50 protein-coding genes, 2 pseudogenes and 1 riboswitch (2 of these 53 running past the window's edge) are annotated in these 56394 nt (G+C 72.7%); of the genes and pseudogenes, 34 read left to right on the top strand and 18 right to left on the bottom strand.

Going from position 1 to position 56394, the window contains the following annotated elements; genetic code table 11:
• Positions 1 to 811, bottom strand: the 5' portion of a protein-coding gene (locus tag ACFW6A_RS16335) for a tyrosine-type recombinase/integrase (protein WP_386641155.1). 356 nt of this gene lie to the left of the window's left edge; 811 of the gene's 1167 nt are visible here — the first part of the coding sequence; it begins with the start codon at positions 809 to 811; the stop codon falls past the left edge of the window.
• Between the two features lie 132 nt (positions 812 to 943).
• On the opposite strand from ACFW6A_RS16335, the pseudogene ACFW6A_RS16330 reads away from it, so the two are divergent.
• The 3 genes and pseudogenes from ACFW6A_RS16330 to ACFW6A_RS16320 all read left to right on the top strand — a co-directional run.
• Positions 944 to 1420 (top strand): annotated as a pseudogene (locus tag ACFW6A_RS16330) (DNA-processing protein DprA); the annotation flags it as partial.
• A 239-nt stretch (positions 1421 to 1659) separates the two neighbouring features.
• On the top strand, positions 1660 to 2496 hold the full coding sequence (whiG, locus tag ACFW6A_RS16325) for an RNA polymerase sigma factor WhiG (RefSeq protein ID WP_169094468.1): 837 nt from the start codon (positions 1660 to 1662) through the stop codon (positions 2494 to 2496).
• Between the two features lie 53 nt (positions 2497 to 2549).
• Positions 2550 to 3119, top strand: coding sequence for a TetR/AcrR family transcriptional regulator (locus ACFW6A_RS16320; RefSeq protein ID WP_351843472.1), 570 nt, complete (start codon positions 2550 to 2552; stop codon positions 3117 to 3119).
• 63 nt (positions 3120 to 3182) lie between these two features.
• Here the strand turns inward: ACFW6A_RS16320 and ACFW6A_RS16315 are convergent, their stop codons facing one another.
• Positions 3183 to 3632 carry a M23 family metallopeptidase gene (locus ACFW6A_RS16315; protein WP_351843368.1) on the bottom strand — a complete coding sequence of 150 codons (450 nt, stop codon included), beginning with the start codon at positions 3630 to 3632 and terminating at the stop codon, positions 3183 to 3185.
• Between the two features lie 257 nt (positions 3633 to 3889).
• On the opposite strand from ACFW6A_RS16315, the gene rpsB reads away from it, so the two are divergent.
• The 9 genes from rpsB to ACFW6A_RS16270 all read left to right on the top strand — a co-directional run bounded on the left by rpsB (position 3890) and on the right by ACFW6A_RS16270 (position 13842).
• Positions 3890 to 4789 (top strand): 30S ribosomal protein S2, encoded by a 900-nt coding sequence (gene rpsB, locus ACFW6A_RS16310; RefSeq protein WP_351843366.1) that lies wholly within the window; start codon positions 3890 to 3892, stop codon positions 4787 to 4789.
• Positions 4790 to 4900: 111 nt separating this feature from the next.
• The gene (gene tsf, locus ACFW6A_RS16305; protein WP_351843364.1) at positions 4901 to 5737 is read left to right on the top strand and encodes a translation elongation factor Ts; all 837 of its coding nucleotides are present in this window, start codon (positions 4901 to 4903) and stop codon (positions 5735 to 5737) included.
• Positions 5738 to 5902: 165 nt separating this feature from the next.
• Positions 5903 to 6670 carry a UMP kinase gene (pyrH, locus tag ACFW6A_RS16300; RefSeq protein WP_043227002.1) on the top strand — a complete coding sequence of 256 codons (768 nt, stop codon included), beginning with the start codon at positions 5903 to 5905 and terminating at the stop codon, positions 6668 to 6670.
• Between the two features lie 46 nt (positions 6671 to 6716).
• The gene (gene frr, locus ACFW6A_RS16295) at positions 6717 to 7274 is read left to right on the top strand and encodes a ribosome recycling factor (protein ID WP_031008629.1); all 558 of its coding nucleotides are present in this window, start codon (positions 6717 to 6719) and stop codon (positions 7272 to 7274) included.
• Complete coding sequence (locus tag ACFW6A_RS16290; RefSeq protein WP_351843361.1) at positions 7274 to 8383, top strand: phosphatidate cytidylyltransferase; 1110 nt, start codon at positions 7274 to 7276, stop codon at positions 8381 to 8383. Before frr ends, ACFW6A_RS16290 begins: the two co-directional genes overlap by 1 nt.
• Before the next feature lie 367 nt (positions 8384 to 8750).
• A complete protein-coding gene (gene rlmN, locus ACFW6A_RS16285) occupies positions 8751 to 9863 on the top strand; it encodes a 23S rRNA (adenine(2503)-C(2))-methyltransferase RlmN (RefSeq protein WP_351843359.1) in 1113 nt (370 codons plus the stop codon).
• A gap of 29 nt (positions 9864 to 9892) precedes the next feature.
• Positions 9893 to 10002, top strand: a riboswitch (TPP riboswitch).
• 71 nt (positions 10003 to 10073) lie between these two features.
• A complete protein-coding gene (locus tag ACFW6A_RS16280) occupies positions 10074 to 11159 on the top strand; it encodes a thiamine ABC transporter substrate-binding protein (RefSeq protein ID WP_351843357.1) in 1086 nt (361 codons plus the stop codon).
• Between the two features lie 38 nt (positions 11160 to 11197).
• Positions 11198 to 12811, top strand: a complete 1614-nt coding sequence (locus ACFW6A_RS16275) for an iron ABC transporter permease (RefSeq protein ID WP_351843470.1) — start codon at positions 11198 to 11200, stop codon at positions 12809 to 12811.
• The gene (locus ACFW6A_RS16270; protein WP_351843355.1) at positions 12811 to 13842 is read left to right on the top strand and encodes an ABC transporter ATP-binding protein; all 1032 of its coding nucleotides are present in this window, start codon (positions 12811 to 12813) and stop codon (positions 13840 to 13842) included. Before ACFW6A_RS16275 ends, ACFW6A_RS16270 begins: the two co-directional genes overlap by 1 nt.
• On the opposite strand, the gene ACFW6A_RS16265 is transcribed toward ACFW6A_RS16270, so the two are convergent.
• The 6 genes from ACFW6A_RS16265 to ACFW6A_RS16240 form a co-directional block, all read right to left on the bottom strand.
• The gene (locus tag ACFW6A_RS16265; protein WP_351843353.1) at positions 13827 to 14831 is read right to left on the bottom strand and encodes a hypothetical protein; all 1005 of its coding nucleotides are present in this window, start codon (positions 14829 to 14831) and stop codon (positions 13827 to 13829) included. The two genes, ACFW6A_RS16270 and ACFW6A_RS16265, sit on opposite strands and share 16 nt — an antisense overlap.
• Positions 14832 to 15965 (bottom strand): Rossmann fold nucleotide-binding protein, encoded by a 1134-nt coding sequence (locus ACFW6A_RS16260; protein WP_351843351.1) that lies wholly within the window; start codon positions 15963 to 15965, stop codon positions 14832 to 14834.
• A 67-nt stretch (positions 15966 to 16032) separates the two neighbouring features.
• The gene (locus ACFW6A_RS16255) at positions 16033 to 17181 is read right to left on the bottom strand and encodes a hypothetical protein (RefSeq protein ID WP_351843349.1); all 1149 of its coding nucleotides are present in this window, start codon (positions 17179 to 17181) and stop codon (positions 16033 to 16035) included.
• Entirely contained in the window at positions 17163 to 17891 is a 729-nt protein-coding gene (locus ACFW6A_RS16250; protein ID WP_351843347.1) for an ATP-binding cassette domain-containing protein, read from the bottom strand. Before ACFW6A_RS16250 ends, ACFW6A_RS16255 begins: the two co-directional genes overlap by 19 nt.
• A 237-nt stretch (positions 17892 to 18128) precedes the next feature.
• A complete protein-coding gene (locus ACFW6A_RS16245) occupies positions 18129 to 19508 on the bottom strand; it encodes an aspartate aminotransferase family protein (protein ID WP_351843345.1) in 1380 nt (459 codons plus the stop codon).
• On the bottom strand, positions 19493 to 19984 hold the full coding sequence (locus ACFW6A_RS16240) for an Lrp/AsnC family transcriptional regulator (protein ID WP_351103073.1): 492 nt from the start codon (positions 19982 to 19984) through the stop codon (positions 19493 to 19495). The genes ACFW6A_RS16245 and ACFW6A_RS16240 overlap by 16 nt, the downstream gene beginning before the upstream one ends.
• A 205-nt stretch (positions 19985 to 20189) precedes the next feature.
• Between ACFW6A_RS16240 and ACFW6A_RS16235 the strand changes: the two genes are divergently transcribed.
• From ACFW6A_RS16235 to ACFW6A_RS16225, 3 genes are all read left to right on the top strand, one after another.
• Entirely contained in the window at positions 20190 to 21626 is a 1437-nt protein-coding gene (locus ACFW6A_RS16235; protein ID WP_351843343.1) for a gamma-aminobutyraldehyde dehydrogenase, read from the top strand.
• A 159-nt stretch (positions 21627 to 21785) separates the two neighbouring features.
• Complete coding sequence (locus tag ACFW6A_RS16230; protein WP_351843468.1) at positions 21786 to 22949, top strand: spermidine/putrescine ABC transporter substrate-binding protein; 1164 nt, start codon at positions 21786 to 21788, stop codon at positions 22947 to 22949.
• Positions 22950 to 23002: 53 nt separating this feature from the next.
• Positions 23003 to 23545 carry a hypothetical protein gene (locus ACFW6A_RS16225; RefSeq protein ID WP_351843341.1) on the top strand — a complete coding sequence of 181 codons (543 nt, stop codon included), beginning with the start codon at positions 23003 to 23005 and terminating at the stop codon, positions 23543 to 23545.
• On the opposite strand, the gene ACFW6A_RS16220 is transcribed toward ACFW6A_RS16225, so the two are convergent.
• Positions 23505 to 23798, bottom strand: a complete 294-nt coding sequence (locus ACFW6A_RS16220; RefSeq protein WP_386641148.1) for an IclR family transcriptional regulator C-terminal domain-containing protein — start codon at positions 23796 to 23798, stop codon at positions 23505 to 23507. The genes ACFW6A_RS16225 and ACFW6A_RS16220 overlap by 41 nt on opposite strands.
• A gap of 35 nt (positions 23799 to 23833) precedes the next feature.
• Between ACFW6A_RS16220 and ACFW6A_RS16215 the strand changes: the two are divergent.
• A pseudogene (locus ACFW6A_RS16215) lies at positions 23834 to 24367 on the top strand (nitroreductase family protein); the annotation flags it as partial.
• Here the strand turns inward: ACFW6A_RS16215 and ACFW6A_RS16210 are convergent.
• The 6 genes from ACFW6A_RS16210 to ACFW6A_RS16185 form a co-directional block, all read right to left on the bottom strand.
• Entirely contained in the window at positions 24368 to 25534 is a 1167-nt protein-coding gene (locus tag ACFW6A_RS16210) for a serine hydrolase domain-containing protein (protein WP_351843335.1), read from the bottom strand.
• A 95-nt stretch (positions 25535 to 25629) separates the two neighbouring features.
• Positions 25630 to 26343, bottom strand: a complete 714-nt coding sequence (locus tag ACFW6A_RS16205; protein WP_351843333.1) for a response regulator transcription factor — start codon at positions 26341 to 26343, stop codon at positions 25630 to 25632.
• The gene (locus tag ACFW6A_RS16200) at positions 26337 to 27488 is read right to left on the bottom strand and encodes a histidine kinase (RefSeq protein ID WP_351843331.1); all 1152 of its coding nucleotides are present in this window, start codon (positions 27486 to 27488) and stop codon (positions 26337 to 26339) included. The genes ACFW6A_RS16205 and ACFW6A_RS16200 overlap by 7 nt, the downstream gene beginning before the upstream one ends.
• Positions 27488 to 28267 carry an SAM-dependent methyltransferase gene (locus ACFW6A_RS16195; RefSeq protein ID WP_351843329.1) on the bottom strand — a complete coding sequence of 260 codons (780 nt, stop codon included), beginning with the start codon at positions 28265 to 28267 and terminating at the stop codon, positions 27488 to 27490. The genes ACFW6A_RS16200 and ACFW6A_RS16195 overlap by 1 nt, the downstream gene beginning before the upstream one ends.
• Entirely contained in the window at positions 28267 to 28953 is a 687-nt protein-coding gene (locus tag ACFW6A_RS16190; RefSeq protein WP_351843327.1) for a glycerophosphodiester phosphodiesterase, read from the bottom strand. The genes ACFW6A_RS16195 and ACFW6A_RS16190 overlap by 1 nt, the downstream gene beginning before the upstream one ends.
• Before the next feature lie 37 nt (positions 28954 to 28990).
• Positions 28991 to 30022: an adenosine deaminase gene (locus ACFW6A_RS16185; RefSeq protein ID WP_351843325.1), complete on the bottom strand. Its 1032-nt coding sequence runs from the start codon at positions 30020 to 30022 to the stop codon at positions 28991 to 28993.
• 75 nt (positions 30023 to 30097) lie between these two features.
• Here ACFW6A_RS16185 and ACFW6A_RS16180 point away from each other — a divergent pair, with 75 nt between their 5' ends.
• Positions 30098 to 30796 (top strand): DUF4190 domain-containing protein, encoded by a 699-nt coding sequence (locus ACFW6A_RS16180; protein ID WP_351843323.1) that lies wholly within the window; start codon positions 30098 to 30100, stop codon positions 30794 to 30796.
• Here ACFW6A_RS16180 and ACFW6A_RS16175 read toward each other — a convergent pair.
• Positions 30776 to 31348 (bottom strand): NADAR family protein, encoded by a 573-nt coding sequence (locus ACFW6A_RS16175; RefSeq protein ID WP_386641145.1) that lies wholly within the window; start codon positions 31346 to 31348, stop codon positions 30776 to 30778. The genes ACFW6A_RS16180 and ACFW6A_RS16175 overlap by 21 nt on opposite strands.
• 175 nt (positions 31349 to 31523) lie before the next feature.
• Here ACFW6A_RS16175 and ACFW6A_RS16170 point away from each other — a divergent pair, with 175 nt between their 5' ends.
• The 8 genes from ACFW6A_RS16170 to ACFW6A_RS16135 all read left to right on the top strand — a co-directional run bounded on the left by ACFW6A_RS16170 (position 31524) and on the right by ACFW6A_RS16135 (position 41256).
• Positions 31524 to 33038: a gamma-aminobutyraldehyde dehydrogenase gene (locus ACFW6A_RS16170; RefSeq protein ID WP_351843318.1), complete on the top strand. Its 1515-nt coding sequence runs from the start codon at positions 31524 to 31526 to the stop codon at positions 33036 to 33038.
• A 50-nt stretch (positions 33039 to 33088) separates the two neighbouring features.
• Positions 33089 to 34336 (top strand): spermidine/putrescine ABC transporter substrate-binding protein, encoded by a 1248-nt coding sequence (locus ACFW6A_RS16165; RefSeq protein ID WP_351843316.1) that lies wholly within the window; start codon positions 33089 to 33091, stop codon positions 34334 to 34336.
• 56 nt (positions 34337 to 34392) lie between these two features.
• The gene (locus tag ACFW6A_RS16160) at positions 34393 to 35541 is read left to right on the top strand and encodes an ABC transporter ATP-binding protein (RefSeq protein ID WP_351843314.1); all 1149 of its coding nucleotides are present in this window, start codon (positions 34393 to 34395) and stop codon (positions 35539 to 35541) included.
• Positions 35538 to 36467, top strand: coding sequence for an ABC transporter permease (locus tag ACFW6A_RS16155; RefSeq protein ID WP_351843312.1), 930 nt, complete (start codon positions 35538 to 35540; stop codon positions 36465 to 36467). The genes ACFW6A_RS16160 and ACFW6A_RS16155 overlap by 4 nt, the downstream gene beginning before the upstream one ends.
• A complete protein-coding gene (locus ACFW6A_RS16150; protein WP_351843310.1) occupies positions 36467 to 37261 on the top strand; it encodes an ABC transporter permease in 795 nt (264 codons plus the stop codon). Before ACFW6A_RS16155 ends, ACFW6A_RS16150 begins: the two co-directional genes overlap by 1 nt.
• Positions 37262 to 37297: 36 nt before the next feature.
• On the top strand, positions 37298 to 38716 hold the full coding sequence (locus ACFW6A_RS16145; protein ID WP_386641140.1) for an NAD(P)/FAD-dependent oxidoreductase: 1419 nt from the start codon (positions 37298 to 37300) through the stop codon (positions 38714 to 38716).
• 130 nt (positions 38717 to 38846) lie between these two features.
• Complete coding sequence (locus ACFW6A_RS16140) at positions 38847 to 39329, top strand: hypothetical protein (protein WP_351843306.1); 483 nt, start codon at positions 38847 to 38849, stop codon at positions 39327 to 39329.
• Positions 39330 to 39450: 121 nt separating this feature from the next.
• The gene (locus ACFW6A_RS16135) at positions 39451 to 41256 is read left to right on the top strand and encodes a chitinase (RefSeq protein WP_386476261.1); all 1806 of its coding nucleotides are present in this window, start codon (positions 39451 to 39453) and stop codon (positions 41254 to 41256) included.
• Here ACFW6A_RS16135 and ACFW6A_RS16130 read toward each other — a convergent pair.
• Positions 41222 to 41956 (bottom strand): phosphatase PAP2 family protein, encoded by a 735-nt coding sequence (locus ACFW6A_RS16130; protein ID WP_351843302.1) that lies wholly within the window; start codon positions 41954 to 41956, stop codon positions 41222 to 41224. The genes ACFW6A_RS16135 and ACFW6A_RS16130 overlap by 35 nt on opposite strands.
• 125 nt (positions 41957 to 42081) lie before the next feature.
• Entirely contained in the window at positions 42082 to 43416 is a 1335-nt protein-coding gene (gabT, locus tag ACFW6A_RS16125) for a 4-aminobutyrate--2-oxoglutarate transaminase (RefSeq protein WP_351843300.1), read from the bottom strand.
• 246 nt (positions 43417 to 43662) lie between these two features.
• Here gabT and ACFW6A_RS16120 point away from each other — a divergent pair, with 246 nt between their 5' ends.
• The 9 genes from ACFW6A_RS16120 to ACFW6A_RS16080 all read left to right on the top strand — a co-directional run.
• Positions 43663 to 46053, top strand: coding sequence for an ATP/GTP-binding protein (locus ACFW6A_RS16120; RefSeq protein WP_386476264.1), 2391 nt, complete (start codon positions 43663 to 43665; stop codon positions 46051 to 46053).
• 126 nt (positions 46054 to 46179) lie between these two features.
• Positions 46180 to 47733 (top strand): PucR family transcriptional regulator, encoded by a 1554-nt coding sequence (locus tag ACFW6A_RS16115; protein ID WP_351843296.1) that lies wholly within the window; start codon positions 46180 to 46182, stop codon positions 47731 to 47733.
• Between the two features lie 190 nt (positions 47734 to 47923).
• Entirely contained in the window at positions 47924 to 48907 is a 984-nt protein-coding gene (locus ACFW6A_RS16110; RefSeq protein WP_386641137.1) for an EamA family transporter, read from the top strand.
• Positions 48908 to 49074: 167 nt separating this feature from the next.
• Positions 49075 to 50520 (top strand): aldehyde dehydrogenase family protein, encoded by a 1446-nt coding sequence (locus ACFW6A_RS16105; protein ID WP_351843292.1) that lies wholly within the window; start codon positions 49075 to 49077, stop codon positions 50518 to 50520.
• 159 nt (positions 50521 to 50679) lie between these two features.
• Positions 50680 to 51927, top strand: coding sequence for a 3-phosphoshikimate 1-carboxyvinyltransferase (gene aroA / locus ACFW6A_RS16100; protein WP_386476269.1), 1248 nt, complete (start codon positions 50680 to 50682; stop codon positions 51925 to 51927).
• A 34-nt stretch (positions 51928 to 51961) separates the two neighbouring features.
• Positions 51962 to 53212, top strand: coding sequence for a 1-deoxy-D-xylulose-5-phosphate reductoisomerase (dxr, locus tag ACFW6A_RS16095; RefSeq protein ID WP_351843288.1), 1251 nt, complete (start codon positions 51962 to 51964; stop codon positions 53210 to 53212).
• Entirely contained in the window at positions 53209 to 54516 is a 1308-nt protein-coding gene (locus ACFW6A_RS16090; protein WP_386641133.1) for a M50 family metallopeptidase, read from the top strand. Before dxr ends, ACFW6A_RS16090 begins: the two co-directional genes overlap by 4 nt.
• A gap of 104 nt (positions 54517 to 54620) precedes the next feature.
• Complete coding sequence (ispG, locus tag ACFW6A_RS16085) at positions 54621 to 55778, top strand: flavodoxin-dependent (E)-4-hydroxy-3-methylbut-2-enyl-diphosphate synthase (RefSeq protein ID WP_351843284.1); 1158 nt, start codon at positions 54621 to 54623, stop codon at positions 55776 to 55778.
• 149 nt (positions 55779 to 55927) lie between these two features.
• A protein-coding gene (locus tag ACFW6A_RS16080; RefSeq protein ID WP_386641130.1) for a GNAT family N-acetyltransferase crosses the window boundary here: on the top strand, positions 55928 to 56394 show its 5' portion. It continues 379 nt past the right edge of the window; only the first 467 of its 846 coding nucleotides appear in the window; its start codon is at positions 55928 to 55930; the stop codon falls past the right edge of the window.

Genomic DNA, 56394 nt, shown 5'->3' with positions numbered 1-56394 from the left:
GGTCGAAGGCCTGGACGACGAGGAAGTCGAGGGGCTGGATCCACTCCTTCTTGGACTTCGACCATGCGCGGTTGGCGTTGTCTCGGCGCTTGACGTGGACGTGGGCGCCTTCGTAGTCGCAGCCAAGGGCACGTGAGTCGGGCAGCAGATGGCAGTCGCTGCGGTGCAGGCCCGTGATCTGGCCGCGGCGCAGGCCGACCCGTCCGTCCAGCAGCACGATCAGACGGTCGCGGGCGCTGTGGCACCCGTGAAGCATGCCGACCATCTCCTCGTCGGTGGCCCGGTCGACGTCCGCCTCCGGCTCCTGCAGCCGGTGCCGGGCCTTGAGCCGGAGGGACAAGCCGCTGTCCTCGCCTTGAGCCTCGGCCGGGAGATCACGGCTGTCGCCCAGTTCGTAGAGCTGCCCGAGAACTGAGCGCGGCGCTTCCCCCACCGACACCGCATAGGACAGCAGGCCGCGTACCGCCGTGAGGATCACGTTGACGCGTCGCTCGCCTCGGACCGGCTTGGTTCCCGGGCCGAACACCACGGTGGTCGAGCCGTTGACTGGTCGCGACGGCGTGTACTTGAGCCAGACCATGAACAAGCCGAGGTCCCGGGCCGCCGTTGTCCAGTCACGTCCTGTCGCCAGGCACCAGCGGAAGTAGAACGCTGCCCCACCAGCGTGCGACTTGGTTGTCAGCTCGGCCCGGCTTCGTCCGAAGCGAAGGAAGCGAAGCCACTGATCGGCGACGGGAACGACGTGGAGGTCATCGTCGATGACAGTCCAGTAGCGATGCCCCGAGGGAAGATCTACAGGGAAAGCCCTCATGTACAGCTCCGTAGATTTGGCGGTCAGTGCAACAACCCGCCACAGAGCAACACCCCCCGAGAACGAGTCTCAGAGCATCAACGAGCTCACCTCGTGCCACGTCACACCACAGCCCGTGCACCCATAGAGAACGCCGCCCTCACCCGCGGCACCGTCGTCGTCGAGGCCCGGCACCGCAGCGGCTCCCTCGTCACCGCCCGCGCCGCCACCCGCCTCGGCCGCCACACCATGGGCGTCCCCGGCCCCGTCACCAGCGCCCTCTCCGCCGGCGTCCACGAGCTGCTGCGCGACGGCGCCACCCTCGTCACCGACGCCGACGAGGTCGTCGAACTCGTCGGCGCCATCGGCGACCTCGCCCCCGCCCGACGCGGCCCCGTCCTGCCCCGCGACCTCCTCGACCCCGCCGCCGCCCAGGTCCTCGAAGCCCTCCCCGTCCACCCGCCGGCACCCACCGCGGAGATCGCCCGCCGCGCCGGGACCGGCCCCGACGAGGCCCTCGCCCGGCTGTACGAACTCCACGCCCTCGGCCACGCCGAGCGGGACGGCGACGGATGGAGGTTGACGAACACCGGCAAGCCGGTGTCGAACGTGCGGCGAGGCGGTCCTTGACCTGGCGCATTCGGGTGAAAAGGTGAGCCCGATGAACAACCGAGTTCTCTCGGCCGCACCAGCGGGGCCGACACGCGCCACGACCCCCGTTCGAAGATGTGGCCGACCGCGTCCACCCGGACCGGCGCGATCCGCTGCCGTTCGCTCACCGCGACACCGCACTCACGCTACGCTCACCAGGATTCCCCACAGGACACCCAGACCGACGCACCCGACAGCAGAACGGCTCAAGGCAACGCATGCCCCAGCACACCTCCGGGTCTGACCGCGCTGCGGTGCCCCCAGCAGCCCGGGGCACCGTGCGGCCGGCCGCGCCGACCTCGCTCGACGAGCTGTGGCGCTCGTACAAGTCCACCGGCGACGAGCGGCTGCGGGAGCAGCTGATCCTGCACTACTCGCCCCTCGTCAAGTACGTCGCCGGACGCGTCAGCGTCGGCCTGCCGTCCAACGTCGAACAGGCGGACTTCGTCTCCTCCGGGGTGTTCGGCCTCATCGACGCCATCGAGAAGTTCGACGTCGAGCGCGCCATCAAGTTCGAGACCTACGCCATCACCCGCATCCGCGGCGCGATGATCGACGAACTCCGCGCCCTCGACTGGATCCCCCGCTCCGTGCGCCAGAAGGCCCGCAACGTCGAGCGCGCCTACGCCACCCTCGAAGCCCAGCTCCGCCGCACCCCCAGCGAGAGCGAGGTCGCCGCCGAACTCGGCATCCAGCTGGAGGAACTGCACGCGGTCTTCAGCCAGTTGTCCCTGGCCAACGTCGTCGCCCTGGAAGAGCTGCTGCACGTCGGGGGCGAGGGCGGCGACCGGCTCTCCCTCATGGACACCCTGGAGGACACGGCCGCCGACAACCCCGTCGAGGTCGCCGAGGACCGCGAGCTGCGCCGGCTGCTCGCCCGCGCCATCAACACCCTCCCCGAGCGCGAGAAGACCGTCGTCACGCTCTACTACTACGAGGGCCTGACCCTCGCCGAGATCGGCAACGTCCTCGGCGTCACCGAGAGCCGCGTCAGCCAGATCCACACCAAGTCCGTCCTGCAGCTCCGCGCCAAGCTGGCCGATGTGGGGCGCTGACCCGGCCCCACCGGTCGTACAGTGGAGCCGTGCCCAGGATTCGAGCGGCCTCCGTGGCCGAGCACCGGACCATGCAGCGCGGCGCCCTCCTGGACGCCGCGCGTTCCCTGCTGTCCGAGGGCGGGACGGAGGCGCTGACCTTCCCCGCGCTCGCCGAGCGCACCGGCCTCGCCCGCTCCTCGGTCTACGAGTACTTCCGCTCCCGCGCCGCCGTCGTCGAGGAACTGTGCGCGGTCGACTTCCCCGTCTGGGCCGCCGAGGTCGAACTCGCGATGGCCGACGCCGACACCCCCGACGCCAAGGTCGCCGCCTACGTCCGCACCCAGCTGAACCTCGTCGGCGACCGCCGCCACCGCGCCGTCGTCGCCATCTCGGCCGGTGAGCTCGACGACGGCGCCCGCGAGAAGATCCGCGCCGCCCACGGCGGCCTCGTCGCCATGGTCGTCGAAGCCCTCGCCGACCTGGGCGTGCCCGAGCCCCGCCTCGGCGCCATGCTCCTCCAGGGCGTCGTCGACGCCGCCGTCCGCCGCATCGAACTCGGCGCCGCCGAGGACCCGACGGTCGTCGCCGACGCGGCGGTCTCCCTGGCCCTCCACGGCGTCACCGGCCCCACCCCTTCCTGAACCAGGGGCCCTCTCCCCCCCGCCCCCCCGCCCCCCGCCCCTCCCCGTGCCCCGTGCCCCCCGCTACCCGGCCAGCGGGAGCAGGCGGGAGTGTGATCGGGGGGTCAGGAGGAGGGGGTTCAGGTAGGTCGTGCCGCGGAGCAGGCCCCAGTGGAGGCAGGAGGTGGCGCAGTGGGTGCCGGGGGCCGTTTCGGCGATCGGGGTTCCCGCGGTGACCCGGGTGCCTTCGCCGGTCAGCGGGGTGACGGGGGAGAAGGTGGTGCGGAGCGGGGGAGTGCCCGTGCCCGCGAGGGTGAGGGTGACGACGCCGCGGCCGCCCACCGGGCCGGCGAAGGCGACGGTGCCGGCGGCGGGGGCGAGGACGCGGGTGCCGGGGGGTGCGGCGAGGTCGACACCGCGGTGTCCGGCGGCGTACGGGCCGGGTGGCGGCTGCCAGCCGCGCAGGATCCCGGGTGTCGGCGGACCCACCGGCCAGAGCAGGGCGAGGGCGAGGAAGACGGTCGTGAGCTGCATGGGGAGAGCCTCCCCGGGCGGGGCGGCGCCCGGCGGGCGGGGCCGGTTTCTGTGGACAAGTGGCGGCCTGTGGACAGTGCCGTCACCCGTCGCTCCCGGGGTCCCGTACACTTCCTATGGCGACCCGGGTCACCGGGTCGACTTCGCACGCCCCGCCACTCGTCTCGCAGAGCGCGGTGGCAGCGCCTTTCGGTCCTTCGTGGCACGGCGCGCCGGGGCGTCAGGAACACAACCGAGAAACCCAAGGAGATACGGCCATGGCCGTCGTCACGATGCGGGAGCTGCTGGAGAGCGGCGTCCACTTCGGTCACCAGACCCGTCGCTGGAACCCGAAGATGAAGCGCTTCATCTTCACCGAGCGCAACGGCATCTACATCATCGACCTGCTCCAGTCGCTGTCGTACATCGACCGCGCCTTCGAGTTCGTCAAGGAGACCGTCGCCCACGGTGGCTCCGTGATGTTCGTCGGTACGAAGAAGCAGGCCCAGGAGGCCATCGCCGAGCAGGCGACGCGCGTCGGCATGCCCTACGTGAACCAGCGCTGGCTGGGCGGCATGCTCACCAACTTCTCCACCGTCTACAAGCGTCTGCAGCGCCTCAAGGAGCTCGAGCAGATCGACTTCGAGGACGTCGCGGCGTCGGGTCTCACCAAGAAGGAGCTCCTGGTCCTCTCGCGCGAGAAGGCCAAGCTGGAGAAGACCCTCGGTGGTATCCGCGAGATGCAGAAGGTGCCGAGCGCCGTCTGGATCGTCGACACCAAGAAGGAGCACATCGCCGTCGGCGAGGCTCGCAAGCTCAACATCCCGGTCGTCGCGATCCTCGACACCAACTGCGACCCCGACGAGGTCGACTACAAGATCCCGGGCAACGACGACGCGATCCGCTCCGTCACCCTGCTCACCCGCGTGATCGCCGACGCCGTCGCCGAGGGCCTCATCGCCCGTTCCGGCGCCGCGACCGGCGACTCGAAGCCGGGCGAGAAGGCCGCCGGCGAGCCCCTCGCCGAGTGGGAGCGCGACCTGCTCGAGGGTGAGAAGAAGGCCGACGAGGCCGGCGCCGAGGTCCAGTCCTCCGCCGAGACCGAGAAGGCCGTCGAGGCCGAGGCCCAGGTCGAGACCCCGGCCGCCGAGGCCGAGGCTCCGGCCGAGCAGGCCTGACCCTTCCGCACTCCGGAACACCACGGAGGTGACGGCGGGGGCCCAAGAAGCCCCCGCCGTCCCGCCGTAGATCTTCGTAGATCTTTCTGACTTCGAGAGAGAAACAGACTCATGGCGAACTACACCGCCGCTGACGTCAAGAAGCTCCGTGAGCTCACCGGCGCCGGCATGATGGACTGCAAGAAGGCCCTCGAAGAGGCCGACGGCGACGTCGACAAGGCCGTCGAGGCCCTGCGCATCAAGGGCCAGAAGGGTGTCGCCAAGCGCGAGGGCCGCTCCGCCGAGAACGGCGCCGTGGTCTCCCTCATCGCCGACGACAACACCTCCGGCGTCCTCGTCGAGCTGAAGTGCGAGACGGACTTCGTCGCCAAGGGCGACAAGTTCCTCGCCGTCGCCAACGCCCTCGCCGCGCACGTCGCCGCCACCAAGCCGGCCGACATCGAGGCCCTGCTCGCCTCCGAGATCGAGGCCGGCAAGACCGTGCAGGCCTTCGTGGACGAGGCCAACGCCAACCTCGGCGAGAAGATCGTCCTGGACCGCTTCGCGGCCTACGCCGACGGCTACGTCTCCGCGTACATGCACCGCACCATGCCGGACCTCCCGCCGCAGATCGGCGTCCTCGTCGAGCTCGACAAGGAGAACGCCGAGGTCGCCAAGGGCGTCGCGCAGCACATCGCCGCCTTCGCGCCGAAGTACCTCACCCGTGAGGACGTCCCGGCCGAGGTCGTCGAGTCCGAGCGCCGCATCGCCGAGGAGACCACCCGCGCCGAGGGCAAGCCCGAGGCCGCGATCGCCAAGATCGTCGAGGGTCGCGTCAACGGCTTCTTCAAGGACGCCACGCTGCTCGGCCAGCCGTACGCCCTGGACAACAAGAAGTCCGTCCAGCAGGTCCTCAACGAGGCCGGTGTCACCCTGAAGCGCTTCACCCGCATCAAGGTCGGCATCTGAGTCCGTCCGCCACACGCGACGGACACCGGACCCGGGTAGGGTCTGAGACAGTCGTCCCGCTCCGCGCGGGACGACCGCAGATGTGACGAGGAGGCCATTGCCGTACGGGAAACCCACGAGGACCCAAGGCAATGGCCTTCTTCGTATGTGTACGAGGAGATCTCCATGAATCAGGGCGCCGAACAGGGCCACGACGACAACAGCGGCAAGAAGCTCGGCCGCTACATGCTGAAGCTGTCCGGGGAAGCTTTCTCCGGCGGTACCGGTCTCGGTGTCGACCCGGACGTCGTGCACGCCATCGCGCGTGAGATCGCGGCCGTGGTCCGCGACGGCGCCCAGATCGCCATCGTGATCGGCGGTGGCAACTTCTTCCGCGGCGCCGAGCTCCAGCAGCGCGGCATGGACCGGGCCCGCTCCGACTACATGGGCATGCTCGGCACCGTGATGAACTGCCTCGCCCTCCAGGACTTCCTGGAGAAGGAGGGCATCGACTCGCGCGTCCAGACCGCCATCACCATGGGCCAGGTCGCCGAGCCGTACATCCCGCTGCGGGCCGTGCGCCACCTGGAGAAGGGCCGCGTGGTCATCTTCGGCGCCGGCATGGGCATGCCCTACTTCTCCACGGACACCACCGCCGCCCAGCGCGCGCTGGAGATCGACGCCGAAGCCCTGCTCATGGGCAAGAACGGCGTGGACGGCGTCTACGACTCCGACCCGCGGACCAACCCCGGCGCGGTCAAGTTCGACGCCCTGGAGTACAGCGAGGTCATCACGCGTGACCTCAAGGTCGCCGACGCCACCGCCATCACCCTGTGCCGCGACAACAAGCTCCCGATCCTCGTCTTCGAACTGCTCGCCGAGGGCAATATCGCGCGCGCCGTCACGGGTGAGAAGATCGGCACGCTCGTGAGCGACCAGGGCACCCGGGCCTGAAGCCCGCTCTCAACCGACACAACGCGACGACACGCAGGAGCATGTGGTGATCGAAGAGACCCTCCTCGAGGCCGAGGAGAAGATGGAGAAGGCGGTCGTGGTCGCCAAGGAGGACTTCGCCGCGATCCGCACCGGCCGTGCGCACCCGGCGATGTTCAACAAGATCGTGGCCGACTACTACGGTGCCCTCACCCCCATCAACCAGCTGGCGTCGTTCTCGGTGCCGGAGCCGCGCATGGCCGTGGTGACCCCGTTCGACAAGAGCGCCCTGCGCAACATCGAGCAGGCCATCCGCGACTCGGACCTCGGCGTCAACCCGAGCAACGACGGCAACATCATCCGCGTGACCTTCCCGGAGCTGACCGAGGAGCGCCGCCGGGACTACATCAAGGTCGCCAAGGGCAAGGCCGAGGACTCCAAGATCTCGATCCGCTCCGTGCGGCGCAAGGCCAAGGAGACCATCGACAAGCTCGTCAAGGACGGCGAGGTCGGCGAGGACGAGGGCCGCCGCGCGGAGAAGGAGCTCGACGACACCACCGCGAAGTACGTCGCGCAGGTGGACGAGCTGCTGAAGCACAAGGAAGCCGAGCTCCTCGAGGTCTGATGAACGACTCATCCTGGGGGGCGCCGGCGGCCGGTTCAGGTCTCGGCGGACCCGACCAGGGGCCTGCCCCGGCGGGTCCCGCCCACGATCGGCACCAGGCGGCGCAGACTCGCCCCATGCCCATCGTGCCCGACGTACCCGCCGGCGGATTCCAGGACGGACACGGACGGGGGGCCGCTCACCCGAGCGGTCCCCTGTTCCGTGACGAGACCCCGCACGAGCACCCGCAGGAGCCCATGCCCAGCCCCGTCCCGCCTCCTCCGCCGCCCGCGGCCCCCGCGCCGCGGCAGAAGAAGAGCGCGGGCCGGGACCTGGGCGCGGCCATAGGGGTCGGCGTCGGTCTCGGGGCCGTGATCATCGCGTCGCTGTTCATCTGGAAGCCGGCGTTCGTCGGCGTGGTGGCGGTGGCCGTGGTCGTCGGCCTGTGGGAGCTGACCTCCCGGCTCCAGGAGCGCAAGGCGATCAGGGCGCCACTGGTGCCGCTCGCGGTCGGCGGGGCCGCGATGGTCGTCGCCGGATACGTGCGGGGCCCCGAGGGCGCCTGGGTCGCGATGGCCCTGACCGCGCTCGCGGTGCTCGTCTGGCGGATGACGGAACCCCCCGAGGGGTACCTGAAGGACGTCACGGCGGGCGTCTTCGCCGCGTTCTACGTGCCGTTCCTGGCGACCTTCGTGGCGATGCTGCTCACCGCCGACGACGGACCGTGGCGGGTGCTGACCTTCCTGCTGCTCACGGTGGTCAGCGACACCGGGGCGTACGCGGTGGGCTGGCGCTTCGGCAAGCACAAGCTGGCGCCGCGGATCAGCCCCGGCAAGACCCGCGAGGGCCTGCTCGGCGCGGTGGCCTTCGCGATGGCGGCCGGCGCGCTGTGCATGCAGTTCCTGATCGACGACGGCACCTGGTGGCAGGGCCTGCTCCTCGGCCTGGCGGTGGCGGCGAGCGCGACGCTCGGCGACCTCGGCGAGTCGATGATCAAGCGGGACCTCGGCATCAAGGACATGGGCACGCTCCTCCCCGGTCACGGCGGCATCATGGACCGGCTCGACTCGCTCCTGCCGACCGCGCCGGTGGTGTGGCTGCTGCTGGCGCTGTTCGTCGGCACGGGCTGACCGGGCCGGGCGGGGCCTGTTCGTCGGGGTCGGCTGCCCGGCCACGGCGCCACGCGGCGGAGCCGCACATCGACACAGCATGGACCGGCTCGACTCGCTCCTGCCGACCGCGCCGGTGGTGTGGCTGCTGCTGGCGCTGTTCGTCGGCACGGGCTGACCGGGCGGGGGCTGCCGCTCGCGCTCTTCGGCGGAGCGGGTTGACGGGCAGCGGGTACTCTGGAAGGGCTCGGGGCGTGTGTCCCGGGCCCTTTCGTCGTCCTCGCCACCGCGGGGACGGGTCCAGTGAGGTCGCTCCGGCACCGCAGTGCCGTGCCCCCGCCGTCGCGGGACGTTCCGACCTCGTGCCTGTTTGAGGAGAGACGCCGCCGTGGCTCGTCCGGCCCCCGGAGAACTCACTTTCGTCGCCCCGCGCGGAGCCAAGAAGCCGCCGCGGCACCTTGCCGACCTCTCGCCCGCCGAGCGGAAGGAGGCCGTCGCCGCGATCGGCGAGAAGCCCTTCCGCGCCAAGCAGCTGTCGACGCACTACTTCGCGCGCTACGCGCACGACCCCGCCGAGTGGACGGACATCCCGGCCGCCTCGCGGGAGAAGCTGGCCGGGGAACTGCTGCCCGACCTGATGTCGGTGGTGCGGCACATCTCCTGCGACGACGACACCACCCGCAAGACCCTGTGGCGGCTGCACGACGGCACGCTCGTCGAGTCCGTCCTGATGCGCTACCCGGACCGGGTGACGATGTGCATCTCCTCGCAGGCCGGCTGCGGCATGAACTGCCCGTTCTGCGCGACCGGCCAGGCCGGACTCGACCGGAACCTGTCGACCGCCGAGATCGTGCACCAGATCGTCGACGGCATGCGCGCGCTCCGCGACGGCGAGGTCCCCGGCGGGCCCGCGCGGCTGTCGAACATCGTCTTCATGGGCATGGGCGAGCCGCTCGCCAACTACAAGCGGGTCGTCGGCGCCATCCGCCGGCTCACCGACCCCGAGCCCGACGGCCTCGGCCTGTCGCAGCGCGGGATCACCGTCTCCACCGTCGGGCTCGTCCCGGCGATGCTGCGCTTCGCCGACGAGGGCTTCAAGTGCCGCCTCGCCGTCTCCCTGCACGCCCCCGACGACGAGCTGCGCGACACCCTGGTGCCGGTGAACACCCGCTGGAAGGTGCGGGAGGTGCTGGACGCCGCCTGGGAGTACGCGGAGAAGTCCGGTCGCCGGATCTCCATCGAGTACGCCCTCATCCGGGACATCAACGACCAGGCGTGGCGCGGCGACCTGCTCGGCAAGCTGCTCAAGGGCAAGCGCGTGCACGTCAACCTGATCCCGCTGAACCCGACGCCGGGCTCGAAGTGGACCGCCTCCCGCCCGGAGGACGAGAAGGCGTTCGTCGACGCGATCGCCCGGCACGGCGTGCCGGTGACCGTCCGCGACACCCGCGGCCAGGAGATCGACGGCGCCTGTGGACAGCTGGCGGCCTCCGAACGCTGACCTTGTACCCTGTGCTCGAACACACCTGCATATTCCGACAGGGGAGCGCCACAGCGCTGAGAGTGCGGTAACCGTAGACCGCAGACCCTCTGAACCTCGCCCAGGTCATTCTGGGTAGGAAGTTCGGTCGTAACTCGAGCTGTTGCGCCCTGCCCACCTCCGGGTGGGCGGGGCCGCGTCTCCTTCTGGTCCCACCCAGGAGGACAACACATGAACACCAGGAAGGCCGCCGCCGTCGCGCTGGCCGCGGCGCTCGGCGTCACCGGCCTCGCCGCCTGCTCCACGGAGGACGCCCGCGAGGCCGCGGGCAAGTCCGGCGAGCCCGCGCCGAAGACCGTGACCCTCGTGAGCCACGACTCCTTCAACGCCTCGAAGGAGGTGCTGGCGGAGTTCACGAAGCAGACCGGCTTCACCGTGAAGGTGCTGAAGGCCGGCGACGCGGGCGAGGCCGTCAACAAGGAGATCCTGACCAAGGGCTCCCCGCAGGGCGACGTCTTCTTCGGCGTCGACAACACCCTGCTCTCCCGCGCCGTCGACAACGGCATCTTCGTGACGTACGAGGCGAAGGGCCTGGACCGGGTCCCGGACGCCCTCAAGCTCGACAAGCGGGTCACCCCGATCGACACCGGCGACATCTGCGTCAACTACGACAAGAAGTACTTCGCGGACAGGAAGCTGGCGCCGCCGCAGACCTTCGACGACCTGGCGAAGCCCGAGTACAAGGACCTCCTCGTGGTGGAGAACCCCGAGCGGTCCTCCCCGGGCCTCGGCTTCCTCCTCGGCACCGTCGCGAAGTACGGCGACGCGGGCTGGCAGGAGTACTGGTCGAAGCTGAAGGCGAACGGCGTGAAGACCGTCGACAGCTGGGAGCTCGCCTACAACCAGGAGTTCTCCGGCTCGGCCGGCGGCAAGGAGGCCAAGGGCGACCGCCCGCTGGTCGTCTCCTACGCCTCCAGCCCGCCGGTCGAGGTGCTGTACGCCGAGCCGCAGCCGAAGGAGGCCCCCACCGGGGTGTCCACCGGCACCTGCTTCCGGCAGATCGAGTTCGCGGGCCTGCTGGACGGGGCGAAGAACCCCGAGGGCGGCAGGGCGCTGATCGACTTCCTGCTCTCGAAGACGTTCCAGGACGACATGCCGCTCCAGATGTTCGTGAACCCGGTGGCGAAGGACGCGACCCTGCCGGAGCTGTTCACGAAGCACGGCGTGGTCGTCGGGAAGCCGGAGACGATGGAGCCGGAGAGGATCGCCGAGAAGCGCGAGGCGTGGATCCAGCAGTGGTCGTCGCTCCTCAAGTGAGGCGCGACGTGAAGGGGAGCGCGGCGCGGCTGGGCCTGATGGCCCTGCCCGTCGCGTTCTTCGCGTTCTTCTTCGCCTGGCCCGTCGTGTCGATCGTCGAGCGCGGGCTGCGGCCCGACGGCGCCTGGGACCCCGGCGCGATCGGGAGGATGCTGGGCCGCTCCGACATCCTCGACGTGCTCGGCTTCACCGTCTGGCAGGCGGCCGCCTCCACCGGGCTCACGCTGCTGGTGGCGCTGCCGGGGGCGTACGTCTTCGCCCGCTTCGACTTCCCCGGCAAGGGGGCGCTGCGGGCGGTCGTGACCGTGCCGTTCGTGCTGCCCACGGTGCTGGTCGGCACCGCCTTCCTGGCCCTGGTGGGCCGGGGCGGCTTCACCGACGCGCTGTGGGGGCTGCGGCTCGACACCTCCGTGTGGGCGATCCTCCTCGCGCACGTCTTCTTCAACTACGCGGTCGTCGTCCGGACCGTCGGCGGGCTGTGGGCGCAGCTCGACCCGCGCCAGGAGGAGGCGGCCCGGGTGCTCGGCGCGTCCCGGTGGCGGGCGTGGCGGGCGGTGACGCTGCCCGCCCTGGTGCCCGCGGTGTCGGCGGCGGCGCTGATGGTCTTCCTGTTCACGTTCACGTCGTTCGGCGTCGTGCAGATCCTCGGCGGGGACGCGTACACGACGCTGGAGGCGGAGATCTACCGGCAGACGGCCCGGCTGCTCGACCTGCGGACGGCGGCCGTGCTGACGCTCGTGCAGTTCGCGGCGGTCGGCGCGATCCTCGCGGTGCACGCCCGGACGGTGCGGCGGCGCGAGACGGCGCTGCGGCTGGTCCCCCCGGAGCTGACCGCGCGCCGGCCGCGCGGCTTCGGCCAGTGGGCGCTGCTCGGCGGGGTGCTGGCCTCGGTGGCGGTGCTGATCCTGCTGCCGCTGGGCGTGCTCGTGGAGCGTTCCTTCGCCACGCCGGAGGGGTACGGGCTGCGCTACTACCGGGCGCTCGGCTCGCTCGACGAGGCCGGGACGTTCCTGGTGCCGCCGCTGGCGGCGGTCGGGAACTCGCTGCGGTACGCGGTCGCGGCCACGGCGATCGCGGTGGTCGTCGGCGGGCTCGCGGCGGCGGCGCTGACCCGGCGGGCCGGACGCCTGGTGCGGGGCTTCGACGCGCTGCTGATGCTGCCGCTCGGGGTCTCGGCGGTGACGGTCGGCTTCGGCTTCCTGATCACGCTGGACGAGCCGCCGTTCGACCTGCGGGCCAGCTGGATCCTCGTACCGCTCGCGCAGGCGCTGGTCGGCGTGCCCTTCGTCGTACGCACGATGCTGCCGGTGCTGCGGGCGGTGGACCAGCGGCTGCGGGAGGCGGCGGCGGTGCTCGGCGCGTCGCCGTGGCGGGCCTGGCGGGAGGTGGACCTGCCGCTGGTGCGGCGGGCGCTGCTGATCGCGGCCGGGTTCGCCTTCGCGGTGTCGCTGGGCGAGTTCGGCGCGACGGTCTTCATCGCCCGGCCCGACAACCCGACGCTGCCGGTGGCGGTGGCGCGGCTGCTGGGCCGGCCGGGCGAGCTCAACTACGGGCAGGCGATGGCCCTGTCGACGATTCTGATGGTGGTGTGCGCGGTGTCCCTGCTGCTGCTCGAACGGCTGCGGACCGACCGGACCACCGGGGAGTTCTGATGCTGACCCTTGAGGGAGCGACCGTACGGTTCGGGGCGCGGCCGGTCCTCGACGCGGTGGACCTGTCGGTCGCCGAGCACGAGATCGTGTGCGTGCTGGGGCCGAGCGGCTCCGGCAAGTCGACGCTGCTGCGGGCCGTCGCCGGGCTCCAGGCGCTGGACGCCGGCCGGGTGCTGCTGGCCGGCGCCGACCAGGCGGGGGTGCCGGTGCACCGGCGCGGGGTGGGCCTGATGTTCCAGGACCACCAGCTCTTCCCGCAGCAGGACGTCGCCGGGAACGTGGCCTTCGGACCGCGGATGCACGGCGTGCCGAAGGGCGAGCGGGGCGCGCGGGTCGAGGCGCTGCTCGACCTGGTCGGACTGCCGGGCGCGGGCCGGCGGGCGGTGGCCTCGCTGTCCGGCGGCGAGCAGCAGCGGGTGGCGCTGGCGAGGGCGCTGGCCCCCCGGCCCCGGCTGCTGATGCTGGACGAGCCCCTGGGGCAGCTGGACCGGGGGCTGCGGGAGCGGCTCGTGGTGGAGCTGCGGGAGCTGTTCGGGCGGCTCGGGACGACGGTCCTGGCCGTCACCCACGACCAGGGGGAGGCGTTCGCGCTCGCGGACCGGGTGGTGGTCATGCGGGACGGCCGGATCGTGCGGTCGGGCACGCCGGTGGAGGTGTGGCAGCGGCCGGGCTCGGAGTTCGTGGCCCGCTTCCTGGGCTTCGAGAACGTCGTCCCGGCGACGGTGTCCGGGACGGTGGCGCAGACGGCGTGGGGCCGGATCCCCGTCCCGGAGGATTCCCCCCGGGGGCAGCGGACGCTGCTGGTGCGTCCGGCGGGCATCCGGGTGGCCGCCGAGGGCCTGACCTGCCGGGTCGCGTCCCGCACCTTCCGCGGCCATCACGTCTCGGTCGTCCTGCACCCGCCGGACGGCCCGCCGCTGGAGGCGGAGTTCCCGCTGCGCGGCCTGCCGGAAGTGGGCACGGAGGTGACGGTGGCCTTCGAAGCGGAGGAGGTCGTGGTGCTGGACGGGGACGGTCAGAGCCGGTCGTAGAGGGCGCGGAGCCAGGGGCGGCGGACCTCGGGCATGCGGGACAGGGTCCTGCGGAGCGTGCGGTGGTCGGGGCGGAAGGGGTACCCGGGGCGGGCCGGGTGGGGGTAGTCGTCGCGGACGACCTGGGCCGGCAGCGTCCCCGACACCGGTGTCGGGGAGGTCTCCCCGGGGCCCGTCAGCCAGGCCCAGACGGGTGCGGGAAGCGGGACGGCGACCGCGTCCCCGGGGGGCCGCCAGGGCTCTCCGGTCCGTCGGTCGGCGGGGACGAGGACGATGTCGGCGTCCGTGCCGGGCAGGCCGGGGCCGGCCTGCCCGACGGTCAGTGAGGGCGGCCCGGCCGGGAGCAGCCGCTCGACGGCCCGGCCGAACATCACGGTCGGCAGGCCGGTGGGGAGGGCCAGGGGCCGGCCGCCGGAGGCGGCCAGCAGCCGGGCGAGGGCGGTTCCGGCCCCGGCCGTCCAGCGGATGTCCCAGTGGCCCTCCGGGTCGACCGGGGGCAGCGGCCGGACCGGGGCGGCCGGCGGAGAGCCGCCGAGGGGCCGCGGGGCGACGGCCCCGGGGTCGTACCGGACCGTCTGCCAGACGCCGCAGTCGTCCTCGCGGAAGCCGACGCCGAGACCGCAGCCGGCGCACAGCAGGCTGGGTTCGTCACCGGCGACGATGCCGAGGCAGGAGTCGCCGGACCGCTCGGGCAGCAGCCGGGTGCCGCGGGTGTCGCCGGGGGAGAGGACGAGCACGTTCCGGGGGCCGGTGGCGAGGGGCCACAGGGGCGCGTACACCCCGAGGTCCGCGGCCTCGGACGGGTCCATGTCCTCCCGGCGCCGCCACGGCCGGCCCCACGGGTCGGGGTCGACGGCGTAGGTCCCCGGCTCCATGAGCGCGGGCATCCACACGTGGTGGACCGAGGCGTGGGCCTCCGGGGGTAGTGCCACTCGCTCCACCGGTGCCGACAGCTCCGCCCCGCAGCCGGCGCACACGAGTACGTCCACCTACGCGGCCCCCAGGCGCGCCAGTGCCGCCGGGGCCTCGTCGACGGAGTCGACGAGGGTGATGCGGGTGGCCATCGGGCGGCCTTCGGCGAGGGTCCGCAGGAGGGGCCAGGCGGGAAGGCGGGTGGTCCAGTGGGCGCGGTCGACGAGGACCATGGGGGTGGGGGCGCCGAGGGATCCGTAGTAGTTCGGGGTGGCGTTGTCGAAGATCTCCTGGACGGTGCCGGCGGCGCCCGGGAGGAAGACGACGCCGGCGGTGGAGCGGGCGAGCAGGCCGTCCTCGCGCAGCGCGTTGGTGAAGTACTTGGCGATGTGCCCGGCGAAGGCGTTGGGCGGTTCGTGGCCGTAGAACCAGGTGGGGATGCCGATCGAGTCGCCCCCGCCGGGGAGCAGCGCGCGTACGGCGAGGGCGGCGCGGGCCCACTCGGTCACCGAGGGCGTGAAGGACGGGGTCTTCGCGAGGTGGGCGAGGGCGTCGTCGAGGGCCGGGTCGTCGAAGGGGGCGGTGTAGGCGCCGAGGTTCGCCGCCTCCATCGCGCCGGGGCCGCCGCCGGTGGCCACCGTGTACCCGGCGCGGGCGAGGGTGCGGCCGAGGCGGGCCGCGCCCGCGTACGCCTCGGTGCCCCGGCCCATGGCGTGGCCGCCCATCACGCCGACGACCCGCCGGCCCGCGAGGTGTTCGTCGAGGGCGTCGCCGACGGCGTCGTCGTGGATCGAGCGGAGCATGGAGGAGAAGACGTCGCCGTCGGCGCGGGTGGCGCCGAACCAGGCGTAGGAGAGGGCGTCGGGGGTTTCCGGGTAGCCGCCGGGCGCGGCGACGCCCTCGTACAGCTCGTCGGGGGTGTAGAGCCGGTTGCGGTACGGGTCGAAGGGGAGGTCGGGGACGGGCGGGAAGACCAGCGCGCCGTCGGCCCGCACCTTGGCCGCGGCCTCCGGTTCCATCGGGCAGCCGAGGAAGACGGCGTCGGCGGTGGAGAGGGAGAGCAGGGCGAAGGTGCGGCCGGTGAGGTCGACGGACTGGATCCGGTGTCCGACGAGGCCGCCGGGCCGGGAGAGCGACGCGTCGAACTCGTCCAGGGTGTGGATCTCGCGCTCGTCCCGGTGCGGGCGGGGCGGGGGTGGGGGCGTCGCCATGGGCCCACGATAGGCGGCCCGTGGCGACGGGGCCTCCCGCTTTTCCGGCCTTCCGGGGCGGGCCCGGTCAGGCGGTCAGCGGCAGCGCCGCCAGCTCGCCGATCAGCCAGGTGAGGGGGAGGAAGACGGCGAGCAGCGCCCCGGCCCGCAGCAGGGCGGCGGTGCGCAGCACGGTCGGCGGGGCGCCGAGCCGGGCCAGCGCCTCGGTGGTGTGGGCCCGGCACTGGCGGGACTCCAGGGCGGCGGTGAGCAGGGTCGCCGTGGTGCAGGCCAGGACGACGCCGGCGCCGAGGCCGGTGAGCGGACCGAAGGCGGTGCCGCCGTCCCCGGCGCCGTACACGGTGGCGGCGGCGAGGGTGCCGGAGAGGACCGCGCAGACCACGCCGAGGGGGCGGCCGATGCGGCTGGCCTCGTCCGTCAGCACCCGTCCGGCGAGGAGCCGCACGGCGCCGGGCCGGGCGGTCTGGAGGAGCCGGCCGCACAGGTGGGTGAGGCCGGGGCCGGCCAGCGCGAGGCCCGCAGCGGTGAGGACCCAGCCGGCGAGGACGCCGGCGGGGGAGCCGTCGAAGCGGCCGGGCAGGGCGACGCCGTCGCCGCCGCCGCGTCCCGCGTACGTCTCCACGGCGAGGCCGACGGCGATGAGCGCGACGCCCCACGGCAGCCCGTTCGGCACGGGCCGGGCGGCGCCCTCGGGGGCGGGGGTGCCGGTGCGGGGGCGCAGGGCGAGTCCGGCGGCGGTGGCGGCGGTGACCGGGACGATCGCGAGGAGGGTGAGGGCGGCGGCCAGGGGCAGCGGCCGGTCGGCGGCGAGGAGCCCGGCGGCGGCGCCGTCGAAGGGGAGGCCGGTGATGTCGCCGCGCAGGTGCAGGTAGACCAGGAGGGCGGCCACGGAGCCCAGGGTGCAGGCGACCGCGGTGGAGGCGGCGGCGATGGCGGTGAGCCTGGCCGGGCCGAGGCCGACGGCGGAGAGCCCGGGCCGGGGCCGGGTGGCCGGGTCGGTGCGGGCGACGGCGACGGCGAACTGGACGGTGGCGGCGATCGGCAGCGCGCACCAGAGCAGTCGCAGCGCGGCGGCGGCGGAGTGCTCGGGGTGGCCGGCGGCGTAGCCGAGGGTGCACAGCAGCAGGAAGCCCACGCCGGCGGCGGCCGCGGCGACGAGGAGCCGCCGCAGCTGGACGAGCGGGTGGGAGCCGCGGACTAGACGGAGAGCGAGCACGCCGCGACGCCCTCCGCCCCCGTGGCGGGCGGCACGCTGCCGGCCCGGCGTCCGTCGAGCAGGGTGACCGTGCGGTCGGCGAGCGCCGCCACCTCGCCGTCGTGGGTGGCGAGGAGCACGGTGATGCCGTGCGAGCGGGCGGCGGCGGTGAGGGTGCGGAGCACCTGCGCGCCGTCGGCCCGGTGCAGGGCGGCGGTGGGTTCGTCGGCGAAGAGGACCGAGGGGGCGGCGGCGAGCGCGCGGGCGATGGCGGTGCGCTGGCGCTGCGCGTGGGTGAGGGCGTGCGGGCGCAGCCGGGCGCAGGCGCCGATGTCGAGGCGGTCGAGCCATTCGACGGCGGTGGTCCGCGCGGACTTGTGGGGGACCCCGCGCAGCAGCAGCGGCAGGGCGGCGTTCTCCCAGGCGGTCAGTTCGGGGACGAGGCCGGGCTCGGGGCCGATCCAGCCGAAGCGTTCGCGGCGGAGCCGTTCGCGGCCGGCGGGGGGCAGGGTGTGGACGGGGGCGCTGTTGAACCAGACCTCGCCCTTCTGGGCGGGGAGTTCGCCGGAGAGGCAGCGCAGGAGGGTGGTCTTGCCGCTGCCGCGGGGGCCGGTCACGGCGAGGATCTCGCCCTCGCGGACGCCGACGGAGACGCCGCTGAGGGCCTCCGTGCCGCCCAGGGAGCAGTGCAGGGAACGCGCCCAGAGCACGTCGTTGTCCGGTGGGGCCATCGCGTACACCTCGATGTCGGATCCGATTCTTGCGTTCCCCCGTCCGGGGGAACGAGGGTCGGGCCTGTCGGTCACTGGGCACCGTAAGTATTCGGATCCGTTTGTACGGACGGCACGCGGCCCGGGCCGCCGCCATCCACTCGGATGGCGGCATGCCCGGGCCGTGGGGTCACGCCGTGAGGGCGGCGTGGTGCCGGGGGCGCCCCGGAGGCCGGGGGCCTCGGGGGCGGGGGGTGCCTAGAGCTTGGTCCACGCCTCGGTCAGCACGTTCCGCAGGATGCCCTCGATCTCGTCGAAGGTGCCCTGGTCGGCGATGAGCGGCGGGGCCAGCTGGATGACCGGGTCGCCGCGGTCGTCGGCGCGGCAGTACAGGCCGGCGTCGTACAGCGCCTTGGAGAGGAAGCCGTACAGGACGCGCTCCACCTCCTCGTCGTTGAAGGACTCCTTGGTGGCCTTGTCCTTGACGAGCTCGATGCCGTAGAAGAAGCCGTTGCCGCGGACGTCGCCGACGATCGGGAGGTCGTGCAGCTTCTTCAGGGTGTTGAAGAAGTTGCCCTCCTGGTCGAGGACGTGCTGGTTGAGGCCTTCCTTGTCGAAGATGTCCAGGTTGGCGAGCGCGACCGCCGAGGACACCGGGTGGCCACCGAAGGTGTAGCCGTGCAGGAAGGTGTTGTCGCCCTTGTAGAACGGCTCCGCGATGCGGTCCGAGATGATGCAGGCGCCGATCGGGGAGTAGCCCGAAGTCATGCCCTTGGCGCAGGTGATCATGTCGGGCACGTAGCCGAACTTGTCACAGGCGAACATCGTGCCGAGGCGGCCGAAGGCGCAGATCGTCTCGTCGGAGACGAGGAGCACGTCGTACTGGTCGCAGATCTCGCGGACGCGCTGGAAGTAGCCGGGCGGCGGCGGGAAGCAGCCGCCGGCGTTCTGCACCGGCTCCAGGAAGACGGCCGCGACGGTGTCGGGGCCCTCGAAGAGGATCTGCTGCTCGATCTGGTCGGCGGCCCAGCGGCCGAAGGCCTCGGGGTCGTCGCCGTGGATCGGGGCGCGGTAGATGTTGGTGTTCGGCACCTTGTGCGCGCCGGGGACCAGCGGCTCGAAGGGGGCCTTCAGGGCCGGCAGGCCGGTGATGGACAGGGCGCCCTGCGGGGTGCCGTGGTAGGCGACCGCACGCGAGATGACCTTGTACTTGGTGTGCTTGCCCTGGAGCTTGAAGTACTGCTTGGCGAGCTTCCACGCGGTCTCGACGGCCTCGCCGCCACCGGTGGTGAAGAAGACCTTGTTGAGGTCGCCCGGGGCGTAGTCCGCGAGGCGCTCGGCGAGCTCGACGGCCTTCGGGTGGGCGTAGGACCACACCGGGAAGAAGGCGAGTTCCTGGGCCTGCTTGTACGCGACCTCGGCCAGCTCCTGGCGGCCGTGACCGGCGTTGACCACGAACAGGCCGGCGAGGCCGTCGAGGTAGCGCTTGCCCTTGTCGTCGAAGATGTAGGTGCCCTCACCGCGGACGATGGTGGGGACGGGGCTGTTCTCGTACGACGACATGCGGGTGAAGTGCATCCACAGGTGGTCGTAGGCAGTCTTGGAGAGGTCCTGGGTCACGGTTATCGGGTTCCCCACATATAGGTCTGCTTCTTGAGCTTCAGGTAAACGAAGCTCTCGGTGGAGCGCACGCCGGGGAGCGTGCGGATCCGCTTGTTGATGACTTCCAGAAGGTGGTCGTCGTCCTCGCAGACGATCTCCACCATCAGGTCGAAGGAGCCCGCGGTCATCACCACGTACTCGCACTCGGGCATGTCGGTCAGCGCTTCCGCGACCGGATCCAGGTCACCCTCGACGTGGATGCCGACCATCGCCTGCCGCCTGAGGCCCACGGTGAGCGGGTCGGTGACGGCGACGATCTGCATGACGCCCTGGTCGAGGAGCTTCTGGACGCGCTGCCGCACGGCCGCTTCGGAGAGGCCGACGGCCTTGCCGATGGCGGCGTAGGGGCGGCGGCCGTCCTCCTGGAGCTGCTCGATGATCGCCAGGGAGACGGCATCGATCGTCGGGGACGAACCGGTTCCGGTTCTGGAGTCTGAGCTTCGACTGGCCACGTCCTCACTGTGCACCGAGATGCGCAGTCGCGCAACCCCAGAGCGATGTAATTCGTTGTCCGAGGGCTCGGATCTCACCGAATCCGAAGTCGAGGGGGCTCGGGGCTGTTGAAAGCGTCAGCCGAACAAGTAGGCTGAGGTGTCTCACCCATCGGGACGCCCGCACAAGGCCGTGCGGAACAGAACGTGACAGGAGGGGTGGCAAGTGACCACCGAGCTGCGCCGGCTGCGCAACTACATCGACGGGGAGTTCCGCGACGCGGCCGACGGCCGCACCATCGAGGTGATCAACCCGGCCACCGGCGAGGCGTACGCGACCTCCCCGCTCTCCGGCCAGGCCGACGTCGACGCCGCCATGGAGGCCGCCGCGGCCGCCTTCCCCGCCTGGCGCGACACCACGCCGTCCGAGCGCCAGAAGGTGCTCCTCAAGATCGCCGACGCCTTCGAGGAGCGCGCCGAGGAGCTGATCGCCGCCGAGGTCGAGAACACCGGCAAGCCGGTCGCCCTCACCGCGAGCGAGGAGGTCCCGCCGATGGTGGACCAGATCCGCTTCTTCGCCGGCGCCGCCCGGCTGCTCGAGGGCCGCTCGGCCGGCGAGTACATGGAGGGCATGACCTCCATCATCCGCCGCGAGCCGGTCGGCGTCTGTGCGCAGGTCGCGCCGTGGAACTACCCGATGATGATGGCCGTGTGGAAGTTCGCCCCGGCCCTCGCCGCGGGCAACACGGTCGTCCTCAAGCCCTCGGACACCACCCCTGCCTCCACGGTCCTGATGGCCGAGATCATCGGCTCGATCGTCCCCAAGGGCGTCTTCAACGTCATCTGCGGCGACCGCGAGACCGGCCGCGCGATGGTCGAGCACCCGACCCCGGCGATGGCCTCCATCACCGGCTCCGTCCGGGCCGGCATGCAGGTCGCCGAGTCGGCGGCCAAGGACGTCAAGCGCGTCCACCTGGAGCTGGGCGGCAAGGCCCCGGTCGTCGTCTTCGAGGACACCGACATCGCCAAGGCCGTCGAGGACATCTCCGTCGCCGGCTTCTTCAACGCGGGCCAGGACTGTACGGCCGCCACCCGCGTGCTCGTCCACGAGTCCATCCACGACGAGTTCGTCGCCGCGCTCGCCAAGGCCGCGAGCGAGACGAAGACCGGTCAGCCGGACGACGAGGACGTGCTCTACGGCCCGCTCAACAACGCCAACCAGCTGAAGCAGGTCTCCGGCTTCATCGACCGCCTCCCGGCCCACGCCAAGGTCGAGGCCGGCGGCCACCGCGTCGGCGACAAGGGCTACTTCTACGCCCCCACCGTCGTCTCCGGCCTCAAGCAGGACGACGAGATCGTCCAGAACGAGGTCTTCGGCCCGGTCATCACCGTCCAGTCCTTCGCCGACGAGGCCGAGGCCCTGGAGTTCGCCAACGGCGTCGAGTACGCCCTGGCCTCCTCCGTCTGGACCAAGGACCACCAGCGCGCCATGCGCATGTCCCGGTCCCTCGACTTCGGCTGCGTGTGGATCAACACCCACATCCCGCTGGTCGCCGAGATGCCGCACGGCGGCTTCAAGAAGTCCGGCTACGGCAAGGACCTCTCCGCCTACGGCTTCGAGGACTACACGCGCATCAAGCACGTGATGACCTCGCTGGGCTGAACCGCCCGGTAGCACCGCGTACGGCCCGGCCCCGGCACCCGTCGATCCGATGATCGACAAGGTGTCGGGGCCGTGCCGTGCCGCTCGACGGACCGTCCATTGCGACGGCTCACGGCCGGAGGCGATGCTTCCCGGGTGAGAGCGACAGCCAGGAACACCCTGCCCCGCCGGTCCCTGCTGCGGGGCCTCGGCGCCGCCGGAGCCACCGGCCTCCTCGCCGCCTGCGGCGTGAAGCCCGCCTACGTCGCCGAGGACCGGCGGGCCGGACGGGACCTCTCCGGCCGCGAGCGGAGCGTCACCTTCGCCAACTGGCCGCTCTACATCGACACCGACGACGACGATCCCCGCAAGCGGCCCAGCCTCGACGCCTTCCGCGAGCGCACCGGGATCGACGTCCACTACACCGAGGAGATCAACGACAACGACGAGTTCTTCGGGAAGATCGGCCCGGCCCTGATGAACGGCCAGCCCGTCGACCGCGACCTCATCGTCGTCAGCGACTGGATGGCCGCCCGCTTCGTCCGCCTCGGCTGGGTCCAGAAGATGGACCGCGCCGCCCAGACGAACGTCGCCGGCCACCTCGACCCGCAGCTCCTCCGGCCCGCCTTCGACCCCGGACGGCTCCACTCCGTGCCCTGGCAGTCCGGCATCACCGGCATCGCCTACAACCGGCGCGCGCTCGGCCGGGAGCTGCGCTCCACCCGGCAGCTGTGGGACGCCGACCTGCGCGGCAAGGTCACCCTCCTGTCCGGCCTCGACGAGTCCATCTCCCTGCTCATGCAGGGCAACGGCGCCGACGTCACCCGCTGGACCCGGGACGACTTCGACGCCGTCTGCGAGCAGGTCGAGAAGCTGGTCGCCGCGAAGCACATCCGCCGCTTCACCGGCAACGACTACATCAAGGACCTGGCGAGCGGCGACGTGCTGGCCTGCCAGGCGTACTCCGGCGACGTCATCCAGCTCCAGGCCGACAACCCCGACATCGAGTTCGTCGTCCCCGAGGAGGGCGGCGAGCTGTGGGCCGAGTCGCTGATGATCCCCAACCTCGCCCGCCACAAGGCCAACGCCGAGCAGCTCGTCGACTACTACTACGAGCCCGAGGTCGCCGCCGGACTCGCCGCCTGGGTCAACTACGTCTGCCCCGTCCCCGCCGCCCAGGCCGTCCTCGCCGACTCCGGCGACGGGGAACTGGCCGCGCTCGCCGAGGACCCGCTGATCTTCCCGGACCGGGAGATGCGGAGCCGGCTCTCCATCGCCCGCGACATCACCGCGTCCGAACGCAAGGACATGGCCAGGCGCTGGAACGGCATCGTCGGCCTGTGAACCACGGCCACCCCCGTTTTTGAACACGTTCAGGGCGGGCGTACGCTGTGCCCATGAGCGACACGAACGGGCCGAGAGCCCTTCTCGCGCGCATCCGCGCCTGGCTGATCTTCTTCGTCGTCTGTCTCGTCCTGAGCGGGGCCACCGCCTTCCCGCTCGTCACCGAACTCCGCTGGCTCGACTCCTCCCTGACCGGCTGGGCGGCGCCGGTCGCGGAGGCCCTGCCCGGGCTCGCCGAATGGATCCACAAGGTGGCCGGCGGGGTCGAGGCGGCCGGCGCCGACGCCCCGTACCTCCTCTACGGCACCGACTGGCTCGCCTTCGCCCACCTCGTCATCGCCGTCGCCTTCCACGGCGTGTACCGCGACCCCGTCCGCAACGTCTGGGTCGTCGAGTTCGGCATGATCGCCTGCGTCGGCATCATCCCCCTCGCGCTGATCTGCGGGCCGATCCGGGACATCCCCTTCTGGTGGTCGGTGATCGACATGTCCTTCGGGGTCCTCGGCATCCTGCCCCTGATCCACGTCCGCCGCATGATCAAGCGGCTGGAGGCCGTCACGGCGACGGCGGCGGCACCGGAGGCCGTACCCGCGTAGCCGCCGCCCGGACCGCCGCCGCCACCCGGTCCAGGGGGACGCCGGTGGGGACGGTCACGCCCAGCGCGGCGACCGTCCCCGCCGGCCCCCGCACCGGAGCCGCCACCGTCACCTCGCCCAGCCGGAACTCCTCGGCGCAGACCGCGAGTCCCGCCGCCCGCACCCGGGCCAGCCGGCCGGCCGGCGCCCCCGGCACGACCACCGTGTGCCGGGTGTGCCGGGGCAGCTCCGCCGGCGGCGCGGCCAGCAGCACCTGCCCGTACGCCGTCGCGTTGGGTCGACCTCGCCGTCCAGGCGCCCACCGGCCGCAACCGGCAGCGCTGGCACTTCGTGATCGTCACCGACCCGGAGCGCCGGGCCGTCCTCGCCGACCTGTGGCGGGCCTCCCTGGACGCGCCCGGGGCCCACCAGCCGCTGCCCGCCCGGGACGTGCGCCGGGCCGAGGTCGCGCCCGGGGTGATGGACCGGGTGTACGCGGGCGTCGGCCACCTGTACCGGCACCTGCACGAGGTGCCCGCCTACGTCATCCCCTGCGTGGAGGGGCGGACCGAGGGGCTCTCCGTCACCCACCAGGCCGGGACCCGGGGGTCGATCCTGCCGGCCGCGTGGAGCTTCATGCCGGCCGCCCGCGAGCGCGGCCTCGGCACCGTGTGGACGACCGGGAACCTGCCGCTGGAGCGGGAGTTCGCCGCCGTCCTCGGCATCCCCTACGGGGAGGTCATGCAGGCCGCCTTCATCCCCGTCGCGTACACGATCGGCACCGACTTCCGCCCCGCCCGGCGGATCCCCCGCGAGCAGGTCCTGCACGGGGACCGCTGGTGATCAGCCGGGCAGGCCGTAGGCCGCGACCATCAGCGCGAGGACCGTCGGAGGGGCGTCCTGGCCCTTCGCGTCCGTCGAGTTGACGCTGTAGACCAGGGTCCGCTCCCCGCGGCGGGTCGAGGCGATGGCCGCGTTGTAGCCCCAGCGGCCGCCGGTCTTGCCCCACACCTCGCGCCCGCCGAGCCTCTTCATCGACAGTCCCGCCGAGTACGCCGCCGGGGCCCCGGTCGAGAAGTCCGCCACCTCCGGCAGGGTGAACATCTCCTCCAGGAGCGGACCGCGCACCACCCGGCCCGCGAACAGGGCCCGGGTGAAGCGCTCCAGGTCCGCCGTGGTCGACACCAGGTCGCCGGCCGCCCAGCCGTCCGTCGCCCGCCACACCGACGCGTCCCGCAGCCCCGTCGTCCCGTCCTCCAGCCGCATCAGCTGGTAGCCGTGGTTGTACGCGCCCCGGATCTCCGCCTCGCGCCCCGGCAGATAGGTGTCCCGCAGTCCGAGCGGGCGCAGGATCCGCCGCTCCACCGCGTGCTCGAAGGAGTCGCCGGTGACCCGCTCGACCAGCAGGCCCGCGATCGTGTAACCGATGTTCAGGTAGTGCTGCCGGGTCCCCGGCCGGAACTCGCGGGGCTTCGCCGTCGCCGAGCGGACCAGGTCCTCCGGGTCGTGGACGTCGAAGCGGTGCGCGTACCACTCCTCCACGGTCGCCCCGGGCAGGTCCGCGGCGGGGATGCCGTGGGTGTGGTTCAGGAGCTGGCGGACGGTCACCGTCGCGTACCGCCCCGGGATCAGGTCCGGCAGGTACGAGCGGGCCGTGCGGTCCAGGTCGATCCGGCCCTCGGCGGCCAGCCGGAGCACCGTCGCCGCCGTGAAGACCTTCGTCACCGAACCGGCCCGGAAGCGGGCCGCCGGATCGGCCGGCGCCCCCGACTCCAGGTCGCGCACCCCGGCGCTCCCCGCCCAGGTGCCCTCGGTGCCGCCGACCCGGACCAGGGCCGCCGTCGCGTCGGCGCGCGGCAGCCCCGCGATCACCGCGGACAGGTCGGGGGCCGTCACCTCGGTGCCCGGGGCCGGGGCCGTGGCCGCGAAGGCGGGGGAGAGGGTGGCCGGGCCCGCCGTGACGCCCAGCAGCAGGGCGGCGGCGAGCAGGGTGCGCAGGGGCTTTCTCATGGTCGACTCCGGTGGTGTGGGCCGTCGTTCTCGATGGACCCATCCTGCTGACCGGCGCCCCCGGGCGGATCGCCCGCACCGGCGGTCCTCGCCGGTCAGCCCCTCGCCGGAGCGGGGGAGGCGCCCCCGCCCGGGAATCCCCCCGGCGGGGGAGGCCCCGGCGCCACCAGGCCCGTCTCGTAGGCGCAGATCACCGCCTGGATCCGGTCCCGCAGCCCCAGCTTCGCCAGCACGTGGCCCACGTGGGTCTTCACCGTGTGCTCGCTCACCACCAGCTCCGCCGCGATCTCCGCGTTCGACCGGCCCCGCGCGAGCAGCAGCAGCGTCTCCCGCTCCCGGGCCGTCAGCACGTCCAGCCGCGGATCCGGCCCCGCGGCCCGGCGCGGACCGCCCGCCGTGTACTGCTCCACCAGCCGGCGCGCCACCGAGGGCGCCAGGAGCGAGTCGCCCGCCGCCACCACCCGCACCGCGTGCACCAGGTCGTCCCGGCGCACGTCCTTGAGGAGGAAGCCGCTCGCGCCCGCGTGCAGCGCCTCGTACACGTGGGCGTCCGAGTCGAAGGTCGTCAGCATCACCGTCCGGCAGGCGCTCTCCGCGCTGATCGTCCGGCACGCCTCGATGCCGTCCGTCCGGGGCATCCGGATGTCGAGCAGCGCCACGTCGGGCCGGTGCCGCCGCACCGCCTCCACGGCCGCCGCCCCGTCCGCCGCCTCCGCCACCACCTCGATGTCCTCCTGGACGTCGAGGATCAGCGCGAAACCGCTGCGGACCAGCTCCTGGTCGTCGGCCACCACCACGCGGATCACCACGCTCCCACCTCCGCCGGGGAGGGTACGGGCAGTTCCGCCCGCACCTCGAATCCGCGGCCGTCCGGCCCGGGGCCCGCCGTCGCCGTGCCGCCGTGCGCCGCCGCCCGCTCCCGCATCCCGGCCAGACCGTGCCCCGCCGTCCGCCCCGCCGCAGTCCGGGGACCGCGCCCGTCGTCGCGCACCAGGACGGTCAGCAGGGCGCCGGACCGGTCGATCCGGACGGTGGCGGTACGGGCCCGGGCGTGCCGGACGGTGTTGGTCAGCGCCTCCTGGGCGATCCGGTACGCGGTCGCCGCGAGCGGGGCGGGCAGCCCGGCCAGCCCGCCGGAGGCCTCGTACCGCACGTCGAGCCCGCCGGCCCGCACCCGGTCGAGCAGCGCGGGCAGCTCCGCCAGGTCGGGCTGGGGCGACCGCCCGTCGCCGGAGTCCTCGTCCCGCAGCACGCCCAGCATCCGCCGCAACTGGTCCATCGCGTCCCGCCCGGTCGCCGAGATCGCCTCGAACGCGGCCTCGGCCCGCTCCGGCGCCCGGCGCACCGCCACCGGGCCCGCCTCCGCCTGCACGATCATCAGGGACACCGCGTGCGACAGGATGTCGTGCATCTCCCGCGCGATCCGGGCCCGTTCGCGGGCCGCCGCCCGCTCCGCCTCGACGGCGTGCGCCCGCTGCCGGGCGTCGGTCAGCCGCCCGAGGACGTAGGCGGCGGCGAACACGAAGAGCGAGAAGGTCAGTTCGCGGGCCGACCGCGTGTTGAGCCACACCGACACCGGCACCGCGATCAGCATCAGCCCCGCCGTCACCGCCCGCTGCCAGGCCGGCGCCAGGACCGCGATCGTGTACACGCACACCAGCCCCTGGTACGGCAGCGGCTGCCCCGGCCCCTCCACGGCCAGCCGGTACAGCGCGCTCGCGGCGAGCACCGCGAGCAGCACCGTCATCGGCGCCCGCCGCCGCCACACCAGCGGCAGCACGGTCAGCGCCGTCAGGCCGTACGCGGACCAGGTCGCCGGCTCCAGCTCCGGCGGGCGCGGCACCACGAACGGCATCGTCACCGCCGCCTGCACGAGCAGCGCGAGCCCCGCGTCCACCGCCCCCGGATGCGCCGCGCCCCACTCCCGGGCCTGGCCCAGCCCCCGTGTCCGCATTACGGCTTGCGGCCCACCGCGCCGAACTGGGCCACCGCGGCGGCCTCCGGCGCGCCCCAGCGGGCGCAGGAGACGACGCCCGGTTCCAGCAGCTCCAGGCCGTCGAAGAAGGAGGTGAACTCCTCGCGGGTGCGGGCGGTGATCGGCGGGGTCGCGTTCTCGTTCCAGAACGCCATCGCCGCCTCGTTGCCCTCGCCGCCCAGCTCCGGCTCCAGCGTCGGGTGGGTGAGGACCAGGTGGCTGCCGGACGGCATCGCGTCCATCAGCGTCCGCACGATCGACCGGGCCTCGTCGGTGTCCAGGACGAAGTTGAGGATGCCGAGCATCAGCACCGCCACCGGCCGCTCCAGGTCCAGCACCTCGCCCGCCGCCGCCAGGATCTTCTCCGGGTCGTGCGCGTCGGCGTCGACGTACTCGGTGACGCCCTCGGGCGCGCTGGTGAGCAGCGCGCGGGCGTGGGTGAGGACGATCGGGTCGTTGTCGACGTAGACGATCCGGGCGTCCGGCGCGACCCGCTGCGCCACCTCGTGGGTGTTGTCGGCGGTGGGCAGCCCGGTGCCGATGTCGAGGAACTGGCGGATCCCGGCCCCGCCGGCCAGCCCGGTGACCACCCGGCCGAGGAACGCCCGGTCCGCGCGGGCGACTTCGCCGATGCTCGGGTAGAAGGAGGTGACCTGGTCGCCCACGGCCCGGTCCACCGGGTAGTTGTCCTTGCCGCCCAGCCAGTAGTTCCACACCCGGGCGTTGTGGGCGATGTCGGTGCGGATCCGGTCGTTCATCAGGGAGCCTTTCGCAGGACGGCGGTGAGGACGTCGACCCGGTTGGTGGTGATCGAGTCGACCCCGTTCGCGATCAGCCTACGCATGCTCCTGCGGGTGTCCGGCGTCCAGGCGGAAACGAGCAGCCCGTCCCGGTGCACGCGCTCGGTCAGCGCCGGACTCACGAGCCCGAAGCGGTAGTTGAGCCACTTCGGGCGGACCGCGTCGAGCAGCACCGGACGCGGCGGGGCCAGCGAGGTCCAGGTGAGCGCGATCTCCGCGTGCGGGTCGGCGGCCCGCACCCGGAGCATGGCGACGGCGCCCGCGCAGTAGTAGACCCGCTCGCCGGCCCCGGCCTCGCGGACCGCGCCGACGATCTTCCGCACCGAGTCCTCGTTCCCGCCGGGCAGGTCGAGCATCAGCCGGCGCGCCCCGGCCGCCAGGAGCGCGTCGCGGAGCGTCGGTACGGCGCCGTGCGTCAGCTCGCGCAGCTGCTCGTGGGTGAGCGCGGAGAGCGGCCGGTCGTGGCCCCAGAGCCGCTTCAGGGTGTCGTCGTGCAGGAGGACGGGCACCCCGTCCCTCGTGAGCCGGACGTCGACCTCGACCGCGTCCGCGCCCCGCTCGAAGGCGGAGCCGATCGAGGGCAGGGTGTTCTCGCGGGCGCGGTACGGGTCGCCGCGGTGGGCTACGACAGTGACGGATCGCATGCGCCCATTCTCGGGGGCCCCGGCCCGCCGGGCGGCCTCAGCGCGCCAGCCACTCCTCCGTGTACGCGTCGATCTCGGCGGCCAGCCGCCGCTTGCCCGCCGGGTCGAGGAAGGACGCCTCGACGGCGTTCTTCGCGAGCCCGGCGAGACCGCGCTCGTCGAGGCCGAGGAGGCGGGCGGCGACCGCGTACTCGTTGTTCAGGTCGCTGCCGAACATCGGCGGGTCGTCGCTGTTGACGGTCACCAGGACCCCGGTGTCCACCATCTGCCGGATCGGGTGCTCGTCGAGGGTGGCCACCGCGCGGGTCGCGATGTTGGAGGTCGGGCAGACCTCCAGGGCGATCCGGTGCTCGGCCAGGTGCGCGAGCAGCTCCGGGTCCCCGACCGAGCTGGTGCCGTGGCCGATGCGCTCGGCGCCCAGCTCGCGCAGGGCGTCCCAGACCGTCTCCGGGCCGGTGGTCTCGCCCGCGTGCGGCACCGAGTGGAGCCCGGCCGCCCTGGCCCGGTCGAAGTACGGCTTGAACTGCGGGCGCGGCACCCCGATCTCCGGGCCGCCGAGACCGAAGGAGACCAGGCCCTCGGGGCGGATGCCGTCGGTGACGGCCAGCCGCGCGGTCTCCTCGGCGGCCTCCAGGCCGGCCTCGCCGGGGATGTCGAAGCACCAGCGCAGGACGGTGCCGAACTCGGCCTCCGCCGCCTTGCGGGCGTCCTCGATCGCCGCCATGAACGCCCGCTCGTCGATGCCGCGGCGGGTGGAGGAGTACGGGGTGACGGTCAGCTCGGCGTAGCGGATGTTCTGCCGGGCCATGTCCCGGGCGACCTCGAAGGTCAGCAGCCGGACGTCCTCGGGGGTGCGCACGAGGTCCACGACGGAGAGGTACACGTCGATGAAGTGCGCGAAGTCGGTGAAGGTGAAGTAGTCGGCCAGCGCCTCCGGGTCGGTCGGGACCTTGGAGTCCGGGTGCCGGGCGGCCAGCTCGGAGACGATCCGCGGGGAGGCGGAGCCGACGTGGTGGACGTGCAGCTCGGCCTTGGGCAGGCCCGCGATGAAGGGGTGGAGGTCGGTCATCGGGTCATCGTAGGCCGGTCGGGAGCGGGCGACGGGGACGCCGTAGCATGACCGGACCACGGAGGGGAGCCCACTTTGTCCGAGAACGCAGACCCGCGCCCGCAGGACCGCGAGGCCGCCGACCCGTGGGCTCCGCCGGAGCGGCGGAACGAGCCGGTGGAGCTGGGCAAGCGGCCCGCCGCGGACCCGCCGGTCCACGACCGGCCGACGGTCGCCTCGATACCCGTCGGCGACCCGGCCGGCGGAGAGCTGCCGCCGCCCCCGGTCGCCCCCGGCGGCCCGTCCGCGTACGGCGCCCCGACGCCCCCGCCCGCGTACGGCTACCCGCCGGCCGGGCCGTCCGCGTACGGCTACCCGCCCGCCGGGCCGTCCGCGTACGGCCACTCGGCCGCCGGCCCCGGCGCGTACGGCTACCCGCCGGTCCCTCCCTCGCCGTACGGGCCGGTGCCCGGCCAGTACAACGGCATGGGAACGGCCGGCATGGTGCTCGGCATCATCGGCACCTGCCTCTTCTGGTTCTACGGCGTCCCGTCGATCGTGCTCGGCGTCCTCGCCCTGATCTTCGGCATCCTCGGCCGCAAGCGGGCCAACCGCGGCGAGGCGAGCAACGGCGGGGCCGCCACCGCGGGCATCGTCCTCGGCGTCGTCTCGGCGGTCCTCGGCGCGGCGGTCATCGCGCTCGTCGTCTGGGCCGTCGTGAGCTACGACGAGTACGAGGAGAGCGAGCGGGAGGGCACGACGACCTCAGCGGTCCTAGTGCCCGGCGACCGCTGATCCCGCCCCCGTCCGCAGCCGCTCCCGGGCCTCCATCAGCGCGAAGCCCAGCAGGTTGAGCCCGCGCCAGCGGGCCGGGTCGTGCGCGCCGGGGTCCCCGGCGGCGAGCCCGATGCCCCAGACGCGGTCCACCGGGCTCGCCTCCACGAGGACCCGGGCGCCGGTGCCCAGCAGATAGCTCCGCAGCCCCTCGTCGGAGGCGAACTTGTGGACGCTGCCGGCCACCACGATCGCGGAGCGCTCCCGCGCCCACACGGCCTCGTCGAAGCCGCGGACCAGCCGTCCGGCGCTCTTCGCCTGCGCGGGCGAGGGCGCGGCGAGCGCCGCCCGCTCCGCCTCGGCGTCACCGAAGAGGCGCGCCTTCCCGGCCATCATCCAGTGCTCGGCCGTCGCGTAGCGCCCGCCGTCGACCACGAACGGTGACGGCCACCACTGGCTCAGGCAGCTCGCCGAGAGCCGCCCGTCCGGGGCCGGACGGTGGCCCCAGAAGTGCAGCCACTTCACCTTCTTACCCCTGCTGACCTGCTGTGTCAGCTCTTCGACGGTCATCATGCACGCGAGTCTGGCATCCGCGACAGACATGTCGTACGAAGATTTTCCCGCGACCTCGACACTTGGTCGACCGATTCCGTCGAGTAACCAAAAGGCAACAACGGAATCACTTGTTCGGGCCGTATCGCTCTGTCAGGATCGGCACTCAATTCGAGCTGGGACAACGGAGAGCGTCATGGGCAACCGCTTCCAGGTGACGGACCGCTTCGCGGACGGCGCGCAGTACATCGGCGGACGGCTCCGCCCCGGGACCTCGGGACAGACGCACAGCGTCGTCGACCCCGCCACCGGCGAGAGCGTGTACACCTACGCCCTCGCCTCCACGGCGGACGTCGACGAGGCCGTGGCCGCCGCCAAGGCCGCCTTCCCCGGCTGGGCGGGCGCCACCCCCGGCGAGCGCTCCGACGCCCTGCACCGCCTGGCCGGGGTCCTCGCCGAGCGGGCGGAGGACTTCGCCCGGGCCGAATCCCTCCAGTGCGGCAAGCCGATCCGGCTCACCACCGAGTTCGACGTGCCCGGCACCATCGACAACACCGCCTTCTTCGCCGGCGCGGCCCGCCACCTCCAGGGCCAGTCCGCCGCCGAGTACTCCGGCGACCACACCTCGTACGTGCGGCGCGAGCCGCTCGGCGTGGTCGGCTCCATCGCCCCCTGGAACTACCCCCTCCAGATGGCCGCCTGGAAGATCCTCCCGGCGATCGCCGCCGGCAACACGATCGTCCTGAAGCCGGCCGAGCTGACCCCGCTCACCTCCCTGATGTTCGCCCAGGCGGCGAAGGAGGCGGGCATCCCCGACGGCGTGGTCAACGTCGTCACCGGCACCGGCCGGGAGGCCGGCGAGCACCTGGTCGGCCACCCGGACGTCGTCATGACCTCCTTCACCGGCTCCACCGCGGTCGGCAAGCGGGTCGCCGAGGTCGCCACCGCCACCGTCAAGCGGCTCCACCTGGAGCTGGGCGGCAAGGCGCCCTTCGTCGTCTTCGACGACGCCGACCTGGAGGCCGCGGCCCACGGCGCCGTCGCCGCCTCCCTCATCAACACCGGTCAGGACTGCACCGCCGCCACCCGCGCCTACGTCCAGCGCCCGCTCTTCGACGCCTTCGTCGCGCGGGTCGCCGAGCTGATGGAGACCGTCCGGCTCGGCGACCCCGCCGACCCGGCCACCGACCTCGGCCCGCTGGTCTCCCACGTCCACCGCGACCGGGTCGCCGGCTTCGTCGAGCGGGCCCGCGGCTACGCGACCGTCGTCACCGGAGGCGAAGCCCCTGGTGGAGAGCTCAAGAACGGCGCATACTACCGTCCCACCCTGATCACCGGCGCCGCGCAGGACAGCGAGGTCGTGCAGTCGGAGATCTTCGGACCGGTCCTGGTGGCCCTGCCCTTCGACACCGACGACGAGGGCATCCGGCTCGCCAACGACACCCCGTACGGCCTCGCCGCCTCCGCCTGGAGCCGCGACGTCTACCGGGCGAACAGGGCCACCCGCGAGATCAAGGCCGGCTGCGTCTGGGTCAACGACCACATCCCGATCATCAGCGAGATGCCGCACGGGGGAACCAAGGCGTCCGGCTACGGAAAGGACATGTCCGCCTACTCCTTCGAGGAGTACACGCAGGTCAAGCACGTGATGTTCGACAACACCGCGGTGGCGGCCAAGGACTGGCACCGCACGATCTTCGGGGACCGATAGCCGTCAGCCGCCCGACCAGCGGCGCAACCCATCCCGAAAGGGCACAGCGCATGGAGCAGTACGAGCCCGACAGCCTGTCCGCCGCCCAGCTCGCGGCGATCAGGCGCAGCATGACGAGCGGCCGTGGTGCCCTCAGCCGCCGTTCACTGCTGCGGGCCGGCGGAGCGGGCGCGCTGACGGTCGGCGGCCTGGCCGGCCTCACCGCCTGCGGCATCCCCCCGGCCAAGCGGGAGGGCCAGGGCCCGGCGTCCACGGACGTCTCGGCCAAGGAGAAGACCGTCAGCTTCTCCAACTGGACCGAGTACATGGACGTCAGCGAGGACGAGAAGTCCCGCCCCACCCTGGAGGCGTTCGCCGAGCGCACCGGGATCAAGGTCAAGTACACCGAGGACATCAACGACAACGTCGAGTTCTTCGGCAAGATCAAGCCGCAGCTCGCCGCCGGCCAGGACACCGGCCGCGACCTGATCTGCGTGACCGACTGGCTCGCCGCGCGCATCATCCGGCTCGGCTGGGCGCAGAAGCTCGACCCGGCGAACCTGCCCAACGCCTACGCGAACCTCTCCGCCCAGTTCCGCCGCCCCGACTGGGACCCGGGCCGGTCCTACTCGTACCCCTGGACCGGCATCTCCACCGTCATCGCCTACAACGTGAAGGCGACCGGCGGGAAGAAGGTCGACTCGGTCAGCCAGCTCCTCGACGACCCCGCCCTCAAGGGCCGGGTCGGCTTCCTCACCGAGATGCGCGACACCGTCGGCATGACCCTGCTGGACATGGGCAAGGACCCGGGGAAGTTCACCGACGCCGACTACGACGCGGCGATCGGCCGCCTCCAGAAGGCCGTCGACAAGAAGCAGATCCGCCGCTTCACCGGCAACGACTACACCTCGGACCTGGACAAGGGCGACCTCGCGGCCTGCCTCGCCTGGGCCGGCGACATCATCCAGCTCCAGGCGGACAACCCGGACATCCAGTACACGATCCCGAACGCCGGGTACATCACCTCGACGGACAACCTGCTGGTCCCGGCGCAGTCCGGCCACAAGACCAACGCCGAGAAGCTCATCGACTACTACTACGAGCTCCCGGTGGCCGCCCAGCTCGCCGCCTACATCAACTACGTCTGCCCCGTCGACGGGGTCAAGGACGAGCTGGCCAAGATCGATCCCGAGCTCGCCGCCAACACGCTGATCCTCCCGGACAAGGCCATGGCCAGGAAGTCCCGCGCCTTCCGCTCGCTGACCAGCGAGGAGGAGACGGCGTACGAGGAGAAGTTCGCCAAGCTCATCGGCGCCTGAGCCGTCGTCCACCGTCACCAGGCCACGAAGCCACGAAGATCCGGGACCGCACATCCATGACTGACAAGACCACCGGCGGCGACGTCCGACTCACCGGGATCAGCAAGACCTACGGCGCCTTCACCGCCGTCCACCCCCTCGACCTCACCGTCCCGCAGGGCTCCTTCTTCGCCCTGCTCGGCGCCTCGGGCTGCGGCAAGACCACCACCCTGCGCATGATCGCCGGCCTGGAGGACCCCTCCACCGGCACGGTCTTCCTCGGCGACCGGGACGTCACCGACCTCCCGCCCTACAAACGGCCGGTCAACACCGTCTTCCAGTCCTACGCGCTCTTCCCGCACATGGACATCTCCGAGAACATCGCCTTCGGCCTGCGCCGCCGCGGCATCAAGTCGGTGAAGAAGCAGGTCGACGACATGCTGGAGCTCGTCCAGCTCGGCGACAAGGCCCGGCACAAGCCGCACCAGCTCTCCGGCGGCCAGCAGCAGCGCGTCGCCGTGGCCCGCGCGCTCATCAACCACCCGCAGGTGCTCCTCCTCGACGAGCCGCTCGGCGCCCTCGACCTCAAGCTGCGCCGCCAGATGCAGCTTGAGCTCAAGCGGATCCAGACCGAGGTCGGCATCACCTTCGTGCACGTCACCCACGACCAGGAGGAGGCCATGACCATGGCCGACCAGGTCGCGGTCATGAACGGCGGCCGGGTCGAACAGCTCGGCGCCCCCGCCGACCTCTACGAGAACCCGCAGACCACCTTCGTCGCCAACTTCCTCGGCACCTCCAACCTCATCGAGGCCGAGGTCGTGGAGACCGGTTCCGAGGTCGTCGTCACGGCCGGCGGCGGCAAGCTGAGGCTCCCCGGAGACCGCTGTACCGACGCCGTCCGCCGGGGCGGCAAGCTCCTCGTCGGCGTCCGCCCCGAGAAGATCTCGCTGGCGCACGCCGACGACGCCGGGTCGATCGCGGACGGCCGCAACAAGGTCACCGGCCGGATCGTGGACTCCTCCTTCATCGGCGTCTCCACCCAGTACGTGGTGAACTCGCCGGCCGGCGCGGAGCTCCAGGTCTACGAGCAGAACATCGAGCGCGACGCGCGGCTCCGCCCCGGCGCCGAGGTCGTCCTGCACTGGAACCCGGCCCACACCTTCGGCCTCGACGCGGCGCAGGCCATCGACGCGGGCGTGGAGACGGTGGAGGACGCCGCGTGAGCACGACCCTGACGAAGGAGGCTCCGGGACCGGTCGAGGAACCGGTTCTGCGCAAGCCCCCCACCCGCAAGCGGCTCGTCCCCTACTGGCTGCTGCTCCCCGGCATCCTCTGGCTGGTCGTCTTCTTCGCGCTGCCGCTGGTCTACCAGGCCTCCACCTCGGTGCAGACCGGCTCCCTCGAAGAGGGCTTCCAGGTCACCTGGCACTTCCTGACGTACGTCGACGCCTTCGCCGAGTACTGGCCCCAGCTGCTGCGCTCGCTGCTGTACGCGGGCACCGCGACCCTGCTCTGCCTGCTGCTCGGCTACCCGCTCGCGTACCTCATCGCCTTCAAGGCGGGCCGCTGGCGCAACCTGCTGCTCGTCCTCGTGATCGCGCCCTTCTTCACCAGCTTCCTCATCCGGACGCTGGCCTGGAAGACGATCCTGGCCGACGACAGCCTGGTCGTCGACGCGCTGGGCGCGCTGCACGTCCTCGACGTGACCGGCTGGCTCGGCTGGACCGAGGGCGACCGGGTGCTCGCCACCCCGATGGCGGTCGTCTGCGGCCTCACGTACAACTTCCTGCCGTTCATGATCCTGCCCCTCTACACCTCCCTGGAGCGGATCGACGGCCGGCTGCACGAGGCCGCCCAGGACCTCTACGCCTCCCCGGCGACCACCTTCCGCAAGGTGACCTTCCCGCTGTCGATGCCCGGCGTCGTCTCCGGCACCCTGCTCACCTTCATCCCGGCGAGCGGCGACTACGTCAACGCCGAACTGCTCGGCTCCACCGACACCAAGATGATCGGCAACGTCATCCAGTCGCAGTTCCTGCGCGTCCTCGACTACCCGACGGCCGCCGCCCTGTCCTTCATCCTCATGGCGATCGTGCTGCTCATGGTCACCGTCTACATCCGCAAGGCGGGAACGGAGGACCTCGTCTGATGACCTGGCTGCGCAAGAACCTCGTCGTGGTCGCGGGCCTGCTGACGCTCGCGTACATGATCCTGCCGAACGTCGTGGTCATGGTGTTCTCGTTCAACAAGCCGAACGGGCGCTTCAACTACTCCTGGCAGCAGTTCTCCCTCGACGCCTGGAAGGACCCCTGCGGCGTCGCCGACATGTGCGAGTCGCTGACGCTCTCGCTCCAGCTCGCCGCCTGGGCCACCGTCGGCGCCGTCGTCCTCGGCACCATGATCGCCTTCGCGCTCGTCCGCTACCGCTTCCGGGCGCGCGGCGCGATCAACTCGCTGATCTTCCTGCCGATGGCGATGCCCGAGGTGGTCATGGCCGCCTCGCTGCTCACCCTCTTCCTCAACATGGGGATCGAGCTGGGCTTCTGGACGGTCCTCATCGCCCACATCATGTTCTGCCTGTCGTTCGTCGTGACGGCGGTGAAGGCCCGGGTCATGTCCATGGACCCGCGCCTGGAGGAGGCCGCGCGCGACCTCTACGCGGGGCCCGCGCAGACCTTCCTGCGGGTCACCCTGCCGATCGCCGCGCCCGGCATCGCCGCCGGCGCGCTGCTCGCCTTCGCACTCTCGTTCGACGACTTCATCATCACCAACTTCAACGCGGGCTCCACCGTGACCTTCCCCATGTTCGTCTGGGGCTCGGCACAGCGAGGAACCCCCGTTCAGATCAACGTGATCGGCACCGCGATGTTCGTCCTCGCGGTACTGATCGTGGTGGCCGGACAGATCATCACGAACCGGCGCAAGAAAACGGCAACGGCCTGAGCGTAGGAAGCCCAGGCACCGAAGGAGTTGGAAACCATGGCCCCAGTCGCCATGCGTCTCGCTGCACGATCTCTCTCCGACGCCCAGCCCGTCCCCTTCTGGCTGGAAGACCCCGGCAAGCCCGGCGCCCTGCCCGCCCTCACCGGCACCGAGAAGTGCGACCTCCTCGTGGTCGGCGGCGGTTACAGCGGACTGTGGACCGCGCTCCTGGCCAAGGAGCGCGACCCCTCCCAGGACGTCGTGCTGATCGAGGGCCACGAGGTGGGCTGGGCCGCCTCGGGCCGCAACGGCGGCTTCTGCGCCGCCTCCCTCACCCACGGCTTCGGCAACGGCCTCTCCCGCTGGCCGGGCGAGCTGCCGAAGCTGGAGCGGCTCGGCGCGGCCAACCTCGACGCCATCGAGGAGGCCGTCGCCCGCTACTCCCTGGACTGCGAGTTCGAGCGCACCGGCGAGATCGACGTCGCCACCGAGGCATACCAGGTGGACGAGCTCCACGAGTGGTACGAGGAGGCCGAACGGCTCGGCCTCGCCGGCGGCCTGACCCTCCTCGACCAGGACGCCGTCCGGGCCGAGGTGGACTCGCCGACCTTCCGGGGCGGCCTGTGGGACCGCGACGGCGTCGCCATGCTCCACCCGGCGAAGCTCGCCTGGGGCCTCAAGCGGGCCTGCCTCGACCTCGGCGTGCGGATCTTCGAGAACACCCCGGGCCTCGACCTGGTCTCGGCCGGCGCCGGCATGGCCGTCCGCACCCCGTACGGCCGGGTCGCCGCCCGGCGGGTCGCCCTCGGCACCAACGTCTTCCCGTCGCTGGTCAAGCGGCTGCGCCCGTACACCGTCCCGGTGTACGACTACGCGCTGGTCACCGAACCGCTGACCGACGAGCAGCTCGCCTCCATCGGCTGGAAGAACCGGCAGGGCCTCGGCGACTCCGCCAACCAGTTCCACTACTTCCGGATCACCGCCGACAACCGGATCCTCTGGGGCGGGTACGACGCCATCTATCGCTTCGGCGGCAAGGTGCAGGCGGAGATGGACCACCGCCCGGAGACCTACCTCAAGCTGGCCGAGCACTTCTTCACCTGCTTCCCGCAGCTGGAGGGGCTCCGCTTCAGCCACGCCTGGGGCGGCGCGATCGACACCTGCTCGCGTTTCTCGGCCTTCTTCGGCACCGCCCACCAGGGCAAGGTGGCGTACGCGCAGGGCTACACCGGCCTCGGCGTGGGCGCCACCCGCTTCGGCGCCGAGGTGATGCTCGACCTGCTCGCCGGGGAGCGCACCGAGCGCACGGCGCTGGACATGGTCCGCTCCAAGCCGCTGCCCTTCCCGCCGGAGCCGATCGCCTGGGCCGGCATCGGGATCACCAAGTGGTCGCTGGCCCGCGCCGACGCCAACGGCGGCCGGCGGAACCTCTGGCTGAAGGCGATGGACAGGCTGGGCCTCGGCTTCGACAGCTGAACCCCGCCCCCGTCGGTGTGATTCAGATCACAACCGCTGGGTAGGGAAACCCGCGTAAGAGCGGGGGACCCTCGCGCTCTCTCCGTGTGGACGCGCACTCCGCGCGTCCCCATGGAGAGGAGTTCGCACGATGACACCTACGGGGGCTTCCGGCGTCAGGGCCGCGGTGGAATGGCTGGCCGCGGTCGCACCGGATCCCGACGCCTGCCGCTGGGAGTGGGAGCGCAACCCGCACGGGGTCGCCCTGCTGCCGGCCGGCCTGCGCTGGGACGTGCTGATCCTGCCGGGCGAACTCGGCCACCCCACCCTCGACGTGCTGTCCCGCCTGGTCGACCGGCCCGGACCCGTCCTCGCCGACTTCGGCGACGCCCGCGTCGGCTTCTTCGTCCCGCCCGGCACGGCCGCCCGCTGGCTCGGCACCGGGGTGCGCGGCGCCGGGCCCGGCACCTGGATCGTCGTCCCGTACCCGGGGCGGGTGACCGGGGGAGTGCGCTGGCTCGTCGTGCCGGACGGACGGGGCACCCTCACCGACGCCTCGCTGCTCGAACTGGCCATGCACGAGGCCGCCGGCGGCCCGGCCCGCGCGGAGCCGCGAGGGGGGAGCGCCTCCTGAAACCACCCCCGTGCGCGCACCCCTCCCCAACGCCCGCTCCGTGCAGAGGTCTTGACCACTCGATTGGTCTGGACCATGCTGTGGCGCGCTCCACTCCGATCCCCCACCCCCGGAGGCAGTCGTGGACCGCACCAGACCCCTCACCCTGCTCCTGGCGGGCGCGCTCGCCCTGGGCGGGCTCGCCGCGCTCTCCCCGGCCGCCCAGGCCGCCGACTCCGAACTCGCCCGCAACGGCGGCTTCGAGGCCGGCCTGGACGGCTGGAGCTGTACGGCGGGCAGCGGCGCCGTCGTCTCCTCGCCCGTGCACGGCGGGACGAAGGCGCTCCAGGCCACCCCCGCCGGCAGCGACAACGCCAAGTGCTCCCAGACCATCACCGTGAAGCCCAACTCGGCGTACACGCTCAGCGGCTGGGTCCGCGGCAGCTACGTCTACCTCGGCGTCACCGGCACCGGCACCACCGACGGCTACACCTGGACCCAGTCGGCCCCGGACTGGCAGAAGCTGAGCACCACCTTCACCACCGGCGCGAACACCACCTCGGTCACGGTCTACACCCACGGCTGGTACGGCACCCCCGCCTACCAGGCCGACGACCTCTCGCTCTACGGCCCCGGCGGCGACCCGGTCGCGATCCCCGCCGTCCCCACCGGCCTCGCCGCGGGCAGCCCGACCTCCACCTCGGTGCCGCTCAGCTGGCCCGCGGTCGCCGGAGCCACCTCGTACAAGGTCTACCGCGGCGGCACCCTCGCCGGCACGGTCACCGGCACCTCGTACACCGCCACCGGCCTCACCCCGAACACCCCGTACTCCTTCCAGGTCTCCGCCGCCAACAGCGCCGGCGAGTCCGCGAAGTCCGCGGCCGTCACCGCCACGACGACGTCCGGGGGCGGCGGCGGGGGCGGCGCCGAACTGCCCGCCCGCGCCCTCGTCGGCTACCTCCACGCCAGCTTCGCCAACGGCTCCGGCTACACCCGGATGGCCGACGTCCCCGACTCCTGGGACGTCATCAACCTCGCCTTCGGCGAGCCCACCTCGGTCACCTCCGGCGACATCCGCTTCAAGCTCTGCCCGGTCGCCGAGTGCCCGAACGTCGAGTCCGAGGCCGACTTCAAGGCCGCGATCAAGGCCAAGCAGGCCGCCGGCAAGAAGGTCCTCATCTCCATCGGCGGCCAGAACGGGCAGGTCCAGCTCGCCACCACCGCCGCCCGCGACACCTTCGTCTCCTCCGTCTCGAAGATCATCGACGAGTACGGCCTCGACGGCCTCGACATCGACTTCGAGGGCCACTCGCTCTCGCTCCAGACCGGCGACACCGACTTCCGCAGCCCCACCTCGCCGGTGATCGTCAACCTCATCCAGGCGGTCAAGACCCTCAAGGCCAAGTACGGCGCGAAGTTCGTGCTGACGATGGCCCCCGAGACCTTCTTCGTCCAGCTCGGCTACCAGTACTACGGCTCCGGCCCCTGGGGCGGCCAGGACCCGCGCGCCGGCGCCTACCTCCCGGTCATCCACGCCCTGCGCGACGACCTCACCCTGCTCCACGTCCAGGACTACAACTCCGGCTCCATCATGGGCCTGGACAACCAGTACCACTCCATGGGCGGCGCCGACTTCCACATCGCCATGACCGACATGCTGCTCACCGGCTTCCCGGTCGCCGGCAACGCGGAGCGCTTCTTCCCGGGCCTGCGCCCCGACCAGGTCGCCATCGGCCTCCCGGCCTCCACCCAGGCGGGCAACGGCCACACCAGCCCCGCCGAGGTGAACAAGGCCCTCGACTGCCTCACGAAGAAGACCAACTGCGGCACCTACCAGACCCACGGCACCTGGTCGTCCCTGCGCGGCCTGATGACCTGGTCGATCAACTGGGACCGCTTCAACCAGTGGGAGTTCAGCCGGAACTTCGACGCGTACAACTGGAGCTGACGGCCAGGACCAGGAAGCCCAGGCAGAGACTGGCCAGCACGTCCAGCGGCCAGTGGAAGCCCCGCAGGACCAGCCCCGTCCCCGTCACCGCCGTCAGCACGGCGGCGACGGGGACGAGCCGTCGCGACACCAGGTAGGCGGCGCCGAAGTAGGCCACCATGGCCGTCGCCGTGTGGCCGGACGGGTAGTAGCCCTGGGCCCAGGGTTCGAGGGGACCGGGCCGCGCCGTCCACTCCTTCAGGGGCACGACGAGGAGGGGCACGGCGGCCATCGCGAGACCCGCGTACAGGGCGGCGGCGCGCCGGCCCCGGAAGAACGCGTACGCCATCGCGGCGGCCAGCACGGGCAGCGCCACGGTCAGATTGCCGAGGTCGGAGGCGAGTTCGCTCAGCCACCGGGGAACGGTGTCCACCAGGGACCGGGACACCCGCTCGTCGAGCCTGGTCAAGGGGCCGTGGACGAGCACCTGCCAGGTCACGACGGCGAGGGCGACGAGCGCCGAGAAGAGAGCCGGCCGCCCTGGAACAGGGGGGGTGGTTCCGGGGCGGCCGAGGGGATCGGGCTGCCGCGCGCCCCGGGGGGTGTGGGGCGGGCGGCCGTCCGATCGGTGAGGAGTCCCGGAGCACGAGGCTCCGGCGGCGTGCGCGTCGGCACGGTGCGGGCGGTGCCGGGGATGCTCCGCCCTCGGTGTTTCTCTCATCTGGAGACGACCGTACGGCACGGGGAAGGGGACCGACAGCGGGAAACGCGCCCCGCCATCGGCCCCCCACAGAGTCTTCACTCTTTGCGCCGAACCGTCCGCCGGAGGCCCGCTCCGCGGACCGCTCAGAGGGCGGCGAGCGCCGCCTCGATGACGTCCAGGCCCTCGTTCAGCAGGTCCTCGCCGATGACCAGCGGCGGCAGGAAGCGCAGCACGTTGCCGTAGGTGCCGCAGGTGAGGACGAGGACGCCCTCGTTGTGGCAGTACTTGGCGAGCGCGGCGGCGGCCTCGGCGGCCGGCTCCTTCGTCTCCGGGTCCTTGACGAGCTCGATGGCGATCATGGCGCCGCGGCCGCGGATGTCGCCGATGACCGGGAACTTCTCCTGCATCGCGGTGAGGCGGCCCTTCATGACCTCCTCGATGCGCTTCGCCTTCCCGTTGAGGTCCAGCTCCTTCATCGTCTCGATGGCGCCGAGCGCACCGGCGCAGGCCACCGGGTTGCCGCCGTAGGTGCCGCCCAGACCGCCGCCGTGGACGGAGTCCATGATCTCGGCGCGGCCCGTCACGGCGGCGAGCGGCAGACCGCCCGCGATGCCCTTGGCGGTGGTGATGAGGTCCGGGACGATGCCCTCGTCCTCGCAGGCGAACCACTGGCCGGTGCGGCAGAAGCCGGCCTGGATCTCGTCCGCGACGAAGACGATGCCGTTGTCGTTGGCGAACTTCACGATCGCCGGCAGGAAGCCCTTGGCCGGCTCGATGAAGCCGCCCTCGCCGAGGACCGGCTCGATGACGATCGCGGCGACGTTCTCGGCGCCGATCTGCTTGGTGATGTTGTCGATCGCCTGCGCGGCGGCCTCGGGGCCGGCGTTCTCGGCACCGGTGGGCCAGCGGTAGCCGTAGGCGACCGGCACGCGGTAGACCTCGGGCGCGAACGGACCGAAGCCCTGCTTGTACGGCATGTTCTTCGCCGTCATGCCCATGGTGAGGTTCGTCCGGCCGTGGTAGCCGTGGTCGAAGACGACGACGGCCTGGCGCTTGGTGTACGAACGGGCGATCTTGACGGCGTTCTCGACGGCCTCGGCGCCCGAGTTGAACAGCGCGGACTTCTTGGCGTGGTCGCCCGGGGTCAGCTCGGCCAGCGCCTCGCAGACCTCCACGTAGCCCTCGTACGGCGTCACCATGAAACAGGTGTGGGTGAAGTCCTGCAGCTGCGCGGAGGCGCGGCGCACGACGGCCTCGGCGGAGGCGCCCACGGACGTCACGGCGATGCCGGACCCGAAGTCGATCAGCAGGTTGCCGTCGACGTCCTCGATGATCCCGCCGCCCGCGCGCTTCGTGAACACGGGCAGCGTGGACCCCACGCCCCCGGCGACCGTCTCCAGCCGGCGAGCCTGGAGCTCCTGCGACTTCGGACCGGGAATGGCGGTGACGACGCGCCGCTCCTGCGGGACAGCGTTCATGCGGGGCTCCTGGGGTGTTCTGGACGCTCTTGCGGGTTTCCTCCGCAGGCTAGGCGGGGCCGTGCGCCCCGCGCATGCTACGGATGGGAGTGGTCCCGGCGTGTCCTTGTCCGTATCGGCCATACGCGCGCTGGTGCGGGACGACTCCGTGCCGTCGTCCGGATCCGGGGCGCGATCCGTGACCGAGGCTCTAGATTGGGCCCGGACGACAGGGTCGCGGAGCCGAGGGCCAGGGGGCAGGGGAACATGGAGTTCGAGGGAACGCACGGCTCGCGGAGGACGCACGACGGGCGCCCCCACGCCGACATCCCCCGCCCGGCCGGGGCGCCCGCGGCCTCCGGCGGCGTACCGCCGGCCGCCCCGCCCCGCCTGCCGCCGAAGCCGACGACCGCGCCTGTCGCGGGCCGGAGCGGAAGCACGCTCGTCCAGTGGCTGCGGACCCCGCGCCCCGAGGCCGCCCCCGGCGTCTGGCGGTACGGGCACGTACCCCGTCCCGACCACGAGCCGGACGAGACCCCGCTGCGCACCGTGCTCGCCGGCGCGACGATCTCCCTGCTCGTCGCCGTTCTCCTCTGGTCGCTGCTCCGCAACGGCTACGTCCCCTACTGGAGCGTGCCGATCCGCCTCTTCACTCCGGCCGACTGGTGGCGCCCCCTCGGCGGCGCGCCCGTGCCCGGTACCGGGGGACCCGTTGCCCTGGCCGTCTACCGTTTCGCGCTCTTTGCCGGGGTCTTCGGTGGGATCGGCCGCTTCGGGCGCTGGCCCTACGCCTGGAGCCGGCTCGCCCTGGCATACGGCCGCCGTGCTCAGCTCGTCCTCGCCGCTCTCGCGGGTCTCCTCACCGTCGCCCTCGTCCGCGGTGACTGGCTGCCGCTCCGCCCCCTCGTCCTGTCGATGCTGCCGTACGACCTGACAAGCCCCGACGCGGTCTTCGTCAACCAGGAGATGGAGGACACGGCCACGCTGCTGCTCACCATCGCCACCGCCCTGCCCTTCGTCTGGCTCGCCCTGCGCCGCCCGGCCCCGCGGGCCGGTACCATCGCGGCCCCACGGCCACCCGCCCCCGGCGGGGACCCCGCCGACCCCGCCTCCTGGCCCGAACTGAGGGCCGCCGGTCTTACCGAAGCGGCCGATCGGCTCGCCGCCGAGGCGGCGTCCGGCGCCATGAACGACCTCGACTACGCCCGGATCCGGGCCGCCTGGGAGGCGGCGGGGCACACCCCCGACCGGCAGGCGGCCTTCGTGCGCGAGGTCCACGCCAGGGGCGCGTCGGCCTTCCCGCACCCCTCGGGGGCCCGCTCCCTTGCGGGCCGGGCCGCCACGCACGACCTCGCCCTGCGGCAGGTGCGCCTCGGCACCGTCGCGGACACCGCCCGCAATCCGTACGCGCGCCGCACCACGGGCCTCGCCCTCGACCCCGACGTGCTCGGCACCGGCATGCTCGTCGTCGGTCCTTCGGGCAGCGGCAAGACGACCCGCCTCGTCCGCCCCCTCGTCGAGTCCCTGTCCCTCCAGGCGCTCGCCGGACAGGCCGCCGTCGTCGTGGTCGGCTCCGACACCGCCCCGCTCGGTCCTGACGACGCCTACGACGTCGTCATCCGTGTGGGCGACCCCGCCTCACCGCACGACCTCGACCTGTACGGCGGCACCACCGATCCGGACCGGGCGGCCGCGCTGCTCGCCGACGTCCTGGCCGCCGACGACACCGACACCCGCCGCGCCACCACCGCGCTCGCCCAGCTCCTCGGTCCCTTCCACGCCGTCCACGGCCGATTCCCCTCGGTTCCCGAACTCCGCGAACTCCTCGACGGCGAGCCCGCCCTCCTGCTGACCCTGCGCACGTCCCTCGAAGGGTCCGGCCACGCCTCCCTCGTCCGTGAACTCGACGCCCGCGCACGGCAACGGGGCGCCGACGGCGACCCGGCCTCCCGGCTCGCCGACCGGATCGCCCTCCTCGACCGTCCTGCCTTCGCCGGATTCTTCGACACCTCCGGGGCGACCGCGCCGTTCACCATGCGCGCCCTGGAGCACCCGGTACGCGTCCGGATCGACCTGCCGGAAGCCGGGCACGCCGAGGCGTCACGGCTCCTCGCCCGGCTCGTGCTCGCCCAGTTCCTCGGCCGTGCCGTCGGCCGGAGCGACCGCTCCCGCTTCGCCTGCCTCGTCCTCGACGACGCGGCGCACACCCTGACCGCCGCGACCGTGCGGGGCCTCCAGCGGCTGCGTTCCGCCCACGCCGGTGTCGTCCTCGGGCTCCGTACCGTCGAGGACGTCCCCGAGCACCTGCGCACGCCGCTGTTCGGCGCGGTCGGCTGCCGCTTCGCGCTCGCCGGCGTCACGACCTGGGACGGCAAGCGGTTCGCGGAGACCTGGGGGACCGAATGGGTGGAGACCCGGGACGTCACCAGCCGGACCGTCCGCTCGGACGAACCCCTCACCCGGGTCGCGCACGCCGTGCGCAAGCTCGTCACCGGCAGGGCCGTCACCACCGACGCCGTGACCGTCCGCGAGGTCGAGCGGGAGCGCTGGTCCGCCTCCGACCTGGCGCACGGGGTGCCGCCCGGCCACGCGGTCGTCTCCCTCAGCCATGTGCGGGGGGAGCACACGCCGCCCCTTCTGGTCGACCTGCGCGGCTGAGAGCGCCCCGCGCGCGGGGCCGGCGGCCCTGGCACAATCGGGGGCGCCGCCCTCCCCAGCGGCGTTTCCGTCGCCGGGTGCGGGGTTCGCGCGTCCGGTCTTCGCCCAAAGGTCCGCCGGTTTCCGATGCCGCCCACCCTCGCCTCGCTCGTCCAGCACTCCTCGCTCCGGCTCCTGGTCCGGGCGGGGGAGGACCGTCTCGACACGCCCGTCCGGTGGGCGCACGTCAGTGAGCTGGCCGACCCCGTGCCGTACATGGAGGGCGGGGAGCTGCTGCTGACCACCGCCCTCACCCTCGACGCAGAGGACCCGGAGGCGATGCGGCGGTACGTGCGGCGGCTGCTCGGGGCGGGCGTGGTGGGGCTCGGGTTCGCCGTGGGGGTGAACTACGACGAGATCCCCGGGGCGCTGCTCGACGCCGCCAGGGCCGAGCACCTGCCTCTGCTCGAAGTCCCGCGCCGCACCCCGTTCCTCGCGATCAGCAAGGCCGTCTCCGCCGCGATCGCCGCCGACCAGTACCGCGCCGTGACCGCCGGTTTCGAGGCGCAGCGCGAGCTGACCCGGGCCGCGCTCGCCGAGGGGCCGGACGCGGTCGTCGCCCGGCTCGCCGCGCACGTCGACGGCTGGGCGGCGCTCTACGACGCCTCCGGCTCCGTCGTCGCCGTCTCCCCGGAGTGGGCGGCCCGCCGCGCGGCCCGGCTCACCCCGGACGTCGAGCGGCTGCGCGAGCGCCCCGCGCCGGCCAGCGCGGTCGTCGGCGGCACCGACGACCGCGTCGAGCTCCAGTCGCTCGGTACCGGGCGCCGGGTCCGCGGCGCCCTCGCGGTCGGCACCGCCGCGCCCCTCGGCACCGCCGAGCGGTACGCCGTCCACTCCGCGATCGCCCTGCTGACCCTCACCACGGAGCGCTCCCGCTCCCTCCAGGCCGCCGAGCAGCGCCTCGGCGCCGCCGTGCTGCGGATGATGCTCGCCGGACAGCCGGAGCACGCCCGTACCGTCGCGGGCGACGTGTACGGCGGCCTCCTCGACGCCCCCTTCCGGCTGCTCGTCGCGGAGCCGAGCGGCGGCGGCGAGGCGGCCGAGCCCCCGCTGCCCCTGCTCGCCGAGGCCCTGGAGGCCGCCGCCGCCCGTGCGGGCGAGACGGTGCTCGCCGTCCCCGAGGGCGAGGAGCGGCTGGTCGTCCTCGCGGGCGACGGCGGCGCGGTGGCCGCGGCCTGCGCCGGGTACGCCGAGCGCGAGGCCGACGAGGCCGGCGTCGTCGTCGGGCTCTCCGCCGCCGCCGACCCGGTCACCGCGGCAGCGGCGTACAAGCAGGCCGAGCAGGCCCTCTCGGTGGCCCGCCGCCGGGGCCGGGCCCTGGTCGAGCACGAGGACCTGGCGGCGGGTTCCGTCCTGCCGCTCCTGGCCGACGAGGCCGTACGGGCCTTCGCCGACGGGATGCTGCGGGCGCTGCGCGAGCACGACGCCACCGGCCGCGGCGACCTGGTCGCCAGCCTGCGGGCGTGGCTCTCCCGGCACGGCCAGTGGGACGCGGCCGCGGCCGACCTGGGGGTGCACCGGCACACGCTGCGCTACCGGATGCGGCGCGTGGAGGAGATCCTCGGGCGGTCGCTCGACGATCCGGACGTCCGGATGGAGCTGTGGCTGGCGCTGAAGACGACGGGGGAGGGCGAGCAGTAGGGGCGAGCAGGAGGGCCGCGTGCGGTCGCCGCGGTCTTCGGCGGCTCGTTCTCCGGCGGCTGCCTCCGGGGCGGAGCAGGGCTCTCCGGCGGCCGGGGTGCGGCCCTCTCCGGGACGGAGCAGGTTCCGCCTGCCCGGAGGCGGGCAGAATTCCTGGTCGGAAGCGCGCGGAGTCCCTAATCTCCTGCTCATGACAAGCTCCGCCGCCGATTCCGCCGCCGATCCCGTCCCCAGCCCGGCCCCCGGTACCGCCCCCGCCCCCGGGCGCACCCCCGTGCCCCCCGCCCGCCGCATCACCGGCGCCGTCTGGGCCGCCCTCGGCATCGTCTACGTCGTCTGGGGCTCCACCTACCTCGGCATCCGGATCGTCGTCGAGACCGTCCCGCCCTTCCTCGCCTCCGGCGGCCGCTTCATCGTCGCCGGACTGCTCCTCGCCGGGCTCGTGGCCTGGCGCCACGGCCCCGCCGCCCTCAAGGTGGACCGGCGCCGGCTCGGCTCCGCCGCCCTCGTCGGCCTGCTCCTCATCCTCGGCGGCAACGGCCTCGTCAACCTCGCCGAGACCACCGTGCCCTCCGGCCTCGCCGCCCTCCTCATCGCCGTCGTCCCGGTCTGGGTGGTCCTGCTGCGCACCGCCGCCGGCGAGCGCCCCGGCCCCGGCGCGTACGGCGGCGTCCTGATCGGCCTCGGCGGGCTGGCCGTGCTCACCCTTCCCGGGCTCAGCGGCGATGTCGGCATCGGCGGGGTGCTGCTCGTCGTCCTCGCCGCGCTGCTCTGGTCGGCCGGCTCCGTCTCCTCCGCCCGGCTGCCGATGCCCGCCAACCCGTTCACCGCGAGCGTGTACGAGATGCTGGCCGGCGGCGTCGGCGGGATCGTCGTCGGCCTCCTCCGCGGCGAGCACCGCGGCTTCGACCCGGGCGCGGTCTCCACCGGCTCCTGGCTCGCCCTCGGCTACCTCGTCGTCTTCGGCTCGCTGATCGCCTTCACCGCCTACGCCTGGCTGCTCCAGTCCGCCCCGGTCTCGCTCGCCGCCACCTACGCGTACGTCAACCCGGTCGTCGCCGTGCTGCTCGGCGCGCTGATCCTCGGCGAGGAGCTGACCTGGCCGATCCTCCTCGGCGGCGGGATCGTCGTGGCGGCGGTCTGCCTCATCGTCTCCACCGAGCGGAGGGGGTGAGGGCGGAAGCCCGCCCCGGCTCTTGGGCCGAAGCGGACAGACCGCCACCCCCACCACTCCATCACGGACAAACGCCACCCGCCGGTCCCGGCCCTAACGTATCTGGAGAGCAACCGCCCGCCCGGGGCGACCGCTCACACCCGAAACGGAAAGGGCCGGGACGCACAATGACGACCACCCACGCCTTCTGGGTCGCCGGCCGCGAGGCCACCGGCGACACCACCTTCGACGTCACGAACTCGTACGACGGACGTCTGGTCGGCAAGGTCGCCGTGCCCACCGAGGCCCAGGTCGAGGAGGCCGTCGCCGCCGCCCACGCGGTCGTCGACGAGTTCGCCGCCACCCCGGCGCACGTCCGCGCCGCCGCCCTCGACCACGTGTCGAAGCGGCTCGCCGAGCGCACCGAGGAGATCGCCCAGGTCATCTCCGCCGAGAACGGCAAGCCCATCAAGTGGGCCCGCGGCGAGGTCGGCCGCGCCGTCTCCGTCTTCCGTTTCGCCGCCGAGGAGGCCCGCCGCTGGAACGCCGGCGAGGCCCAGCGCCTGGACACCGAGGCCGGCGGCGCGGGCCGCCTCGCCCTCACCCGCCGCGTGCCCAAGGGCGTCGTCCTCGGCATCGCGCCCTTCAACTTCCCGCTGAACCTCAGCGCCCACAAGGTCGCCCCGGCCATCGCCGTCGGCGCCCCGATCATCCTCAAGCCGGCCCCGGCCACCCCGATCTCCTCCCTCATCCTGGGCGAGATCCTGGCCGAGACCGACCTGCCGGCCGGCTCCTGGTCGATCCTCACCGTGCCGAACGACCGGATGCCCGCCCTCGTCCAGGACGAGCGCCTCCCGGTCATCTCCTTCACCGGCTCGGACAAGGTCGGCTACGCCATCCAGGCCTCCGTGCCGCACAAGCACTGCACCCTGGAGCTCGGCGGCAACGCCGCCGCCGTCGTCCTCCCGGACTGGTCCTCCGAGGCCGACCTGGACTGGGCCGCGACCCGCATCGCGACCTTCTCCAACTACCAGGGCGGCCAGTCCTGCATCTCCGTGCAGCGCGTGATCGCCGACGCCACCGTCTACGACCGCCTGCTGCCGAAGATCGTCGCGGCCGTCGAGGCCCAGGTCACCGGCGACCCGGCGGACGACGCCACCGACGTCGGCCCGCTCGTCGACGAGGCCGCCGCGCGGCGCGTCGAGTCCTGGGTGGACGAGGCCGTCGCGGCCGGCGCCAAGCTCCTCGCCGGCGGCAAGCGCGAGGGCGCCACCTACGCCCCGACCGTCCTCACCGACCTCCCGGCCGGCGTCACCCTGGCCCGCTCCGAGGTCTTCGGCCCGGTCCTCACGGTCGCCAAGGTCGACGGCGAGGCCGAGGCCTTCGCCGCGGTCAACGACTCGGACTTCGGCCTCCAGGCCGGCGTCTTCACCCACGACCTGCAGACCGCCTTCCGCGCCCACCGCGCCCTGGAGGTCGGCGGCGTGATCGTCGGCGACGTCCCCTCCTACCGCGCCGACCAGATGCCGTACGGCGGCGCCAAGCGCTCCGGCGTCGGCCGCGAGGGCGTCGCCTACGCCATGGACGACTACACCTACGAGCGCGTGATGGTCCTCACCGGCCTCGCCCTGTAGGACCCGCGTCCCACGAGACCAGGCGGTCCGAGCCCACTGTGCGGGGGCTCGGGCCGCCTCTTCGCGCACGCGTCCAGCGGACGGACCGCCTCCTCGCGTCCGCGTCCAGCAGACGGACCGCACGGCGACGGCGCGGCCGGCCACGGCAGGATGACCGGCGTGACCGTCATCGACATCCCCGGCTCCAAGTCCGTCACCGCCCGCGCGCTCTTCCTCGCCGCCGCCGCGGAGGGCACCACCACCCTGCTGCGCCCGCTCGTCTCCGACGACACCGAGGGCTTCGCCGAAGGGCTGCGGGCCCTCGGCTACACCGTCCGGCAGGAGCCCGGCGCCTGGCACGTCGAGGGCCGCCCCGCCGGACCGGGGACCGCCGAGGCCGACGTCTACTGCCGCGACGGCGCCACCACCGCCCGCTTCCTGCCGGCCCTCGCCGCCGCGGGCCGCGGCACCTTCCGCTTCGACGCCTCCGCGCAGATGCGCCGCCGCCCGCTCGGCCCGCTCACCACCGCCCTGCGCGAGCTGGGCGTGGACCTGCGGCACGGGGAGAAGGACGGCCACCACCCGCTCGCCGTGCACGCCGACGGCGTCAGGGGCGGAGCGCTCACCCTCGACGCCGGGCAGTCCTCCCAGTACCTGACGGCCCTGCTGATGCTGGGCCCGCTCACCGCCGAGGGCCTCGACATCACGGTGACGGACCTGGTCTCGGAGCCGTACGTCGAGATCACCCTCGCGATGATGCGGTCCTTCGGCGCCGAGGTCGTCCGCGAGGACGACGAGCGGGGCCGGACCTACCGGGTCGCCCCCACCGGCTACCGCGCCCGGACGTACGCGATCGAGCCCGACGCCTCCACGGCCAGCTACTTCTTCGCCGCCGCCGCCCTCGAACCGGGCCGCTCGGTCACCGTCCCCGGGCTCGGCACCGGCGCCCTCCAGGGCGACCTCGCCTTCGTCGACGTGCTGCGCCGCATGGGCGCCGACGTCGAGGTCACCGAGGAGTCCACCACCGTCCGCTCCACCGGCACCCTGCGCGGACTCACCGTCACCATGCGGGACATCTCGGACACCATGCCGACGCTGGCCGCGCTCGCGCCCTTCGCCGACGGCCCGGTCCGCATCGAGGACGTCGCCAACACCCGGGTCAAGGAGTGCGACCGGCTCGACGCCTGCGCCGACAACCTCCGCCGCCTCGGCGTCACCGTGGAGACCGGCCCCGACTGGATCGAGATCCACCCCGGCACCCCCGCCGGGCCCGTCGAGATCGCCACCCACCGCGACCACCGGATCGTCATGTCCTTCGCGGTCACCGCCCTGCGCACCCCCGGGATCACCTTCGACGACCCCGGCTGCGTGAAGAAGACCTTCCCGGACTTCCACCGCGCGTTCGGCGCGTTCACCCGGACCCCGTGAAGAGCGCACAGCGTTTGGGGCAAGAATGGGGGGCATGAGCGACCGCCCCTCTCCTCTCGCCGACCCGCACATCGCCTTCGATCCGGCCGAAGGCCGCCGGGACGTCGTCGTCCTCGGCTCCACGGGATCCATCGGCACCCAGGCCATCGACCTGGTGCTGCGCCACCCCGACCGCTTCCGGGTCACCGCCCTGGCCGCCTCCGGCGGCCGGGTCGCGCTCCTCGCCGAGCAGGCGCACCGGCTGGGGGTCGCCCGGGTCGCCGTCGCCCGCGAGGAGACCGTGGCGGAGCTGCGTACGGCCCTGGGGGCGCTGTACGGCTCCGAGCCGCTGCCGGAGATCCTGGCCGGCCCCGACGCCGCGACCCAGCTCGCCGCCTCCCCGTGCCACACCGTGCTCAACGGCATCACCGGCTCCATCGGCCTCGCGCCGACCCTCGCCGCCCTGGAGGCCGGCCGCACCCTCGCCCTCGCCAACAAGGAGTCGCTGATCGTCGGCGGCCCGCTGGTGAAGGCGCTCGCGAAGCCCGGCCAGATCATCCCGGTCGACTCCGAGCACGCGGCCCTCTTCCAGGCGCTCGCCGCCGGCACCCGCGCCGACGTCCGCAAGCTGGTCGTCACCGCCTCCGGCGGCCCCTTCCGCGGCCGCACGCGCGCCGAGCTGGAGCACGTGACCCGCGAGGACGCGCTGGCCCACCCGACCTGGGCGATGGGCCCGGTCATCACGGTCAACAGCGCCACCCTGGTCAACAAGGGCCTGGAGGTCATCGAGGCGCACCTCCTCTACGACATCCCCTTCGACCGCATCGAGGTCGTCGTCCACCCCCAGTCGTACGTGCACTCCATGGTCGAGTTCACCGACGGCTCCACCCTCGCCCAGGCCACCCCGCCGGACATGCGCGGCCCCATCGCCATCGGCATCGGCTGGCCCGAGCGGATCCCGGACGCGGCCCCCGCCTTCGACTGGACCAAGGCCTCCACCTGGGAGTTCTTCCCGCTCGACGACGAGGCCTTCCCGTCGGTGAACCTGGCCCGGCACGTCGGCGAGCTGGGCGGCACCGCCCCCGCCGTCTTCAACGCCGCCAACGAGGAGTGCGTGGAGGCGTTCCTCGCCGGACGGCTCCCCTTCAACGGCATCATGGACACCGTCACGGCGGTCGTCACCGAACACGGACGGCCCACCGGGGGAACCTCCCTGACGGTGCCGGACGTCCTGGAAGCGGAGACCTGGGCCCGGGCCCGGGCCCGAGAGCTCGCAGCGAAGGCAACCGCGGAGGCGCGCGCATGACGGAAGTGCTCCTGACGATCCTCGGGGTCGTCCTGTTCGCGCTGGGACTCCTCGTCTCCATCGCGTGGCACGAGCTGGGCCACCTCTCCACGGCCAAGCTCTTCGGCATCCGCGTGCCGCAGTACATGGTCGGCTTCGGCCCCACCCTCTGGTCGAAGAAGCGCGGCGACACCGAGTACGGCATCAAGGCCATCCCGGCCGGCGGCTACATCCGCATGATCGGCATGTTCCCGCCCGGCGCGGACGGCAAGATCGCGGCCCGCTCCACCTCACCCTGGCGCACCATGATCGAGGACGCCCGCGAGGCGTCCTACGAGGAGCTCCAGCCCGGCGACGAGACCCGGCTCTTCTACACGCGCAAGCCGTGGAAGCGCGTGATCGTCATGTTCGCCGGACCGTTCATGAACCTGGTCCTCGCCCTCGGCCTCTTCTACGGCTCCCTGATGACCCTCGGCATCGAGGGCCAGACCACCCAGGTCGCCGGCGTCCAGAAGTGCGTCATCAAGCAGAGCGCGAACCGGGACTCCTGCGCCGCGGGCGACCCGGTCTCCCCGGCGTACGAGGCGGGGCTGCGGGACGGCGACACGATCGTCGCCTTCAACGGCGCCCCGGTCTCCGACTGGGACACCCTCTCGAACCACATCCGCAGGACCATCGGCCCCGCCACGATCACCGTCGAGCGGGCCGGGCAGCGCCTCGACCTGCACCCGACGCTGGTCGCCAACGAGGTCCTGAAGAAGGACGAGAACGGCCAGGTCGCCCGCCCGCTCGCCTACGAGAAGGCCGGCTACCTCGGCTTCGCGTCGAAGACCGAGGTCGCGCCGCTGACCTTCGTCGAGACCACCGACCGCATGGGCGAGCTCATGGAGAACGGCCTCCAGTCGGTCGTCGCCCTCCCCGGCAAGATCCCCGGCCTGTGGGACGCGACCTTCGGCGACGGCGAGCGGGCCGAGGACTCCCCGGTCGGCGTCGTCGGCGCCGCCCGCATCACCGGCGAGCTCATGAACCTGGACCTCCCGCCGGAGCGGATCCTGGTCATGTTCATGAACCTGCTGGTGTACTTCAACGTCTCGCTGTTCCTGTTCAACATGCTCCCGCTGCTGCCGCTCGACGGCGGCCACATCGCGGGCGCCCTGTGGGAGTCCGTCCGCCGCCACACGGCCCGGCTCTTCAAGCGCCCCGACCCCGGCCCGTTCGACGTGGCCAAGCTGATGCCCGCCGCCTACGTGGTCGCCGGCGTCTTCGTCTGCTTCACCCTGCTCGTCCTCGCCGCCGACATCGTCAACCCGGTGAAGCTGACGTAACTCCCCGGGGGGCCGCGCACCGCCGTGTCCGGCCCCCCGCCCCCGGGGCGGTAACCTCGGAAGCCCGAGCCCGCCGACGCACGACCTTGAGGTTGTACAGACTCATGACCGCGATTTCTCTCGGTATCCCCACCGTCCCGACCCGGCTCGCCGAGCGCCGCAAGAGCCGGCAGATCCAGGTCGGCAGCGTGGCCGTCGGGGGTGACGCACCGGTCTCGGTGCAGTCGATGACGACGACCCGTACGTCCGACATCGGCGCCACCCTCCAGCAGATCGCCGAGCTGACCGCCTCCGGCTGCCAGATCGTCCGGGTGGCCTGCCCCACCCAGGACGACGCCGACGCGCTCGCCACGATCGCCCGCAAGTCGCAGATCCCGGTGATCGCCGACATCCACTTCCAGCCGAAGTACGTCTTCGCCGCGATCGACGCCGGCTGCGCCGCCGTCCGCGTCAACCCCGGCAACATCAAGCAGTTCGACGACAAGGTCAAGGAGATCGCCAAGGCGGCCGGCGACGCGCGCGTCCCGATCCGCATCGGCGTCAACGCCGGCTCGCTCGACGCCCGCCTGCTCCAGAAGTACGGCAAGGCCACCCCCGAGGCGCTCGTCGAGTCCGCCCTCTGGGAGGCGTCCCTCTTCGAGGAGCACGGCTTCCGCGACATCAAGATCTCGGTCAAGCACAACGACCCGGTCGTCATGGTCGAGGCCTACCGCCAGCTCGCCGCCCAGTGCGACTACCCGCTGCACCTCGGCGTCACCGAGGCCGGCCCCGCCTTCCAGGGCACCATCAAGTCGGCCGTCGCCTTCGGCGCCCTCCTCTCGCAGGGCATCGGCGACACCATCCGCGTCTCCCTCTCCGCCCCGCCGGCCGAGGAGATCAAGGTCGGCATCCAGATCCTGGAGTCGCTCAACCTCCGCCAGCGCCGCCTGGAGATCGTCTCCTGCCCGTCCTGCGGCCGCGCCCAGGTCGACGTCTACAAGCTCGCCGAGGAGGTCACCGCCGGCCTCGACGGCATGACCGTCCCGCTGCGCGTCGCCGTCATGGGCTGCGTCGTCAACGGCCCCGGCGAGGCCCGCGAGGCCGACCTCGGCGTCGCCTCCGGCAACGGCAAGGGCCAGATCTTCGTCAAGGGCGAGGTCATCAAGACCGTCCCCGAGTCGAAGATCGTCGAGACCCTCATCGAGGAAGCCCTCAAGATCGCCGAGCAGATGGAGAAGGACGGCGTCGCCAGCGGCGAGCCGAGCGTCGCCGTCGCCGGCTGACCCGCCCCGCACCGCCGCACGCCGGCCCCGCGCCGCACGAGACCCCGCCGCCCCCAGGAGCGGCGGGGTTTCGCCTTCCCGGCGGTCCCGCCGCGGATCCTGGAGGTACAGTGCCAGGACCAGCAGAACCCGCACGGTGAGGCCCCCTCGTGTTGACACAGACCACCACCCGGGTCCTCGAACCCGCCGACCTCGGGGCCGCCCTCGCCGTCCTGGAGAGCGCCCCCGTCGAGAACGCCTTCGTGACCGCCCGCGTCCGCGTCGCCGGGCTCGACCCCTGGCGCCTGGGCGGCGAGATGTGGGGCTGGTACACCGAGGGCAGGCTTACCTCGCTCTGCTACTCCGGCGCCAACCTCGTGCCCATCTGCGCCACCCCCGGGGCCGTCCGCGCCTTCGCCGAGCGGGCCCGCCGGATCGGCCGCCGCTGCTCCTCCATCGTCGGCCCGGCCGGCCCCACCGCCGAGCTGTGGCGCCTCCTCGAACCCGCCTGGGGCCCCGCCCGCGACGTCCGCGCCCACCAGCCCCTCATGGTCGCCGAGGAGCCCTCCGCCGACGTCGCCCCCGACCCCCTCGTCCGCCGGGTCCGCAAGGACGAGATGGACGCGATCATGCCCGC

The organism is Streptomyces sp. NPDC058758 (assembly GCF_042746075.1).
In the GTDB taxonomy this organism is placed as follows: Bacteria; Actinomycetota; Actinomycetes; order Streptomycetales; family Streptomycetaceae; genus Streptomyces.
This window is presented reverse-complemented; position numbering and strand designations above follow the sequence as displayed.

Coding starts and splice junctions, on each gene's coding strand:
- ACFW6A_RS16115 (WP_351843296.1), top strand. CDS start 46,180: ATGCCGCCCACCCTCGCCTCGCTCGTCCAGCACTCCTCGCTCCGGCTC.
- rpsB (WP_351843366.1), top strand. CDS start 3,890: ATGGCCGTCGTCACGATGCGGGAGCTGCTGGAGAGCGGCGTCCACTTC.
- ACFW6A_RS16165 (WP_351843316.1), top strand. CDS start 33,089: ATGGAGCAGTACGAGCCCGACAGCCTGTCCGCCGCCCAGCTCGCGGCG.
- ACFW6A_RS16090 (WP_386641133.1), top strand. CDS start 53,209: ATGACGGAAGTGCTCCTGACGATCCTCGGGGTCGTCCTGTTCGCGCTG.
- ACFW6A_RS16185 (WP_351843325.1), bottom strand. CDS start 30,022: ATGACCGACCTCCACCCCTTCATCGCGGGCCTGCCCAAGGCCGAGCTG.
- ACFW6A_RS16170 (WP_351843318.1), top strand. CDS start 31,524: ATGGGCAACCGCTTCCAGGTGACGGACCGCTTCGCGGACGGCGCGCAG.
- ACFW6A_RS16250 (WP_351843347.1), bottom strand. CDS start 17,891: ATGGCCCCACCGGACAACGACGTGCTCTGGGCGCGTTCCCTGCACTGC.
- ACFW6A_RS16150 (WP_351843310.1), top strand. CDS start 36,467: ATGACCTGGCTGCGCAAGAACCTCGTCGTGGTCGCGGGCCTGCTGACG.
- ACFW6A_RS16225 (WP_351843341.1), top strand. CDS start 23,003: ATGAGCGACACGAACGGGCCGAGAGCCCTTCTCGCGCGCATCCGCGCC.
- pyrH (WP_043227002.1), top strand. CDS start 5,903: ATGAATCAGGGCGCCGAACAGGGCCACGACGACAACAGCGGCAAGAAG.
- tsf (WP_351843364.1), top strand. CDS start 4,901: ATGGCGAACTACACCGCCGCTGACGTCAAGAAGCTCCGTGAGCTCACC.
- ACFW6A_RS16105 (WP_351843292.1), top strand. CDS start 49,075: ATGACGACCACCCACGCCTTCTGGGTCGCCGGCCGCGAGGCCACCGGC.
- ACFW6A_RS16145 (WP_386641140.1), top strand. CDS start 37,298: ATGGCCCCAGTCGCCATGCGTCTCGCTGCACGATCTCTCTCCGACGCC.
- dxr (WP_351843288.1), top strand. CDS start 51,962: ATGAGCGACCGCCCCTCTCCTCTCGCCGACCCGCACATCGCCTTCGAT.
- ACFW6A_RS16160 (WP_351843314.1), top strand. CDS start 34,393: ATGACTGACAAGACCACCGGCGGCGACGTCCGACTCACCGGGATCAGC.
- ACFW6A_RS16110 (WP_386641137.1), top strand. CDS start 47,924: ATGACAAGCTCCGCCGCCGATTCCGCCGCCGATCCCGTCCCCAGCCCG.
- ACFW6A_RS16270 (WP_351843355.1), top strand. CDS start 12,811: ATGCTGACCCTTGAGGGAGCGACCGTACGGTTCGGGGCGCGGCCGGTC.
- ispG (WP_351843284.1), top strand. CDS start 54,621: ATGACCGCGATTTCTCTCGGTATCCCCACCGTCCCGACCCGGCTCGCC.
- ACFW6A_RS16130 (WP_351843302.1), bottom strand. CDS start 41,956: ATGAGAGAAACACCGAGGGCGGAGCATCCCCGGCACCGCCCGCACCGT.
- ACFW6A_RS16290 (WP_351843361.1), top strand. CDS start 7,274: ATGAACGACTCATCCTGGGGGGCGCCGGCGGCCGGTTCAGGTCTCGGC.
- gabT (WP_351843300.1), bottom strand. CDS start 43,416: ATGAACGCTGTCCCGCAGGAGCGGCGCGTCGTCACCGCCATTCCCGGT.
- ACFW6A_RS16315 (WP_351843368.1), bottom strand. CDS start 3,632: ATGCAGCTCACGACCGTCTTCCTCGCCCTCGCCCTGCTCTGGCCGGTG.
- ACFW6A_RS16120 (WP_386476264.1), top strand. CDS start 43,663: ATGGAGTTCGAGGGAACGCACGGCTCGCGGAGGACGCACGACGGGCGC.
- ACFW6A_RS16190 (WP_351843327.1), bottom strand. CDS start 28,953: ATGCGATCCGTCACTGTCGTAGCCCACCGCGGCGACCCGTACCGCGCC.
- ACFW6A_RS16260 (WP_351843351.1), bottom strand. CDS start 15,965: ATGGCGACGCCCCCACCCCCGCCCCGCCCGCACCGGGACGAGCGCGAG.
- ACFW6A_RS16275 (WP_351843470.1), top strand. CDS start 11,198: ATGGCCCTGCCCGTCGCGTTCTTCGCGTTCTTCTTCGCCTGGCCCGTC.
- ACFW6A_RS16175 (WP_386641145.1), bottom strand. CDS start 31,348: ATGATGACCGTCGAAGAGCTGACACAGCAGGTCAGCAGGGGTAAGAAG.
- ACFW6A_RS16210 (WP_351843335.1), bottom strand. CDS start 25,534: ATGAGAAAGCCCCTGCGCACCCTGCTCGCCGCCGCCCTGCTGCTGGGC.
- ACFW6A_RS16280 (WP_351843357.1), top strand. CDS start 10,074: ATGAACACCAGGAAGGCCGCCGCCGTCGCGCTGGCCGCGGCGCTCGGC.
- ACFW6A_RS16195 (WP_351843329.1), bottom strand. CDS start 28,267: ATGAACGACCGGATCCGCACCGACATCGCCCACAACGCCCGGGTGTGG.
- whiG (WP_169094468.1), top strand. CDS start 1,660: ATGCCCCAGCACACCTCCGGGTCTGACCGCGCTGCGGTGCCCCCAGCA.
- ACFW6A_RS16140 (WP_351843306.1), top strand. CDS start 38,847: ATGACACCTACGGGGGCTTCCGGCGTCAGGGCCGCGGTGGAATGGCTG.
- ACFW6A_RS16200 (WP_351843331.1), bottom strand. CDS start 27,488: ATGCGGACACGGGGGCTGGGCCAGGCCCGGGAGTGGGGCGCGGCGCAT.